We start from the raw sequence: 57,671 nt of genomic DNA, 5'->3' as shown, positions 1-57,671 counted from the left end.
CCGGTCAGCACCATCTGCGTGAGCAGGCCGGGCTGCGGGATGAGCGCCAGGTCCGGCGGATTGCCGCCGTTGACCTTCACCGGAAGGTCGGACTCGAACGTGTTCGAGCCGGTGTAGTTGATAGTGATGCCGGTGCACTGCTCGAACTGCGACCAGGACTTCTGCAGCGAGTTCGACTCCGGGCTGATGATGGATCCGAAGATCGTGACGGTGCCCTTGGCGCCCGCGTAGGAGCTGAACTGTGCGCAGGCGCCGGTCAGCGAGGTCCCGCTCGACGAAGTCGAAGACGGACTACCGCTCGCGCTGCTGCTGCTGCTGGTGGTGGTGCTGCTGCTGGTGGTGGTGCTGCTACCGCTGCTGCAAGCCGCGAGAGCGAGCACCGAGGCCCCGATAACGACAGCCGCGGCCGCCGATCGTTTATACATTTCCCGTCCCCATTCCGCAACTCACGCACGCGCTACCGCAGATCGTTGCCGATTCTTAACCCAACAATAAAGGTCGGCTATCGGAGGCATAGTCGACTATCGTCCCGCATGTCCGCAGTAGATATAACGTGCCGAGCAATGTCTCCGTTGTCTGAGTTTCCTACCTCTAATCACTTGCTCCCGTCAAGCCTTTAGCGGGCTCGCGCCCCTCGCGACCCTGGCCGGGCTGCATGTTTCTTCCCGCCGCCGCGGAGCTCGACGGTAGCCGGGACAGCTGCGGGGAATGATGCCACTGGTTCGTGGTCAGTGCCAGGCAGGGGGGATTGTGGCATGGGGACTGGCAGGCACGCGCGCCGACGAAGGACGCGAGCGATCGGCCTGGCTGGCCTGATCTTGGTCGTCGGCGCCCTCATCGTGGCCTTCGCGGTGGTGGCTGACAATGGCGCTTCGGCGCCGGCGACGGCGAGGCGGATCCATCCGTCTCACCGGGCGACAACGGTCGCCTCTCCCGCCCCGTCGTCGCACCCGACGGCCTCACGGTGGCCCGTCGCCAGCACGGTGGCGGATCTGTCGGTATCCCTGCCGGGAATGCCGCCGGTGGCCAGTCCGGCGAACATCTACGCGGATGATGGGGCGGGCATGCTCAGCTCCGCGGTGCGCGGCGTGCCCTACCGGATCTACGTGCCGAACAGCGGCGATTCCACCGTGACCGTCATCGACCCGAAGACCTACCGGGTGATCGGCAGCTACCAGACGGGACTCAACCCGCAGCACGTCGTGCCCGGGTACGACCTGCACACCCTGTATGCGACGAACGACCTGGGCAACAGCCTCACCCCGATTAACCCGGTCACCGGGAAGCGGGCCGGCCCCAATATCCCGGTGGCTGACCCGTACAACATGTACTTCACTCCCGACGGGCGGTACGCGATCGTGGTCGCCGAGGCCCGTCAGGAGCTGGACTTCCGCGACCCTCACACGTTCGCGCTGAAACACCGGATCGGGGTCGCCTGCGCGGGCGTGGACCACATCGACTTCGCTGCCGACGGGGCCTACCTGATCGCCACCTGCGAATTCGCCGGCCGCCTGGTCAGGATCGACCTGCACACGCTGACGGTCGACAGCTACCTCGACCTGCCGGGCTCCGCACCGCAGGACATCAAGCTTGATCCGGCGGGGCACACCTTCTACGTCGCGGACAAGAACCATGCCGGGGTGTGGATGATCAACGCCGCGACCTTCCGGGTGACCGGATTCCTGGCAACCGGCCCGGACGCGCACGGCTTGTATCCCAGCCGCGATGCCCGCGACCTCTATGTCACCAACCGGGGCAACGGCTCGATCACCGTGATCAGCTTCGCGACCAAGAAGATCGTCAGGACGTGGTGGATCCCCGGTGGCGGAAGCCCGGACATGGGCGGGGTGTCGCCGGACGGTCGCGTGCTCTGGGTGTCCGGGCGCTACAACAGCGTGGTGTACGCCATCTCCACCGCGACCGGGCACCTGCTCGCCGAGATTCCCGTCGGGCTACAGCCGCACGGGTTGTGCGTGTGGCCGCAGCCGGGGCGCTACTCCCTGGGGCACACCGGGGTCATGCGATGACGGTGGTCTTGCGATGACGGGGCCATGGCGCGGTCAGGATTACGGCCGCCGCGCGGGCACGGCAGGTTTGGCGCTGGCGGCACTGGGCCTGCTGCTGACAGGTCCGGTCGAGCCAACGGCGCCTGGGACTGGCGAGGTCGTCGCCCGGCTTGGAGCGCTCACGGTGAGCGCCACAGCACTGCGCCAGGGACCAGCCGGGACTTTCACGGCCAGCGTGCGGTTCAGCACGAGCGCGCAGCGTTCCGATCAGCTCGACGCCGCGATCGCCGTGGGCGGCGGCACGGTCGCTCTCTACCACCAGCAGGTCAGCCTGGCGGAGATCCCCGATCTGACCGGCTGCGGCGGCGACACCGCTCCGCTGCCGGTGATCGAGCACTGGCTGCATTACGGGCCGCTGGAGATCCCCGGTCAGTCCGACGGCCCAGCACCGCCCGTGGCCGCGACCCTGACGGTGCGGCTGGTCAGCTCCGTCGCCAGCACGACCCTGACGGTCACCCTGTACTTCGCGAACGGCAGCGTGCTGCCACTCAACCTCCCCGTTGACCGCACTTGACCCCGGGTTAATCGGGGTAAGCGGATGCAAACGAGGCACGCATGGCGCGCCGGAGAAGCGCGTCGAGGCTGGCGAGAGCGGGGTCCGCCCCCGTTCCCGCGCGCCGCGCGATCGCGATCTCCACCGTCGGCGCCTCGGGCAGGGCGGTTCCTCCTCGTAGGTACCGGCACGCGGGCGGGATGTTCACGGGCAGCAGGGCGCCGATGCCGATGCCTGCCGCGAGGGCGGCCTGCACCGCGTGCACGCTTGTGCTCTGGAAGGCCACGCGCCACTGGAGTCCGTGCGCGCTGAGCGCGTCGAGCATCGGCTGTCGCCAGCTGCACGGCGGTGAGAACAGCACCAGGGGAAGCGGGGTGGCTCCCGGGTCGAATGATGGCGCGCATGCCCAGCTGAGCTGGAGAGACTTGCGCCAGCGGACGGCAGACTCGGGCATGACGTCCGGGTCACCGAGAACCAGGTCGAGTTCACCCCGTTCCGCGCGCTCGCGCAGTGACGCCGCGGTGCCGACGATGACTTCCAGCTCCACCGCGGGGTGCAGCCGGGCGAAATCGGCGAGCGCCGCGGGCAGATGCGCCATCGCCAGGTCCTCGAGCAAGCCGATGCTGCGCTTGCCCGCGAACGGCGGCCCCACTTCGAGGGCGGACCTGGCCTCGTCGTGCAGCGCAAGAATCCGTTCGGCATACGCGAGGAGTTTCTCGCCGTGCGGAGTCACTCGCGTGCCGCGGGCGTCCCTGATGACCAGCCGCTCTCCGACGATCTTCTCTAGCCGCTGGATGCGCTGGCTGACCACCGGCTGCGACAGGTCAAGCGCGGTCGCGCCACGAGTGATGCTGCCCGACCTGATGGTCGCGGCGAAACTGCGCAGGTCGGTGATCTTCAAGTCATCCCGCATAGGAAAATGCTATGGCTTGTACGCAGAGATAGCAGTACCCAATGCCTCGGCACGTGCATATGGTCGGTGGCATGGCATCACACGCCGACCTGCCGGTCACCGTCACGTACCACCACGTTGACGTCTTCTCCGCCGTCGCGTACGCCGGCAACAGCGTGGCGGTCATCATCGACCCGCCGCCGCTGACCGCCACGCAGATGGCTCTGATAACGCGGGAACTGCGTCACTTCGAGACCGTATTCGTCCAGACCGGGCCTGCCGGCGGCCAGGCTCGGGCACGCGTATTCGACCTGGCCGAGGAGCTGGACTTCGCCGGGCACCCGGTGCTCGGCGCCGCGGCCGTGCTGCACCAGACGACAGGCGGCGCAGCCGGCGTTCCTCGCGATTGGACGATCACTCTCAAGGCCCGCGGCGTCCAGGTGCGCACGATCGGCAGCGCCGACGGGCACGTGTCGGCGGTGCTTGACGCCGGGAAGCCGGAGTTCCTCGGGACGCTCCCGCTGGCCGAGGGGCCAGCGGTCGCGGCGGCTCTTGGCCTGACCGCGGCCGACCTCGACGACAGCTTGCCGCTTGAGGTCGTCTCGACTGGCCTGCGCTATCTTGTCGTGCCTGTCCGCGGTGGCGCGCTCGCCCGCGCGGGCATCCGTCATGACGACTTCACGGGATTCCTCGGCGGCTACGGCGCCCAGTTCGCCTACGTCCTCGACGCCGAGACGCCGGAAGGCAGGCACTGGAACAACGACGGCATCCTGGAGGACGTCGCCACCGGAAGCGCCGCCGGCTGCGTGGCCGCCTTCCTGCTGCGCCATGGCCGCGCCGGCGACGCCCAGGAACGTTCGCTGTCGCAGGGCAGGTTCACCGGCCGCCCTAGCCAGCTCGCGATCACCGCCTACGGCTCCCCCGGTGCGGTGGAACGGGTGACCGTCGGCGGTGACGTGGCGACCGTCGCCACCGGTTTCCTTCATCAGCTTCCGGCGGCCCGATGAGCGCGCCGCCTGTCCGGGTCATCGACGCGGACGCACTCCGCCGGGCCGTCGCGTTCCGCGATCTGATCGAACCGACCGCCGTGGCGCTTGCCGAGTTCAGCCAGGGCCGGGGCGAGTCGCCGGTCACCGCCGTAGCCGCCGATCACGATGATCCGGCCATCCGGCAACTGCGCGGCCCCGTCGCAGAAGACGCTGTCGGGGGCGTTGATGGTGGTGAACGTCGCTGGCGTGGCGGGATCCCACACGATTGACGGTTGAGGCTGCTGCCAGCCGTCCCAGAAGACGAACTTGCCGTTGTCCATCAGGATGGAACTGACGGCCTCGAACGGCATGTTCTGCACGGCGGTCCACTGGCCCTGCGGCTGCGGGCTCGGCGTGACCAGGCCGGTCGCCCCCGACTGTGCACTGGTTCCCACGGCGTTCGTCGCGGCGACGGTGAAGGTGTAGGTCGTCCCGCTGGCAAGTCCCGGCACCGTTGCGCTCGGGGCGGGCGGGCTGCCGGTCACCACGGTCGCGGGCTGGGCAACGCCGTTGAGGTACGGGGTGACCGTGTAACTCGCGATGGGGCTGCCGTTGCTGGACGGCGCGCTCCAGTTGACGGTGGCGGAGGCGTTGCCGGGACTCGCCCCGACCTGTGTCGGGACTCCCGGCACGGCCTGCACGGACGAACCGAAGACCACCTGGCCATCAGCCATGGGGTCTTGGCGCCGGTCTGGACACTGGCCGCGGGCGTGGCGCCCGCCGCGGGAAGTGACTGGTCTTCTGCCAGCATCTCCATGTCGCCGGCGGGAGCGACATCGCCGCGGACCGTGTAACCGGAGCTGGAGGCCAGGGCATCGCTGAAACCGGAGTCCGCGTAGAAACCGACTGCCAGCTCGTTAGCCGCCGCGGTAGGCGGCGTGGCGGTGGACTGGACTGTCGCGGCGGTCGTGGTGGTGCCTACCTGAATGCGAAACCTGGTCGACAGCGGTGATATCCGCAACGGTGGACAAGCCGGAGTACTCAAGAGCGATGATCGCCATGTCGGCCGCCGAAGTCGGCTTAGCGGTGATGGTGTCCGTGCCGCCACCGCTCGATATAGGCGGTCCAGATGCTCATCTCCGTGCCGTCGACCGCGGTGAAATGAGTCACCTCTACGAATGAGTCACTCAGCGAATCGGTGACAGAACTAGTCTTGGCCGACTTTGAATTCCAGGTACCCACCTCGACGACAAGGCGATCACCCGTCGTGACGCTGGCCCCAGTGGTCACGGCGATACTGCTCTTGCCCGACCCGTGTGCGCTGACCTGCTGAACGAAGCCCGGGGCGCCGGGCGCCGCCGCGGCGGTCCGTACGGGCACCGTCACTGCCGCCGCGGTGCCCGCGAGGAGCGCGATCGCCGTCGCGGCCGGCATCCAGCCGCGTCTTACCCGAGGGCGCCACCTCTATTCGGCAGCACAATGAATGTCCGCATCCCGGGCTCCCCACCATTAATTTACAGTCATAATCCATCAGGACAGCAGCGGTTCAGCCACGCGTATGTGATGGCAATTAAGACCGTTAATTATGATGCAGCCAGAGCCCGCTGACTGACGGGGCAGCGGACATTTATTAATTGCAATGTGATGTCGGCCCCCGGCCGCCGGTCAGGCTAGCGGACGCCGAGCCTCGTAACCGCGCGGCCGATGAGCATCCGCTGGATCCGCGGCCGGCACATTGGGATTGGGACCGGTCAAGCGCGGGGCCGAGGTCGCTGCCCTTCGGCCGGCGTTCTCGTCCCTGCGGTGGCCGGCGGTCTCGCCCCTGCGGTGGCTGGCGGTCTCGCCCCTGCGGTGGCTGGCGGTCTCGCGCCTGCGGCGCCCCGGGCGCAGCCGCAGGGCGAACGCGGCGGCAGACAGCAGGAACAGCACTCCGGTTACGGCGAGCCAGTGCCCGAGGTAGGGGTTGAGCGACAGGTCCGTAGTGCGCGGAAAACGCGAGGGAATGCGGAAGATCAGCGGGAACCAGATCAGCAGCAGCATGCCGGAAAGGGCCGCGGGGACGCGCAGGTAGTTGATCCACGGCACCGTCGGCAGCTTCGGCGGGCGGTGCCGGAAGACCGTCATGACCGACCGGTCGGCGAGCACGTAGAGCGGCACGAGGATCAGGTCGTGGCCGACAACCGCGCCGCCGAACCAGATGAGGACGCCGACGGCCTTGACCTGCAGCAGCGCGGCCCCGGCGTACCCGGTGAGCATGACGCAGCCAAGCATGACGAGCAGGTGTAGGGGGTTGGCGCCATACCAGCGCCTGAACCAGCGCATGTCAACTCCGGAAGGTCAGGCTGGCCACCCACTTGGTGTTGTGCACGCCAGGGTTGTTGGGCACGATCACCCGGGCCGGGTAGCCGTGGTCGAGCGAGAGGTCCGCGCCGTTGACCCGCAGGGCGAGCAGCGAGTCAGGGTCCATGATCTGCGCCCCGGACAGGACCGCCCGGTTGAATCCCCCGCCGTGCTGCAGTGACCGCACAAGGACGGACGACGGACTGGCGGCGCCCGACAGCGCGGCAAGATCGCGCAGCCGGACGCCGGTCCAGGCCTGGTTGTCGGTTGACCAGCCTTCGACGCACGCGATCGGCAGGCTGGCGGTGTGCTGTTCCATGCGAAGCAGGTCGGCCCGGCTCAGCACCGCGGGGGCGTGACCCGCCTGATCGTCGGTTCCGACGCTGAGCCGCCAGGCCTCCCCTGTCTCAGCCGCGGTGATCCCCGCGTTGCGCGCGGTGTTGTTGATCTGGAAGTCGCCGACGGTGCCGGCGGTGACGCCGGTGACGGACTGGTTGTGCGGTGCGAGCAGCGCGGTCCGGCGGAACATCCCGCCCAGGGACTGGCCCACGGACAGCAGCGCGATGAGGGTTGAACCCGCGCCGGCGAAGGCGAGCACGCCGCGCCGGGAGATCGTCGGCGCGGCGGGGGCTACCGGGGCCAGGTACCCCGCGGCCGGCGGCTCGGGACGCGTGCGGGCGAGGTTCGTCCGCATCTCGCCGATGAAGCTCCGGCTGCGCAGCGCCCTGACCATGACCGGGAACTTGACCGTCACGTGCACGACGAAGCCGGCGATGAACACCCACGCACCGTAGAAGTGCAGCGTGTAGAAGGAGGCGGGGAACGGGTACCACGTCTGGATGTTCAAGATCCCCGTCGCGAACTCGAACCCGGCACCGCCGACGAGCAGGAACAGCGAGAACCGTTCCAGCGCGTGCGCGTACGAGCGCAGCGGCGGCCACTCGAACAGCTTCGGCAGCACCGACCACAACTTGAACAGCAGGATCGGCACCACCGTCAGTCCCAAGGTGACGTGCACGCCCTGGGTGAGCCGGTAGAGCCAGATCGGGTGGGTGGGCCAGGAGAACAGGTAGAAGCCAAGCGGGCCCTTGTCCGGTGTCATGTCGTTGAGCGGGCTGAGGTCCGGGTTGTAGGCGGCGTAGGACAGCAGGCCGGTCGCGAACATCACCGGGATGGAGACCAGCAGCAGCAATCCGAATACCGAGGTCAGCCACGGCCCGCGGATCGGGCTGCGCCAGAACGACCTGCGAAACGGCCCAGGGGGACCGGAGGGGTCCCGCATGAGCGGTGGCTCTCTCGTGACCGACCTCACGAGCCGGCCGCCTTACCGCCGCCCAGGATGCTGAGTGCGCGCTGGCAGGAATCGCCACGCGGGACCCAGACCACGGCGGGGCGGGTCTGGTTCCCCGCGACCGGGATGAGCACCGTGGCCGGGCCCGCGGGCAGCGACTGCAGGCACTCTTGGTAGTACTTGAGGAGATAGGGCGGGTTGAACAGCGCCTTCCCCGCGCCGGCGCTGATGATCGCGCTGAACTGCCGGGCCTTGACCGCCGCGCCCGCGCTATCCATGTAGCTCGCGATCCCCTCCTTGTCGGTGGCCCGCACCACGTCGTACACCGAGCCCGGGTGCGCGGCGAGCGTCATTCCCGCCTGCAGGCTCAGGCTCGGTTCGCTGGGGACCGCGACGTCACCGCCGAGCGCCCGCATGCCGGCGACCAGCCGCTCGCCAGCGGCACGGTCGGCGCTCGACGGAATCCACCGGGTCGGGTGGGAGGTGGCAAGCAAGACGACCGACTGTGCGAGGATGAGGACGCCTGCCAGGGTGGCAACCCCGCCGCCGATGCTCGGCTGGCCTGACCGGTTGCCGAGCGCCAGGCCCGCCAGCAGCGCCACCGCGAGGTACGCGGGCAGCACATCGTTTATGGCGCCGCCGCTGTGCACGAGGGTGGCGTAGCCTTCGACCGCCAGCGCGGCGCAGCCGGCGAGCAGTTCGCGGGGCACCCGGCGCGCACCGATGAGGGCGGAGCACGCGGCCAGGCCCATCGCGGTCGCCAGAGCCGTCCAGAACCAGCCGAAGTTGCCGGCGGTCAGCGATTGCCCGCTCATCTCCTTGAGGGTGTAGTAGGTGTACCAGCCGCCGCTGGTCAGCCGGAGCGCGAGCGTGCTGAGGCCGAGCACCGCGACCGCGCTGAGCGCGGCGACGCGGGCGAGCCGGCGGCGCGGGCTGAGCATAAGAACGGCGAGCACCGCGATCAGCTCGGCAAGACCGGTCTGCTTGGTGAGGGCCGCGGCGGCGAGCAGCGTCCCGGCGGCGATGGCGCCGCGCGTGCCGCTCATCCGCCGGACGGCGTACAGGCCGCCGATGCTGAGCGCGAGGAACAGCGAGTCGACCCGGCCGATGTCGAACCAGTCGCTCGTGGCGAAGTAGGTCGCCGCGAAGACGCCCGCGGCGCCGGTCCCGGCTGCGATGCTTCCCGTTTCCCGCTGGACCAGGCGAGCGAGCAGCGCGAAGCAGGCGAGCGAGGACACCAGCGACACCAGCCGCAGTGTCAGGTACGAGGCGCCGAGCACCCGGGCGACGGCGGCCGACACGTAGAAGTAGAGCGGCGGGTACCCGTCGGGAACGTACTCGACGGACGGCGCCGGGTACAGCGCCTGCCCGGCGAGAATGCGATGGACCTCGATGAGCGAGTTGCCCTCCAGCTGCTCCAGGGCAAACGGGTAGTCCAGCCGGAGCAGGGCGACGGACAGGTAGGCGCCGATCGCGACGAGGCCGATCAGCGCCGCGGCCAGCCGCGCGGCACGTGGCGCCCACGGCCTGGGCTGCCCGTCAAGGGCCGGCTCGGCGACGCTCCGCGGATGCGACAGGATGGCCGGACTGCTGAGGATCATGCCACGTATTACATGGCATCCGGCATTCCGCGAGGCGGGAATTCGTCTTACGAATTAATGGTCAATCAGGACTCGGCCGCGACCGGAACACTGAATCTGACGGATTTATTAATTCATGAGAGTGCCGCGTGCGCGCCTGGCGGGGGTGTGCATAATCTCGGGCCCATGCGCGTCCTGGTTACCGGCGGTGCCGGCTTCATCGGATCCCATGTCGTCGAGGCGCTCACGAGCGCCGGTCATGAAGTGCGGGTGCTTGACGCGCTCCTACCGTGCGTCCACCCGGGCGGAATCCCGCCGTTCTCCGGCGATCCCGGCTTCGAGTTCGTGCACGGCGATGTCCGTGACGCGCAGGCGGTCGATGCCGCGCTGCGCGGCGTCGGCGCGGTCTGCCACCTGGCGGCGATGGTCGGGCTCGGCGTCGACTTCAATGACGCGCCGTTGTATGCGGGCTGCAACGATCTGGGGACCGCGGTGCTGCTTGCCGCGATGGCCCGAGCGGGCCAGGACCGGCTCGTGCTTGCCTCGTCGATGGTCGTCTACGGCGAGGGCCGCTACTCATGCACTGGATCGTCGTGCACTGGACACGGGCCTGCCGCGACGCCGCCGCCGCGGCTGGCGGCCGACCTTGACGAGGGCAGGTTCGAGCCGCGCTGCCCGCGCTGCGGCGAGCCGCTGGCCCCGGAGCTCGTGCCCGAGGACGCTCCGCTCGGGCCGCGCAACGTCTACGCCGACACCAAGCTCGCCCAGGAGCACCTCTCCGCCTCGTGGGCTAGGGCGACCGGCGGGCAGGCGGTGGCGCTGCGCTATCACAACGTGTACGGACCCGGGATGCCCCGTGACACCCCCTACGCCGGGGTGGCGTCATTCTTCCGCTCCTCCCTGGAAGCGGGTCGCGCGCCGCGGGTCTTCGAGGACGGCGCCCAGCGACGGGACTTCGTCCACGTCCGCGACGTGGCCGGCGCCACCGCCGCCGCGCTTGAGGCGGTCGCCGGCACCGGCGTCCACGGCGGGCGCGGGACGCTGCGCGCGTACAACGTCGGCAGCGGCACCCCGCGCACCGTGGGCCAGTTGGCTGCCGTCCTCGCTGACTCCTGCGGTGGCCCCGACCCCGTCGTCACCGGCGAATACCGGCTCGGCGACGTCCGGCACATCACCGCGTCAAGCGAGCGCATCTGGCGGGAGCTGGGGTGGCGGGCCTCCGTGCCGTTCGCCGCCGGGGTCGCGGAGTTCGCGTCGGCGCCCGCCGGACGGGCTGCCTTCGCCGGGCCGGTGGCCAGTGCCAGTGCTACTGCCGGTGCCGGTGCCGACGTGGCCGGCCTGTTATTTCAGATTTCTTACGCCAAGCGGCGGGCCACGCTTGACTCGGGGAAGAGACTGACCGGACAGTGAAAGGAAAGGTGAGAAAGCGTCGAGATATGCCGGGCGGCTTGCCGGGGTGAGTCGGCTGCGACGGCGGGTGAGGCGGCGATCTCGTGCGGGAGATCACCAGGCGGCGGGCGCTGGCCCTGCTGGGTGGTGGCGTGCTCGCGACCGACGCCGTCTATCTCGGTGCCTGGCAGTCCTCATCGTGGTGGGGCGACACCGGCGCGGGCCCGGTTTACCGGCTCGGCGCCACCGGCTACACGCCGGATGGCACGGCGGGCAGGACCGGCGCGTACCCGTTGTCCGCGGTGCGGCTGCTTGACTCCCCGTTCCGGGACAACCAGCTGCGGAACCTGCGCTACCTGCGGTTCCTCGATCCGGAACGGATGCTCCACACGTTCCGCCTGAACTACGGTCGGCCGTCCGCCGCCCGCCCGTGCGGCGGCTGGGAAAGCCCGGACTCGCTGGTGCGCGGCCACACCGTCGGCCACCTGCTGTCCAGCCTCGCGATCAGCTACGCGAACACAGGAGATCCGGGGAGCAAAGCGACGGGAGCCTACCTCGTCGGCGAACTCGCGCGGTTGCAGCGGGCGGCTCCGGTGGCCGGGTACTCCCCCGGCTACCTGTCGGCGTTCCCCGAAGAGTTCTTCGACTGGATGGAGGCAGGTCAGACCAGCAGGGTCTGGTCGCCGTACTACATGATCCACAAGTACCTGGCGGGCATGATCGACCAGTACGAGCTCGCGGGGTGCGACCAGGCAATCGATGTCGCGACGCGGCTCGCCGACTGGGTGGACCGGCGGACCGCCCCGCTGTCGTACGCGCACATGCAGCGGATCCTGGCCGTGGAGTACGGCGGCCTGCCCGAGTCGCTGGTGAACCTCTACGCCATCACCGGGGACGAGCGGTACCTGACCGTAGCGCAGCGCTTCTACCACGCGTGGTTCCTTGATCCGCTCGCGGCGGGCGAGGACGACCTGGCGGGCGAGCAGTGCAACGTGAACACGCCGAAGATCCTCGCCGCGCTGCGCATGTGGGAGGTGACCGGCGACTCGAAGTACCGCGCAATCGCGGAAAACTTCTGGCAGTTCGCCGCGGGGCAGCACAGCTACATCATCGGCGGCCAGGGCAACCACGAGCACTGGGAACCGCCAGGCGTGATCGCCGCCGCCCTGTCCAACTACACGTGCGAGGGCTGCGTCACCTACAACATGCTCAAGCTCACCAGGCTGCTGCATTTCCACGATCTGGCCCGCACCGATGTGCTCGACTACTACGAGCGTGCCCTGTTCAACCAGATGCTCGGCGCCCAGGACCCGGATTCCCCGCACGGCTTCACCGTCTACTACACGGGGCTGTCGGCGGGCGCCGTCAAGCAGCAGCCGCTGAACTACTTCCCCCGGGGCAGCCCCGATGCCTACGCGACCGACTACGACACGTTCACCTGCGACACCGCGACCGAGCTTGAGACTCAGGCCAAGTTCGGGGACACGATCTACTCGCGTGATTCCCGCGGCGTGTACGTCAACCTGTTCATCCCGTCCGAGGTCCGGTGTGCCGATCACGGCCTGACAATCCGCCAGGAGACAGGCTTCCCTGACGACCCGCTGGTACGGCTCACCGTGACCAGCGGCTTCGCGACGATGATCCTCCGGGTGCGGGTGCCGTCCTGGGCTGACGGGCCGCCCGGGGTTGTCCTCAACGGTGCCCCGCTGCAAGGCACCGTCGCGGGCGGCTGGATCACCATCCTGCGGCGCTGGCGCCAGGGGGACCTGCTAGAGGTCACGCTGCCCATGCGGCTGGCGTTCCACCCCGCACCCGACGCTCCGTCCGTGCAGGCGGTCAGCTACGGCCCGGTCGTGCTCGCGGGCCGCGGCGTCGGCGCCGCCTACGCGGCTGCCGATGCCGCGACCGACGCCACCGACGACGGCGCCATCCTTGACCGCATCAGGCACCCAGCCGCGACGCAAACCGCCGCACCGCGACCGCCCTCGTTGCCGCTGCTCGACGCCGGGTCCGTCCGCCGCACCGTCACCCAGCCGATGGCGTTCAGCGCGAGCTCCGACGGCCATCAGGTGACCCTGGTCCCGGTGGCCCGCGCAAAGCACGAGCCATTCACCGTCTACTGGCAGACCAGCCGTCGCTAGGGAACAAGGTCCGGGCGCCCCGCTGCTATTTCAAAACCACATAAGAATTCCATAAGAAATGCCCCATCCCCGCGCCTTGCGGTCGCTCAAATCGTACTCAGAGGTTGATTTCTCCATTTCGTAAGGCTTATTAGCCATAATGGGCCTGCCGTCGGTAATAACGTCACAGCCGTGACAGTTGACGTGATCCTGCCGTGCCTGAATGAGGCGTCGGCGGTGCCCTGGATGCTCGAGAGAATGCCCGCCGGCTTTCGTCCCATCGTGGTCGACAACGGCTCCGCCGACGGATCGGACGAGATCGCACGGTCGCTCGGCGCGACGGTGGTGGCCGAGCCGATCCGGGGCTTCGGTGCGGCCGCGCACGCCGGCCTGCTGGCGGCGACCAGCGACCTGGTGTGCTTCTGCGACTGTGACGGCAGCCTCGACCCGCAGCAGCTCCCCCTCATCACCGGGCCGCTGCTGGCCGGCCAGGCCGACCTGGTCCTGGGCCGCCGCGCCCCGGTGCGCCGCGACGCCTGGCCGCTGCCGGCGCGGCTGGCCAACTGGGAACTGGCCAGGCGGGTTCGCCACCGGACAGGGCTGAGCATCCGTGACCTGGGACCGATGCGCGCGGCGGGCCGGCAGGCACTGCTCAGCCTGAACCTCGCCGACCGGCGGTTCGGGTACCCGCTGGAAATGGTGATGAACGCGGCGGCCGCCGGCTGGCGCGTGTCCGAGGTCGAGGTCGCCTACCTGCCCCGCGTCGGAAAGTCCAAGGTCACCGGCACCGTGCGCGGCTGCGTGCGCACCGTACGCGACATGAGCAAGGTGCTCGCCCGGTGACCGCCCCGGCACCAGAATCGGACACCACCCTGCTCGTCATCGCGAAGCAGCCGGTGCCTGGCCGGGTCAAGACCCGGCTAGTGCCACCCTGCACGTACGAACAAGCCGCGTCGCTCGCCGAAGCCGCGCTGGCCGACACCCTGGGCGCCGTCCTTATGACGCCGGCCAGGCGCCGGGTCCTGATCCTCGACGGCCAGCCAGGACCTTGGCTGCCTCCCGGGTTCGACATCGTGCCCCAGTGCGGCGGGCCGCTCGACGAGCGCCTCGCCGCCGCCTTCGCCGCGGTAAGCGGCCCGGCACTGCTTATCGGGATGGACACCCCGCAGGTCACCCCGGCGTTGCTCACGGTGGACTGGGGCACCGCGGACGCCGCGTTCGGCCCGGCCGCTGACGGCGGATTCTGGGCACTCGGACTGCGCGCGCCGGACCCCGCCCTGCTGCGCGGCGTGCCGATGTCCACCGCGACCACCGGCGCGATCCAGCGCGCCAGGCTGGTCAAAGCCGGGCTCCGCGTCCTCGACCTGCCGCAACTGCGCGACGTGGACACCGCGGCGGACGCCGTCGCCGTGGCCCGCCAGGCGCCGCGGAGCCGTTTCGCCGCTCGGACACGGGAACTGGCGACGGTGCTGAGCCGGGCCGACCACCTGCTGCGGGAAACAGCATGATCGCGGGGGCGATCGCCCTGTACGAGGAGGCGCTGCACGCGCAGGCGCCGGCGCTGGTCATGCGGACGGCGGACGGCCGCGGGCTGCCGCTCCAGATCCACCGGTGGTGCGGGCAGCCCGATGCCGCCGACGAGGAACTGCTCCAGCGCTCTCACGGGCCAGTTCTCGACGTGGGCTGCGGCCCGGGCCGGCTGACTATCGCGCTGACCGAGCGAGGGGTGCCGGCCCTGGGCGTGGACATCTCGCGCGCTGCCATTGACCTGGTACGGCAGGCCGGGGCACCCGCCTTGCACCGCTCGGTGTTCGACCCGCTGCCGGGTCTTGGCCGGTGGGCGACCGTGTTGCTCGCGGACGGCAACATCGGCATCGGCGGCCTGCCCGCCCGGCTCCTGCGCCGGTGTGCGCAGCTGCTCGCGCCAGGCGGCCGGATCCTGATCGAGGCGGAACCCGGCGACGTCGACGAACGGGTGACCGCGTGGCTCGAGCACCCCGATGGCCGCCGCGGCCCGGTCTTTCCGTGGGCGCACCTGGGTACGGCCGCGGTGCTGCACGCCGCCGCGGCGGCCGACCTGCGGGTCGTGGACCAATGGCACGACGCGGGCCGCGCGTTCGTCGCTGTGGCCAGCGACTAGGCGGAGGCATCCGGGTTAGCCTTAGGAGATGAGCGCGCCGGGCGCCTACGGGAAACGTGCGAGGAAACGGCGAGGAGTGCCGCCGGGGCGGCGGCCCTGATGGGGGCCGGGCCGCGGGACCGCATCGCCGAAGAACAGGCCGCGCTGCGCCGGGTGGCGGTGCTCGTCGCAGGCGGAGAGACACCGGAGGAGGTATTCGCCGCGGTCACCGCCGAAGCGGGGCAGCTGCTTGACGCGGACATCGCTGCGGTGGGCCGGTACAGCTCGGGCAGTGCGCTGACGATCGTCGCCCGCTGGAGTGCGACTGGGGATCAGCGCGCCGGCGTGCACACCCGCCTGGGCGGCAGAAATGCAGGGACGCTGGTGTTCGAGACCGGCCGGCCAGTGCGCATGGATGACTTCTCCGAGCTTTCCGGGCAAGGCGGCGAGGTCGTCCGTCAGCTCGGCATCCGCTCCAGCGTCGCGGTGCCGATCAGCGTCGAGGGCCTGCTGTGGGGCGTCATGATCGTGTCGAACACGAGTGACGAGCCGTTGCCGGCGGATGCCGAGGCGCGCCTGGTCGGGTTCACCGAGCTGGTAGGCACGGCGATCGCCAACGCCCAGGCACGGGTCGAGCTGCGCAGCTTCGCGGAGGAGCAGGCGGCTCTGCGCCGGGTGGCGGGCCTCGTCGCCATGGGAGCCCTGCCGGAGGAAGTGTTCGCCGCGGTCGCCGCCGAAGCGGGGCGGCTGCTCGGCGCCGACCTGACGGCGGTGGGGCGGTATGAGCCGGACGGGGTGGTGACAGTTGGCGCGTGGAGCAGCAGTGGCACCGTCATGCCCTTCCCAGCGGGCAGCCGGACGGACCTCGGCGGACAGAACCTGATCACGCTGGTGCTGCAGACCGGCAAGCCCGTGCGGATGGACGACTACGCCGGCGCCACCGGCGCCGGCGCCAATGTCGGGCATGGCTGGGGGTTCCGCGCGGCGGTCGGGGTGCCGATCACCGTTGAGGGGCGGCTGTGGGGAGTCATGGCCGTCGGGCCTACCAGGGAAGAGCGGCTGCCGACGGACGCCGAGGCACACCTGGTGGGCTTCACCGAACTGATGGGTACCGCGATCGCCAACGCACAGGCGCGCGTGGAACTGCGCCGGTACGCGGACGAGCAGGCCGCCCTGCGACGCGTCGCGACGCTGGTCGCCAGCGGCGCGCCGTCGCGGGAGCTTTTCGCCGCTGTCACCGAGGAGATCGGCCGGCTGATGTCGGCCGAGTTCGCGAGCATCAGCCGCTACGACGAGAACGGCATGGCCACGGCCGTCGGCATGTGGAACGCCGCACGCATTCCGCTGCCTGTCGCGGAGGGCGACCGGTTCAGCCTGGGCGGCCAGAACGTGACCACGCTGGTGTTCGAGACCGGCCAGCCCGCGCGGATGAGCGACTCGGCATCGGCTGGCAGGATCGCCGAAGCAGCCGGCCGGGCGGGCATCCAGGTGGCTGTCGGCGTGCCGGTCAGGGCCAGGGGCCGGCTGTGGGGCGTGGTGATCGTTGCGTCCGCCGACAAGGCGTCTCTGCCGGCCGACACAGAATCGCGGCTGGTCGGTTTCACTGAACTGGCCGGGACCGCGATCGCCAACGCCGAGGCCCAGGCCGCGCTCGCCGCCTCCCGGGCCCGCATCGTCACGGCCGGAGACAAGGCCCGCCGGCGCATCGAGCGCGACTTGCACGACGGCGCCCAGCAGCAGCTGGTCACCCTGGCGCTGCGGCTGCGAGAGACCCAGGCCGATGCACCGCCTGCCGCCGCCGGCCTGGTCACGCGGTTGGGCGAGGTGGCTGACGGGCTGGATTCGGCGCTTGAGGAACTGCGCGAGACTGCCCGTGGCATCCATCCGGCGGCGCTCAACGCCGGAGGCCTGCGCCCGGCGCTCAAGGCGTTGGCTCGCCGCTCCGCCGTCCGAGTTGACCTGCGCATTCAGGTTCCTGGCCGACTGCCGAGTCCGGTTGAAATCGCCGCCTACTACGTGGTGAGCGAGGCGCTGGCCAACGCGGCGAAGCACGCCAATGCCGCCGCGGTCAGCGCCGAGATAGCCGTCGAAGATGGCGTGCTGCGTGTCACCGTCCGCGATGACGGCCAGGGTGGCGCGGCCTTCGGCCGCGGCTCAGGACTGCTCGGGCTCAAGGACCGGGTCGAGGCGCTCGGCGGCCGGATCACGCTGCAGAGTTCGCCGAACACGGGCACCATCCTCGATGCGCACCTCCCCGTGGACGGCTAACGAACGTCCAGCCCGGTAACTGATCCCTGCGGACTAGCGCCCGCGCCGGCCGATGGCGAGCGGCCAGCAGGCCTGGTACAAGACGGACGCCGCCCCCAGGACTGGCATCAACCCTGGTCGCCGAGCTGCTCGACCCCGGGGAGTACCTGGCACTGGACCTGGCCTGCTCGCCCAGGAAATGTTGGCGCTTTTCGCCGTCTACCAGGCACTATGCAGGCTCGCCGGGATCGGCGCGCACTAAGCTAAGCGCCAGCTTGCAGACATCCTCCGACGCTCCTGCGGCCCTGCCTGTGCTCGCGGACCCACACCCTGGCGGCAGTTCGTGACCAGCGGCCAATGGAAATAACGCCCGCTGCGGCTTACGCTCAGCTAATAATGAGCGCTAACACCGATTCGGACAGGTCAGCCGCCGAGGATGCCGCTGCGGTACCGCTCGACCTGCTGCTGGCGGATGCCGCGACCAGCATGCTCCGCCGGGTGAACCTGGGGGGCTCGGGCCTGCGCCTGGCCGCCGCCCTGGCGGTGAGGCCCCGGCTGGTCGCCGGACGGGGTCGGCAGCTGGCCGGCGAGCTGGCCCGCATCGGCGTCGGACGCTCCGAGGTGCAGCCCTCCCGGCGTGACCGCCGGTTCACCGACCCCGCGTGGGCGGGCAACCCGCTGCTGCGCCGGGCAATGCAAGCCTACCTGGCGGCCGCAGAGAGCGCGGCGGGCGTGGTGGCCGAGGCCGGGCTGGACGAGCGCGACGCCGAACGGGTCAACTTCGTGCTGACCAACCTGCTCGACGCGCTCGCACCGAGCAACAACCCGCTGCTGAACCCGGCGGCGCTCAAGGCCGCCATTGACACCGGCGGCGGCAGCGCCGTGGCAGGCCTGCGGCATTTCCTGGCCGACATGGCGGTCCCGCCCCGGATACCGTCGATGGTCGAGCCGGACGCGTTCGAAGTCGGCGTGGACCTGGCGGTCACGCCCGGGTCGGTGGTCCTGCGCACCGCGGTATCCGAGCTGATCCAGTACCGGCCGGTCACGCCGACCGTGCGGCAGGTCCCGCTGCTGATCGTCCCGCCCGTGATCAACAAGTACTACGTGCTGGACCTAGCTCCCGGTCGGAGCCTGGCGGAGTACCTGGTCAGCACCGGTGTGCAGGTGTTCATGATGTCCTGGCGCAACCCGGACGCCCGGCATGCAAAGTGGGATCTGGACACCTATGGTCAGGCCGTCCTTGACGCCATGGACGTGACCGCGAGGATTACCGGCAGCGAGCGGACCGCGCTGGCCGGGACCTGCTCCGGTGGCATCATCGCCGCGATGGTGGCCGCGCACCTGGCGCACGTCGGCCAGCAGGACCGCATCGCCGCGCTGACCCTCCTGGTTACCGTGCTCGACCAGGCGCGCGCTGGCCTGGCCAGCGCCGTCATCGATGAGCGGACCGTGCGCGTGGCCGCTGCGGCGTCACGCGCCCGCGGCTACCTGGATGGGCGGTCCCTGGCCGAGGTATTCGCCTGGCTGCGGCCCAACGACCTGATCTGGAACTACTGGGTCAACAACTACCTGCTCGGCAAGAAGCCGCCGCCGTTCGACATCCTGTTCTGGAACGCGGACACCACCCGGATGACTGCGGGCCTGCACCGGGACTTCCTCGAGCTGGGCGCGGCCAACACGCTGGTCCGCCCCGGCACCGCCACCATGCTGGGCTCGCCGGTCGACCTGTCCGCGGTCAACCGGGACAGCTACATCGTCGCCGGGATCACCGACCACATCTGCCCCTGGCAGAGCTGTTACCGCTCCGCCCGGCTGCTGGGCGGCCAGCCCCGGTTCGTGCTGTCGACCAGCGGGCATATCGCCGCGATGGTCAATCCGCCGGGCAACGAGAAAGCAAGTTACCAGCTGGCTCAGAAGTGCCCGGACGACCCCAAGGAGTGGCTGCGCCAGGCGGAAACCCGCCAGGGGACCTGGTGGTCGGATTACGCGGGCTGGCTGACTGAGCACTGCGGGGAGGAGAATGCCGCGCCCACGGAACTGGGCGGCAGCGGGCTGTCGCCGATCGGCGAAGCGCCGGGAACGTACGTCTATGACCGCTGACCAGCCCAGTTCCGAGCCGGCGGGGAAAGACCGCGCGGAAGCGGGCCGGGGCTGGATCCCGGGTCGGCCACGGAAGGCAGTGGCGCCCGAGCGGATGAGGATCCTGTCGGTCGGCGGCCGTACCCTGCGCGTCTCGGTACGGGAAGGAACCCCGGGCTGGCCGCCGTTGCTGCTGTGCAACGGAATCGGCGTCAGCCTGGAGCTGTTCCAGCCGTTCGTCGACGCGCTCGATCCTCGGCGGCCGGTCATCCGGTTCGATATGCCGGGCGTCGGCGGCTCGCCCGCCCCCGTCATGCCCTACCACCTGGTCACCCTGCCGTCCCTGCTGACCGGCCTGCTTGACCAGCTTGGCTATCAGCAGGCCGACGTCCTCGGCATCTCCTGGGGCGGCGCGCTCGCGCAGCAGCTCACGCTCAGCAAGCCGGAGCGCGTCCGGCGCCTGGTCCTGGTCGCGACCGCGCCGGGCGCGCTCATGGTCCCCGCGAGCCCGAGCGTCCTGCTGCGCATGCTCTCGCCGCGACGGCACCGGGACCCGGACTACGCGGCCCGCGTCGCCGGCGAGCTGTACGGGGGCAGCGCCCGGGAGGACCCGATCGTGGCCCGTAACCTGCTGCACGCCACCACGAGGCTCGGCCCGGCCTGGGGCTACTACTACCAGTTGCTGGCTGGTTTCGGCTGGACCAGCCTGCCGTTCCTGCCGAGGCTGCGGCCGCCCACCCTGATCCTGGCGGGCGACGACGACCCGATCATCCCGGTGGTCAACGCCAAGATCATGCACCACCTCATACCCCGCAGCGACCTGCACATCTACCGCGGCGGCCACCTTGAGCTGGCGGCCGACGCCGGGCGCCTGGGCGCAGTCGTGGAGTCGTTCCTCGACGGCGAACCCGCCGCCACCACCATCACCGGCGCGGAGGGGAAGCAGCAATGACGCAGCCGACCAGCGCGACGCACCTCGGGGAATCCCTCGGGACGGACTTCTTCTCCGTCCGCGAGCAGTTCACCGACGAGGAGTGGTCGCACTTCATCACCGTCCGGCGGTTCGTCGACGAGGAGGTCGTGCCGGTCGTCGGCCCGTACTGGGAACGGGCCGAGATCTGCTGGCCGCTGGTCAAGCGGCTGCCCGAACTCGGCATCGTCGGCGAGGACATCAAGGGCTACGGGTGCGCCGGGATGAGCCCGATGGCCTGCGGGCTGGTCACGATGGAGCTGCATCGCGGCGACGGCAGCCTCGGCGTGTTCTTGGGCGTGCACGCGGGTCTGGCCATGGAGTCGATCGCGATGTGCGGCTCGGACGAGCAGAAGGCGCGCTGGCTGCCCGACATGGCCCGGATGGACAGGCTGGGGGCCTTCGCGCTGACCGAGCCGGAGCACGGCTCGGACTCGGTCGCCCTGGAAACCTCGGCCCGCCAGGTCGGCGACGACTGGGTGCTGAACGGCCGCAAGCGGTGGATCGGCCTGGGCAGCGTTGCCGACCTGATCGTCGTGTGGGCAAGGAATGCCGGCAACGGCCAGGTCAACGCGTTCGTCGTGGAGAAGGGAACGCCCGGGTACCAGGCCCGGGTCATCGAGGGCAAGGTGTCGCTGCGCTCGGTCTGGCAGGCCGAGATCACGCTGGAGAACGTGCGGGTGCCGGCCGAGAACCGGCTGCCGGGGGCGCGATCGTTCAAGGACACCAGCGCGATCCTGGCCACCACCCGCAGTACCTGCGCCTGGGCGGCCCTCGGCCACGCTACCGCCGCTTACGACGCCGCCTTGCGGTACGCGCAGGAGCGGCGCCAGTTCGGCGAGCCGCTGGCCAGCTTCCAGATCATCCAGCAGCGGCTGGTGTCCATGCTGGCGGACCTCACCGCAATGCAGCTGTACTGCGTGCAGATCGGCCGCCTGGGCGAGGCGGGCCGGCTGACCCCGACCGTAGCCGGGCTGGCCAAGATGCACAACACCCGCAAGGCCCGGGCGATAGCCGCCGAGGCGCGCGACATGCTCGGCGGCAACGGCATCCTGCTCGACTACCAGGTGATGCGGCACATGGTCGACCTGGAGGCGATCCACACCTTCGAGGGCACCGAGACCATGCAGACACTCATCGTCGGCCGCTCCATCACCGGAATCGGGGCATTTACATGACGAACCTGGCCAAGAACCTGACCGACACCACCCGCGCGCACGCCGCACGCGTCGCCTCCGGATAGCCGACGCGGCCATGGCTTAACGGGCGCTGGACGAAGCTGCCAAACGTGGCCGAGGTCCGGGGAGTGCCCGCCGCGGATAAAGACGGCCTCTCATGCCGAGCTCGCTCCGCGTCAGGGCCGGTCGACCATGCTTTGGTACACAGCGAGCAGCGCCGCCTTCTGATCGTCGCTCAGGCGCCTGTCGGCCGCGATCGCGTTCTCGGTCTGCTCTTCCTGGCCTGTCTCAGCGGCGCCGTCCGCACTCCCGCCGGCCACGGCATCGATGAGGCCGGCCTGCGCGAGGAGTGTCTCAGCGGACACGTTCAGCGCAACGGAGATCGCCTTGAGGACGCGGACCGACGGCTCGTGCAGCCCACGCTCGACCTGACTAAGGTACGGGTTCGACAGGCTAGTGAGGTCGGCCAGCTGGCGCAGGGAAAGGTTGGCCATCTTGCGCTGTGTGCGGATAAACGCACCGAGCGCCTCCCGCTGCGCCTGCCACGAGTCCGTCACGGCCACCTCCTCAAGTAGCGCACTAAGTAGCGCTTAATATAGTATGCGGCAGCTCCGGAGTCCGGTGCTGCCGCATACTAGTGCCGTCGCCTGCCGGGGATTTCGGCCGTGGCGCGGGCTTCGTTGACGGTGACGCGCATCCCCTATTCGGTGGCCGCGCTTTGCTCCTCGCGCATGCCGCTGCCCGCCCGCAGCGGGGCGGTCGCCTCCACCAGCTCCTCGGCGAACTGACGCTGGCTTGACAGCAGTTTCTCTGCGAAGTCGTACGCGTTGGTCACGATGTCCTGCGGCTTGGGCAGCTTCGCGGCGAGCGGTACCCGGGACGAGGGGACCTTCGGCGTCACCGCCTTGACGGTTTCGACCCAGGTCTTAACCGCCTCGACGACGGTCTCCTGGCTCGTGCGGATCACTTTCAGGAGCTCGTCCTGGACATCTTTCGGGGAGTAGCTGGGCATTGTCTCCGCCTTTCTTGGTGACTGGGCTGACATTGCTAACTATACCAAGCGCTAACTATATCTAGCAAGTCCAAGTTTCGTCGGTGATCCGGAACATGTCGATCGGGCGGCGGCTGCGGATCAGCGGCCGCCCGCGCGGCTACGCGGCCAGGGCCGCTCTGCTGCGGCGCTCGGCTGACCTGACTTCCGGTGCTGCCGCCCGGGACGAACGGAGTGACCCGGCGCTGAGCCACACGGTCTCGACGGTGTCGGCCGGGCGCTCGCGGGGGCGAGTACCCCGCCGGTGCGGGCGAAGCCGTCGGCGCCCTGCCACCGTGCCCTGACCCACACGTCGGACCCGGCGGGGTCACCGGGCCCGGAGACAGGCGCCAACTTCCGTTCGCTAGGCGAAAACCGAGCACCGACGGCCGGGGCGCGCGATGTGACCCGTGAGCAGATCCCAACGGAACTGGTCCGCATGATTGCGGTCAGGCATGGAAATTACTACATTCGCCGCATGGCGGGTTCGCCTTTTCGCGACGATGCGGAGGCCGGACATGGTTCGCTGGGATGTTGAGCGGTCGCCGATGAGCGTCCAGTTGCTGCTCCGGCTGGGCGCCGATTACGGTCTGACCGAGCGGCTGTGCCTGGAATCGACCGGGCTGGCGGAGGAGAACCTGCGCGACGCCGGCGCGACCGTCAGCGCACGCCAGGAGCTCACGGTGATCGAGAACCTGCTGCGGGCCCTAGGCGATCCACCGGGGCTGGGGCTGGACGCAGGGATCCGTTATCACCTGACCACCTACGGCATCTGGGGATTCGCGATGATCAGCAGCCCCACCTGGCGCAGCGCGATCGATATCGGATTGCGATACCTCGACTTGACATTCGCTTTCACGCATATCAAGGCGCGTGACCGCGGCGAGGAGTTCCACCTGGTACTGGATGCGCCCGATATCCCGCTGGCGCTACAGCGGTTCGTGATCGAGCGTGACAGCGCGGCCATCCAGACCATTCAGCACGAGCTCTTCGCGACGCCTATCCACGTCAGGGGGATCAGCTACCCGTTCCCCGCGCCGGCATCAGGCGCGGAGCGGTACTCCGGGATCTTCGGCGTGATGCCGGTGTTCGGCGCGCCGGAGTGCGCGGTGGCCATCCCCGCAGAGATCCTCGACCTGCCGCTTCCGCAGGGCAACGAGCACACCACCGCGATCGCCCGCGAGCAGTGCCGGCAGTTGCTGGCCAGCCGACACGCGCGGACCGGCGTGGCCGGGCGGGTCAGGGACTACCTGCTCGCCCGGACCGCCGCGCCGCCGGATGCGGAGCAGGTCGCGGCGGCGCTGCACATGAGCGAGCGGACGCTGCGCCGCAGGCTTGCCGGGGAGGGCGTGACACTCCGCGGGCTGCTGGACGAAATCAGGGAACAACTTGCCGAGGAGTTCCTGGTCACTGGCCGGATGCCGGTCGCCGAGGTAGCCCAGCGGCTAGGGTATGTCGAGGTGTCCAGCTTCTCCCAGGCGTTCCGCCGGTGGAAGAGCGTGGGACCAAGGGAGTTCCGTGCCAGCCACCTAGCCCGGCACCGCTCCCCCGCTGCGTAACGACCGCGTGGCGGCCGCCTACGCCTTGCCCAGGCGGCGCAGGTAGCGCAGCGCTTCCCGGGCGGCGTTGGCGCCGCACATGCCGTGCACGCCAGGGCCTGGCGGCGTCGCCGCCGAGCATAGGTACATGCCGGGGATGCCGAGATGGTAGGGCGACAGCGTGATGCGGGGGCCGAAGACGAGCTGGCGGGTGTCCTTCGCCCCAGTGATAATGTCTCCGCCGGTGAAGTTCGGGTTGTCGGCGGCGAAGAACGCAGGGTCGTAGGACGTCCAGCCGACGATCCGCTCCCGGAACCCTGGGGCGAACCGCTCGATCTGCGCGATGATCGCCTGGGTGGCGTCACCGGCGTAGCCATGCGGCACGTGGGCGTAGCTGTACACCGGGTGGATGTCCCCGGCCGATCGCTGCGCGTCGGCCAGGTATTGCTGACCGACCAGCACGAACGGCCGTTCCGGCATGCGCCCCGCGTTTATCTCCCGCTCGCTGGCGGCGATCTCCGCGAAGTCGCCGCCCAGGTGCGCGGTGCCGGCCCGGCCGACGTCAGGGTTGGCCCACGGCACGCCGCCCTCGACCGCGAAGTCGACCTTGAACGCGCCCGGTGCCCGCCGGAACCGCCGGAATGCGCTCAGCACCCGCGAGGGCAGCCGGTTGTCTAGCACGCCCGCCACCGCATCCGGCGCGAGGTCGAACAAGGTCACATCGGCCGCCGGGAGCTGCGAGGCCGCCCGGACCAGAACGCCGGTTTCGATCTTGCCGCCGAGGTCGGCAAGTAGCGAGGCCAGCGCGGCGGTGATCGACCCGGATCCGCCGGCCGCGACCGGCCAGCCCCAGCGGTGGCCAGCGGTGACGATGCCCGCGCCGATCGCCGAGGTGAGCGGGTAATTCAGCGGCCGGAATGCGTGCGCGGCCACCCCGCCGAACAGCGCGCGCCCCTTCTCGGTGCGGAACATCCGGGCGAACGCCGAACCGGACAGCAGCGTCGGCAGCCCGAACCGGGCCAACGCCAGCGGGTGGCTGGGCGCTCGCAGCAGCGGCCGCATGATATCCGACGCCAGCTTGTCGTAGTCGGCTGCAGGCCGGCCGAACATAAGCCGCCAGCGGGCTCCGTCGCGGCCGAGCCCGGCTGCGGTGTCCTCGATGGAGCGGTACAGCAGCGCGGCATCCCCGCCGTCGAGCGGGTGCGCGCAGTCGATCTCCGCCCACCGCCAGGACAGCCCGTACCGGTCCAGGCCGAGGCTGTTCAGGAACGGCGAGCCAGCCGCCATCGGGTGGAATGCCGAGCAGTGGTCGTGCAGCAGGCCGGGCACCAGCGACTCGCCGGAGCGAGCGCCGCCGCCGACCTCGTCGGCCGCCTCCAACACGGTGACCTGCACGCCGTCGGCGGCGAGGGCCACCGCGGCGGCGAGCCCGTTCGGGCCGGCGCCCACCACCGTCGCGGTGCTCATGCCTGCACCTCCCGCTCGTGGTCTTGCTCGCTGGATGCCCGCGGCAACGGCACGGCCACAGTGCGGGACCAGGTCACCTGCACCGGGATCGGCCCGTTGGGCAGCCACGGCTGCTCGGCGACCGCGTCGGCGACCTTCCACGTGCCGCGCTCGATGACGCCGAGGGCCGCGTCGATCACCTGATACGCCTGGTCGTCGCGGTGCACCGGCTGGGATTCCACCCAGACCACGACCAGCTCGCCCGGCTCGAAGGCGGCCTGGGCCTGCACCGCCCTGATCAGGTCCTCGTTGTGCAGGTGCCCGTCGCCGAAGTTGAACCCGAGCAGCGAGTTGCAGACGAACTCGCCCTCGCGCACGGTCCTCGTGTCGATGTCGGCCAGGTGCCGCAGGAGCAGCGAGAACAGGCCGCGGCCCTGGCTGTGCATGGTCCGCCAGGCGATCGTCTGCTGCATGGTGATGTCCGCCCACTTGCGGTCGTAGCCGAACGCCACGAGCTGGTCGACCTGGTTGGCCGTGGGCCTCGTGACCACGTTGAGCTTTTGCTCGGCGCCCGGCGCGAACGCCCAGACGGCGGAGGCCCAGTTGCCGGCGTACTGGCGCATCGAAGGCAGGAATGACACCAGGTCCGGGCGCAGGTTGCCCAGCACGGGAAAGAACAGCAGCGCGGCCACGATCCCAAGCGTCAGCAACGGCGACGACATGTCCGCCACCCCGTAGCCCTGCCAGCTCGGGTAGCCGGCGAACAGGAAGACCGCGGCGTAGCCGAACAGCACGTTCCACTCCAGCGGCACCGCCAGCGGGAACGTCGAGATGATGAACAGGTGGAAGAGCACCATCACGGCGACTGCGGCCAGCGTTACCGGCTTCCACGGCGATAGCAGCAGTACCAGCGGCGTGATGATTTCGACAAAGGTGCCGCCGCCGTGTGCCATCAGGTGGGCGAGCCGGGACGGGCGGATGTCTCGCGGGTAGTCCCGGTAGTGCGCCCGCTTGATCCACCGCAACGGCACGCCGGGGCTGTTGCTGACCATGGGCGGCACCACGTTGGCGAAGTGCCTGCCCAGCTTGGAGAAGCCGGCCCCCACCCAGACCGTGACGATCAGCAGCTTGAGCGCGATGATCATGTCGGTGAACGGCAGGACCGTGAAGAACACCAGGGCCGGCAGGTACTGCTCGCCGCGCGCGGCCAGGAAGATCACCTTGTCGCGCAGCCCGTTGAGCACCAGCGCGGCGATCACCGGAGCGAGCAGCACCGGGCTGACCAGCCCGGAGGTATCGCCGGGCTCCGCTGCGGACAACGAGTCGCTGTGCACGCCCGGCAGCACCAGCGCCGCAGTCACGGTCGCGAGTAGCGCGATGTAGAGCGCGACGTCCACGACGGTGCGCCGGTCACCCACCGTGAGCGGCACCCGCTTCCACGGCCGCAGCCGGATCGTGCCGGTCCGGGCCCAGAAGCGGATGCCGCCGGTCATGGGCTTGAACTTGCCCGCGAGCGGGCCCCACGATCCCGCGACCCCGATCGCCTCAAGCAGCACCGTCCACAGCACCGCCTTCTCGTACACGATCGGCTGCTTCCACCAGTCCGCGACGTGCCAGAACGCCGGCAGCCGCGACGTTGTGGTCGCCACCACCACACCGCCGAGTATGTAGAACACCAGCAGCTTCAGGATGTATATCGCGTGCACCATTCGCGGCGTGCCGAACCCGTGCTCGACCCAGTGCAGCGCCAGCACCTGCATCCGCTGCATCAGCGGCTGCTGGATGAAAGTGTCCGGGTCGACCGGCGGCAGGTCGGGTTTCGTGAATCCCATCGTGGTCTCCTTAGCGGGTTATTCGCGCTGGCGCGCGAAGTGCTGGCTTGTCGGTCTTGCCGACGGCGTTCTTCGGCAACGCGGGCACGATGTGGATCGCCGTCGGGATCTTGACCTTGGTGAGGTCGCGGCGGCACAGCTCCAGCAGCTCGTCCGCCGTCACTGAGGCGTCCGGGTACGTGACCACGTAGGCCGTCGGCACCTCGCCGTACACCTCGTGCGGAGCGCCGATCACGGCCGCTTCCAGGACCGCGTCATGCCTGGTGAGCACCGACTCGATCTCCTTGGGGTAGATGTTCTCGCCGCCCCTGATGATCAGGTCCTTGATGCGGTCGACAAGCGTCAGGTAGCCGTCGGCGTCCAGCACGCCGACGTCGCCGGTGTGCAGCCAGCCGTCGACGATGGACGCCGCGGTGGCCTGCGGCCGGTTGAGGTAGCCGCGCATCACGTTCGGACCCTTGATGACCACCTCGCCGGGTTCGCCGGTCGCCGCGAAGGAACCGTCGGGCCGCATCGTGGCCACCTGCTGGCCCGGCAGGGCGACCCCTACCGTGCCGGGCTTGCGCTCGCTGTCGAGCGGGTTGATCGTTGACGCGCAGGTGCCCTCGGTCAGCCCGTACCCCTCGATGATCGGGAACCCGAACCGGGATTCGCTTCGCCGCAGCAGCTCGGCCGAAACCGGCGCCGCGCCGCACACCGCGAACCGGACCGAGGACGTGTCGCCCAGCCGCCCTCGCGGCAGCTCCGCCAGCCGTGCGTAGATGGTCGGCACGGCCGAGAAATACGTCGCCCGGTACCGCGACAGCGCGGTGAGGAAGGTGTCGGGCGCGAACCTGGGCAGGATCGTCACCTGCCCCTGGGCCATGATCGGGGCCAGGCAGCTCACCAGGATGGCGTTCACGTGGAACAGCGGCAGCACCAGCAGGCAGTTGTCGTCCGGGCCGAGCTTCATCGCGTCGCCGATCGAGGTGGCCATCGCCGCCAGATTCGCGTGGTCGAGCATCACGCCCTTCGGGCGGCCGGTCGAACCGCTGGTGTAGATCAGCAGGGCGAGATCGTCCGGTCGGGTGTCCGGTGCCGGCAGCGCGCCGGACGGACGGGTGTTCAGCTCGCCCGCAGGCAGGACCGGCACCCCGTAGCCGGCGCCTGGATCCGCGGTGAGCAGTAGCTTGGCCGCCGAGTCGGCAATCTGGTAGCTTGCCTCGTTCGCCGTGAACACCGGGTTGACCGGGGTCGCCGCGGCTCCCAGCCGCCAGGCGGCCATGATCCCGAGCAGCAGCTCCACCTGGTTAGCAAGCATCACCGCCACCACGTCTCCCCGCCCTACCCCGGCCGCAGCGAACTGCCCGGCGACCGCATCGACCCGCTGGGCCACCTCGGAGTAGGTCAATTCGACTTTCGTGTCGCGCATGCATACGCGATCGGACAACATCGCCGGGCGGTGCCACGGCAAGTACTCAATGGTCATCGGTCCCCCTCGAAGCTCACGCAGTGGTTTCCCTGCCTTACGCAGAAATGTAAGAAGGGATGAAGGGCAAGCCACAGGTGAGGGAAGGCCAGAAAGTTACTACGTTAGGCCAGTGGCTGAGCCGACCGCTGAACGTCTTCATCCAGGAGCGAGAGGGTGCAGCGCTACGTCGCCTAGCGGGGGTCTGGCCGGTGCCTGGGTCCGTGGCCAGGGGGCGGAAAGATCGGGGTTTCGTACTCGGCTCCGGCGGCGTCGGCGTCGGACATACGCTCATAGGCGGCCAGGATCATTTTCCTGGCGCGCCTGCCGTCGTCGCCCTGGCTTTCGCTCCGCTCGAGGCTGCCGGCACCTGCCGCAAGCGTGCCGGTGATGTACTCCACGTCGTCGCGGTCGTCGATCCCGTACACGCGGAAGAAGAACGCGTCCAGTTCCGCTTGCAGGCTGGCCCGGCGGTCTGAGTCCCAGGCGAACGGATACTCGCCGCGATCGTCCAGGTCCCTGGCGAGCGGGCTCATGTCGGGCGAGGTGTAAACGAGCTCAAGCACCCGGGGCACGACGAACGGCAGGTGCGGCTCAAGCATGGTGGGGGTCGGCACCGGAAGCTGCTTCCAGTCGGAAGCCCGCATTGCGTGGCCGTCGATCTTCTGCCGGGCGATGTAGTCGAAGACCTGCGAGCTCTGCGCGGCGATCAGGGCCGCGGCGAACGGCGGGACGACGCGTGGCAGCATCAGCGGTAGGGAATCGGCAGCGCCCGCGCGTGGCAGAAACACCGCGACAGCCGCCCGGTCCTGTACGGATGCGCGCCAGGCGCACAGCCATTCCCAGGTCCAGCCGAGCTCCGCGAGGCGGTCCGCGACGCCGGGTCGCTGGACCGTTCCGCCTTTGCGCTGAACGGAGACTGGTCCGTGCTCAGCAATCCAGTGCCGCGGCTGTGCGACCCTGTGGTCGAACAGGTCTATCATCGGGGGCTCATAGACCGGGAGCATGTACTGGCCGTCCCGGGTAAGGGTGTCGCCCGCCAGTTCCCAGCCCTCGTCTCTCAGTTCTTGCTCAGCGCGGAGGAGCCCCCTGTCGGCGGCGGCACGGGGGAACGCCGTTTCCAGCCTCATCTTCCACGGGTTTCCGTCGGGCCGCGCCTCGTCCCACAGGACCGGTACGCGACGGTAGATCGCCGTCACGAGCGCGGCGTCCCGGGAACCGCCAAAGGCGGGCAGCGCACCGGTATTCGGGTTGATGAGGGCGGCATCGCCAGGCGCCAGCGTGAACGACCGGTCCCCATCGCCCAGCTCAGCAGGGCCGTCCAGCCGGAATCCGAACCTGGCTACGCCGCCGCGCACAGGGCTGCCAGGCACAGGGCTGCCAGGAACAGCCCCGCCGGCGAAGGTAAGCAGGCAGAGCCGGGCATCGGGACCGGTGAAGTCATACAGGGACGCCAGCGCGCCGCGCCGCATCAGGCCGCCGAGCAGGTGCCTCGCGCCGGGAGCAGCCGCGGTCCTCGGGGCGATGGCGCAGCCCCCGAGGCCCTCGGGCGCGAGGAGCGTCATGATGCGCTCCGTGAAAAGCAGATCGGAGCGCAGCGCCGAGACGCCAGGCTCGGCCAGGCCCGCCGCGCATTCGGGATACGCCCCCGACGACGTGACGAACCGAAAGACGGCGCTCTTTCCGCGGCGGTCGATCTGCTCCCGCGGCGGAGCGGATAGGACGCAGCTGAAGCCGCCCCGCCACCGGGTCTCGCCCTCGGAAACACGGAAGACGTCGGGGAATTCCAGATCCCAGTGGAAGAATCCGTGCTCACCGCGCAGCCGGTCCAGCTCCGCCAGGGACTCCGCGGGAAGAATTCCCTCGGCCTCCCGCTCCCGAAGGTCCAGCAGGACCCGGTTGACGATCGCGGGCGGCGCGTCCGGCGTCTTAGCCCAGGCAAAGGCCGCGCACCAGGCGTCGGCGACCCGGCGTTTCGCGCGGAAGGCAGCCGAGTCGCGCCACTTCTGGTACTCGGCCGCCTGGCGGCGGTCATCGGCAGCTGCTCCGCCGGGCAGCCGCCCGATCTTCGCCAGGGATTCCGCCAGGGCCTCGTTGGAGTGGGAGTAGCCACCGTGCTCGCTGAACAGGGTCGCCTGCCCCGGGTCAGGCTTGGCGTTGGCGCGGCGCAGGGCACGGGCATGCCTGCGGTCGTCGCCGTCAGCCGCCCGGAATGCCTCGTCGGGAATGCCGTTCTCGATGAGCTTCGGGCTTGCGCCGATCAGGGCGTTGCCCTGCCTGAGACGCCCGTCGAGGAAGGGCGGCGTCATCCCAGGGACGTCGGCCGCCAGCCGCAGGCGGTCCTTCGCCTGTTCCACCGCCTCGCCGCTGACGTCCACGCCGTAGATGCAGCTGCCCACCACCTCGCGCATCGCACGCCGCAGCGCAGCCGGCGACGTGTTCCCCTCGCGCGTCTCGGCCACCCGTCGCGCGATCCGGCGGGCCGCCGCGACCAGGAGGCTCCCCGAGCCGCAGGCCGGGTCGCAGACTGTCACCGCAAGCAGGGCCCTCGCGACTTGCGTGCCGTCACCCGAGTTCTTCTTCCGCGTCGCTGCCTGCCTGCCCCGCTGGACCGCAGCGTCCAGAACCGGCTCCAGGGCGCCGTCGAGAAGGCAATCCACGAATGCCGGCGGCAGGCGGTCGGCCACGGCATCAATCACCGAGGCTGGCTCCCCGGCCGATCCCTCACAGGAGAGCGTCGGGCCGTCCCGCATGATCCGTTCCCACTCGTCGTCGTGCCGGACGCGGACCGGGGCCTGGTCGCGTCCTCCAACACGGCTTGCTGTTTCACGTCAGCTGCTGTTATCAGCTGTTGATCGCGGTTGTGTCCAGCAGGTGCGCGAACTTCTTCTCGGCTTCGGCGCGGCGGGTGGGCACGTGCTCGGTTGGCACGTCGCGGGCCTCGTAGTTACGCAGGATCCGGCGCGCGACCGTTACCTTGTGCACCTCGTCCGGGCCGTCGTAGATGCGCGCCGCGCGGGCGTGGCGGTACATCGACTCCAGAGGCAGGTCCGTGGTGTAGCCAAGCGAGCCGTGGATCTGGATGGCGCGGTCGATCACGTTGTAGAGCACCTGGGCGCCGTAGAACTTGATCATCGCGATATCGGTCAGCGCCGCCGCCGTTCCGCCGTTGTCCATCTTCCACGCCGCCTGCAACGTCATCAGCCGGGCCGCCGTCATCTCCGCGGCTGAGGTAGCGATCCAGTCCTGGATCATCTGCTTATCCGCGAGCACCGAGCCGTGCGTGTACCGTGACTTCGCCCGCTCGCAGAGCATGTCGAAGGCGCGCTTTGACTGGCCGAGCCAGCGCATGCAGTGGTGGATGCGCCCCGGTCCCAGCCGCTGCTGGGCGAGGAGGAACCCGTCGCCCTCGGCGCCGATCCGGTTCGCCGCGGGAACCCGCACGTCGGTGTAGATGATCTCCGAGTGCCCGCCGGGCCGGCCGTTATGCGCGCCGATGTCGCCCATGGTCTCGATGTCGCGGAGAACGTCGACTCCTGGCGTGTTCGCGGGGACGACGAACATGGTGGCCCGCTTCCTGGCCGGGGCCTCGGGGTCGGTCACCGCCATGACGATGAGGAAATCCGCGACGGAGCCGTTCGAGGTGAACCACTTGTGCCCGTTGATCACGTAGTGGTCGCCGTCGCGGACCGCGCGGGTCGCGAGCAGCGTGGGGTCGGCCCCGGCACCCGGCTCGGTCATCGAGAACGCGCTGCGCACCTGGCCGGCCAGCAGCGGCTCCAGCCACTTCTTCTTCTGCTCGTCGTTGGCGCCGAGGGCGAGCAGTTCGGCGTTGCCCGAGTCGGGCGCGTTGTTGCCGAAAATGGCGGGCGCGTAGCCGCACTGGCCGAGGATCTCGTGCATAAGGCCGAGCTTGACCTGCCCGAAACCGCCTCCGCCGAGTTCCGGCGGCAGGTGGGCAGCCCACAGCCCTTGTGCCTTCACCGCGTCCTTGAGCGGACTGACGGCGCGCGCGAACGCGGCGGCGTCAAGGTCGAGGGTTTCCAGCGGGATGATCTCGTCACGGACGAACCCGCGCATCCACTCGAGCTTTTCCTCGAACTCAGGTTCCGTCGAAAAGTCCCAGGCCATCTGGCTCCCTCTTTCCTCTTTCTCAGATGTGTAGTTCGCGGAGGACCTCGCGGGCGGCTTCGGCCAGCCGGATCCCGTCGTCTCCGCGTTTGAGTGCCTCCTGCAGGTAGCCGTCGTCGGCCATCCGCCCGCTCACGTACCGAGCGCGCACCCCGGCGCCGATGCATGCCGAACGCCACCGGCAGAACGCCACCCAGTAGAAAAGGTGGGAAACGTCCCGGCCCGACGCCCGGGCGTAGCGCGCCACGATCTCGGCGCGCGGCGGGAACCCGGGGGCGGTGCTCGGCCCTGGGGTGGCGGGCGGGACCTCATCGCCCGGGTCCTGCCAGGTCGACGCCAGCCAGCCCAGGTCGGCCATCGGGTCACCGGTGGTCGCGAGTTCCCAGTCGAAGACCGCGCGCACGGTGCCGTCGGGGCCGAACGCCATGTTTCCCGGCCGGAAGTCGCCGTGCACGACCCCGTTGCCCTGCGCGGGAACACGCCGGGCGAGCAGGGTGTGCACCTCGTCCAGGAGGGTGAGGCTATGCGGGCTGGTGTGCTCGGCGGTCTCGCTGGCGTGCACCTGCGCGTGCCAGCGCCGCAGCTGCCGTTCGACATAGCCGGTGCGGCGCACCATGTCCCCGAGGCCGACCTCTCCCGGGTCGAGCGCGTGCAGGGCGACGAGCACGTCGACGATCTTCTCCCCCGCCGTCGCCCGGGCCTCGGGCGCGAGGGCGAAACCAGCGTCACGGTCTGCCAGGACCTGGCCGTCGACATTCCCCATTACGTAGAACTCGGCGCCAGTGACGCCGGCGTCGGCGCAGTAGGCGAGCGGTGCGGCGACCGGCACCGCCGTCGGCGCCATGGCCGAGATGAACCTCCACTCACGGCTCATGTCGTGCGCGGTAGCCAGCACGCCGCCGGTGGGCGGACGGCGCAGCACGTAGACTCCGCCTACGGCATCGGTGAGCCGGTACGTGAGGTTCGACCGGCCGCCTGAGATCAGGTCGAAGTCGACCGGCGGAACCAGGCCGTCGATGTGACCAGCGAGCCAGCGGGTCACCGGTTTTCGGTCGATGCCCGCTTGGGCGTGTTCAGTGGCCGGCCTATGGTCAGCGCCCGACATACCGCGGCTTCCTCCCTTCCAGGAACGACCGCACGCCCCACGGGCCACCGCCTACGGGACGAGCACGACCTTGCCATGCACGCGCCGCTCCTCGAGCTGGGCAATTGCCTCCCCGGCGCGTTCCAGCGGGAAAACGTCGCTGACCGGCGGCACCACCCCGCCGCTTTCCAGGTACGGCACGAGCCTGTCCCACTCTCCCCGAAGGAACTCGGGCCGAGGACCGGCGTACGCACCGAGCCCGACCCCGCGCACGTCAATGTTGTTGAGCAGCAGCCGGTTCACCTTCACCGTCGGGATTTCCCCCGCGGTGAACCCGATGACCAGCAGTCGGCCGAATGGCGCCAGGCAACGCAGCGAGTCGGTGAAACGGTCCCCGCCGACCGGGTCGACCACCATGTCGACACCGCGGCCGCCGGTTAGCTTCGCAACGGAATGCTTGAACCCGTCGGCGAGCACCGCGTCGTCGGCCCCCACGGTCATCACGAAATCCGCCTTCGCCTCGCTGGACGTCACCGCGATCACCCGCGCGTCAAGCGCCTTCGCGAGCTGGATGGCGGCGGTGCCGATCCCGCCAGCGGCGCCGTGCACCAAGACGGTCTCCCCGGCCCGGAGCGCCCCCCGGGTCAGCAGCGCGAAGGTCATGGTCAGGTAGTTCATCGGCAGGCATGCGCCCGCGACGAAGTCGACCTTGCCGGGAAGTGGGTAGACGCTCCCCGCCGACACCGAGACGAGCTCCGCGAACGCGCCCACGGTCGAGCTGCCCGCGACCCGGTCGCCCGGTGAGAACTCCGAGCCGGCCGGCGCTTCCCGCACCACGCCGGCGAACTCCCCGCCGAGCACGAACGGCAACTCAGGCTTGTACTGGTACATGTCCTTGGTGAGCAGCAGGTCGGGAAAGTTAACACCCGCCGCGCGCACCTCCACCAGGATTTGTTCGTCGCCGCGGACGGGATCGGGGACCCCGCAGGCCTCCACGGCCCCCGGGCCGTCCGTTCGCGTCACCTTTACCGCGCGCACGATCCGCTCCTCACCAGGGGAGCGTACATCGCCCGGCTACGCCGGGGAAACGATGCCCGGGCACCGCTGTGCCTCTGTGCGGAGCACGCTAGCGGACGTCGAGTCCCGTGACCGCTCTTCCGATGAGCATCCGCTGGATCTCCGAGGTGCCCTCGAAGATGGTGAAGATCGTGGACTACGGGGCAGTTTCCACAGGTCAGCGGCCTGCATGACCCTTTGGTGTCAGCACGGATTCAGCACCGGCCATCCGAAGGCAATGACGATTTCCGTTCTGCCCGCGTCTGTTTTCAAGCGTGGTTCGGACGCACGCCGAGAAGGCAGCGTGAACCTAGCCGCTGTCCTATCCGCAGCAGGTACATCCGAGGTACCTTGTTGCGCTGACCCGCCAGTCTCCCAACCGCTGCCCGCGCGGGTAGCGGTGCGGACAGGCTGCACGCGGGCAGGACGCCGGGGAATGCGGAATCCCGGGCTGGCCACTGTCGTGCCAACACGGCGGCACCAACGGCCGCACAGGCCGTGATCTAGTCGCGTCGGCGGACCGGCGGTCTGTGGCGTGCACCTGCGAGATGGGTACCTCCGGGGACGATGCTAAGGCCGATCCTGAGCGCGGCCCGGATGGCGCTTGCCTTGCGGTAGGGGCTGGACAGCAGGGTTCGGGCGGCCAGGTTGAGGCTCCCGGCCATGCACCATGTGGTGAGGGTGACGAAGTTGCTCGTCAGGGCGTGCAGAGCGCCGCCATCATCGCGATAGCTGGCTCATACTGGTACGGCTCATCAGGATCATGCCCGCCGGCTGGCGTCTAGCCGTCCGGCGGCTCGTCACCCACAGGCTCAGTCAAGTGCTCGCCTCCAAACTGCGACGTACCGTGTACCTTGCGCGCGAAGGCCCTCCATGGGACTCCGGCGTTCAAGGGCCACCAGTCCGCCGGGAGCCCGGCCGCCAGTGCCTCCAGTTCATCGTCCTCGGGAAACACGAAGTCCGCCGCGTGGACGACGTCCGGGACCGGGATGTCGGTGCAGGGCGACTCGGCGAGCTTCTTGTTGCGGACCGCCTCGTTGAACACAGCGTTGATGACCAGGTGCGCCTGGGTGATCCGGCTCGCGGACAGGCCCTTGCGGCGCATCCCGGCGATGATCTCCTTGGTTTCCTCCCGGCGGATCGTCCGGATCTGCCGGTGCCCGTTCGGCACGCCCAGGTAGGCAGCCAGCTCATCAACCGACAGGAGCCGGTTCGAGCCGCCCACGGTAGCCGCGCCGGCGGCCCGGTGCCGGAGCGATGCACGCTCGCCTCCCGCAGCGCCGTTAAGCTCGGGCCGCGGGCTTCCCCCGCCCCTCACGGCAGCCGTCCGGCGGCGGCGGCAAGCGGAATCCGGCGGCACGCCGCGAGCGCGATGCCGCGATGAGGACCAGCCGGGCATCCGTCACGCCCAACGGGTCCCCGCTCCCCGCCGGCCGCTCCCCCGGCGCAGGACGGCACCCGGCTCTCGCGACACAGGTTTCCCGCCTGCCCGCAGCCGCGGGTCAGCGTCACGCCGGCACAGGGCCGGGCGGCTTTACCGGCACGGCAGAAGGCGGCAGCATGCAGTCTGCAAAGTGACGTGGCATGGCACGATCGCCCCGCCGCCGCCGCAAATCCGCTCGCACTACGTAAATCCGGAATCCGGGACGGCTTTTCACGCTCCGGGACTCGGTACCTCCGCCTGCCACACCAGAAAGCACAGGAGATGGATCACTGCCGGCAACCGCCACCCTTGCCGACCTTGCCCCCGCGCTCGCCCGGCACCTGACCTTGGTGTCCTCAGCCGCCTAAGAATGCCCGGGTTCCGCGAGCGCACCGCCGAGCTCGGCCGCCGGCAAAACAGGTCATGCAGACGGCGCAAGGTCACCGCGCACTCGACATAAAAGTACTCGGGCCAGCATCGTCGCGGCCTGGCCGCAAAGGAACTGCCGCCAGGTCGTGCGGTCACGCTGCGGCGCGGGCGGTATCCGCAGCCGCTTCAGGATCCGTCGCACCGTGGAGGCCCCTACCCGGTAGCCAAGGCCGAGCAGCTCACCCTGGATCCGCTTGTATCCCCATCTCGGTTTCTCCCGCGCCATCTGCCCGATCAGCGCCGCGACCTTGGCGTCCATGCACGGGCGTCCTCCCTTGGGTGGATAGGTCCACCGCCAGCGGACCAGCCGCCGGTGCCAGCGCAGCAGCGTGCCCGGCGTGACCGGCCTCCCCGCCCGCAGCGGGCCGGGGAGGAGCCGCGCAAGGGCGGCGAGCACCGCACGGTCTGCCCAGCCCAGCCTCGGCTTGGGATTCTGCCGCCGCAGCACCGCGACCTCGTGGCGCAGCATCAGCAACTCGGCGTTCTTCGCCGCCGACGAGCGAGCCAGCAGCGCCAGCCACCCGGTCATGCGGACGAACATCAGGTAGAACATCCGTACTGCCACAAGCCCGCGATGCTGCCACTCACCGCCGTGGGGTGGGCGGTGACGCCCAAGACGCGAATTCGCCGGCTGGCGTGCTCTATCACCGCGAGAACATGCAGACGTGCCCCGGACAGGGTGGCCGCCTTGAAGAAGTCGCAGGCCAGCAGGACCTCGGCCTGGGAGCGCAGGAAATCGGCCCCTGTGGTGGCGCTGCGCTCGGGCGCCGGGTCGATCCCGGCTTCGTGCAGGATCTCCCAGACGGTGGAGGCGGCGACTTTCACCCCGAGCACCAGCAGCTCGCCGTGCACCCGGCGGCACCCCCATCCTGGGTTCTCGCGGACCAGCCGCAGCACCAGGACGCGGATCGAGCGCACCGTCCGCGGCCGGCCCGGATACCGGGGCCGGGATCGGCGGGCGTGCCGGCGCGCGACCAGATCGCGGTGCCAGCGGAGCACGGTATCTGGTCGCACCACCAGGTGCACTCGCTTGAGCACGTCTCTCGGGAGCTGGTGCAGCAGCGCCGCCAGCAGCGCCCGGTCAGCCCGGGTGAACCGCACCCTGCCCGGACCGAGCTGCCGCTGCAGGACCGAGAGCTGGTGGCGCAGCGCGAGGATTTCCGCGTCCTTGTCCCGCTTGCCCATCGGCAGCAGCAGCAGCGCGAACACGTTCGCCACACCGAGAGAGGCCGGTCGCATTATTCACGGTCCATCACCATGTCACAGCGTTTCCCATTGCACGAGCGCTATCACGTACAACGTTGGCCCTCACCCGTACAACGGTTCCCACCAGCATGGATGGGGTTTTCGGCCGTCGCCAAGGCACAGTTCGCACGCCACCTAGCGGCAGCTGTCAATGCCCGTAAAGGATCAAGGGCAAACGCCAAGGCCCCGTCTCCGGGATAAATGGCTGAGAAATAAACGCTTGTAATCTTGGATTGCGCGGTAATTTGGGCGATTGATGCCCTGAACCCTGTCGTGCAGTATTATCGCAGCGCCGGGGCCATGGCATTCATGCTGGAGAGGGCGGGGATTGCTGCGATGAGCACGGGGAATTGGCGAAGTGCGCTCCAGTGTGCGCGCGAGGTGGATGAGCTGCGGCACCGCCACGAGCTCGAGGAAGCCCAGAGAGTCGCCTTCGACGGGCTGGAAATCTTCGAGAGTGACCCAGACCTGCTTATAGCCCTAGGCCGGGTGTGGCTGCTCGATCACAGTCCCCTGCTAGCTTCTAGTGCGTTCACGACGGCCGCCTACATCGCGCGAGATAACGAAATTCCGGTGGCCTGGCAGATCGCCGCGCTGTCCAGGCAGCGCAAATATCCCGAGGCCATAAGGCTTGGTACTGCGGCGCTGGCTCCGGACCGGTTTCCGGATAGCGTGCCGATCCGTGTCGCGCTCGGCCGGGTCTTGCTCGACTTTTCGCAGCCGGACCGGGCCGAGCATCATCTCAGCGAGGCAGTCCGCATGGCACCCGGCAACCCGGATGCGGCGAACTGGTGGTGCGCGTGCCTGGCGGCGCTGTTCCACTGGGACGCGGCGGAACAGGAGGCGGAAGCTGCGATCGTCCGGTACCAGGGAAACACCAGGGGGACCGCCCTGATGCGGTACCGGCTTGGCCGGATCCATCTCGATAATCACCGTCTGGGGCAGGCAATTAGCTGCTTCGATGCGGTGCTTAGGGACATGCCCGAGCACCTGCGGGCGATGGAGTGGCGGATCACGGCGCTGCGGGGCACGGGCAGGCCCGAAGACCTCAAGCTGGCCTCGTCGAAGTAGAGGTTCATGTCCGCGGCACCGCTGGGCCAAACACGCCGAGCGCCGAATACTCGGATGTGACACTCGGCGGACCCCGTTGAGAACTTGTGCGCAGATCTGCAGTTCTGTTTGTCCTTGAAGTTGTATGGGCAATCTGCCGAATACGACCGGAATTGACGCGGTGAAAGGTAGCGAAGTGCACGCGCCGGCCTGAAACTGACACTGTGGTTTTCGTCGCTGACGATCTCGGGGCCTGGCTGGTCGGGCTGCTCGCCGATGCCGGCCGTAGGAAGCTGACCGCGCTGGTGCTAGGGAGTGACCAGGAGCGCGCCCTGCGCAGCGCGGCCGCCGCTGCCATCCACAACACCGCCGCGGAGATGAGCCCAACTCCTGACCAAGCCGACCTGTTCGCGATGGTGATCAGTGAAGTGTTCGGCGAGCCGGTCGGGGACACGCTCACGGGCAGGTCGATGACAATCCTTGAAGGCATGGAGGCGGGGATAGCTCAGCATCTGGATGTGCTGGATGATGCCAACCGCACGGGTACAGGGCAATCGTCGGCGGAGATTCTGGGGGTTCCTGGGGCTGTGCTGGCAGAGAAGCTAACGGGCTACCTAGTGCGCGAGATCATGCTCCGCGGGTCGAGTGGCGGCCCGCTGACGCCGGTGGCCGACCAACTCAACCATGACCTGACCCATCTGCAGGGACAGCGGGTTGAGGGCATACTTGCTCAGCTGACTGGTCTCATCGCCGCCGCGTCAGCGCCGTGGGCTGACGCGTCAGCCTCACCGCAGGAACTCAGGTCAGCGCTTTCGGCGAGGGCGGTGCTGGTCAGGGACTCTGATCCGCGGCGACTCGGCGTGCACGCGGCGATCAGCGTGCCGGAGATCCCGGAGGAGGTTCCGCCAGAGTACGTGCCGCGGGATGTGGACGCGGCCGAGCAGGGTTTGCGGGCGAAGCTGGCGGCTGCGGCGCAGCGGGGCGGGTTCATCCTGCTTGTCGGCGGCTCATCGGTCGGGAAGACCCGGTGCGCTGTGGAGGCAGTGAAGACGGTACTGCCGGACTGGTCGCTGTTGCACCCGGCCGGGGCGGACGAGATCGCCGCGCTCGCACAGGCGCCGCCGCCACAGACGGTGCTGTGGCTGGATGAGCTGCAACGTTACCTGGACGGGCCAAGCGGGCTGACCGGCGGAGTGGTGCGCGCGCTGCTGAACTCGCCGCATGCGGTGGTGATCATCGGCACGCTGTGGCCTGACAGGTATGCCGCCCATACAGTCATGCCATATGCAGGCACCGCTGATCTGCACGCACGGGAGCGGGAAGTGCTGGACCTGGCTGCGGTTATCCGCATCGATGCGGCCTTCAGCCCGGCGGAGCAAGAAAGAGCCCATGCCGCCGGAACCCGTGACCGGCGTCTGGAGATAGCGCTGAAGTCGGCAGGGTACGGGCTGACTCAGACCCTGGCGGCTGCCCCGCAGCTGGTCGCCCGTTGGGAGGACGCCCCAGCCGCCAGCCCGTACGGGTGGGCGGTACTGACTGCAGCTCTGGACGCAGCCCGGCTCGGTACCCGAGTCTCACTGAGCAGCGAATTCCTGCGCGCCGCCGCGCCAGGCTACTGCACCAGCCGCCAGCAAGCGGAAGCGCCGGAGAACTGGTTTGAGCAGGCACTGGCTTACGCCACCGGCAAGTTGCACGGCGCGGTTGCTGCCCTCAGCCCCACTGGAACAGGCATGGGACAGGTCACCGGATATGCGGCCGCGGATTACCTGATCCAGCATGCCAGCCAGCACCGCCGCGGAACCCGGGTGCCTGACGGTACCTGGAACGCCTTCCTCAGTCACATCCGCGATCCCGCCGACGCCGCGCGGCTCGCCGACAGCGCCGGAGAGACGGCACTGCACCGCTATGCCATCCCCCTGTACCGCAGAGCCGCCGACGCCGGCATCAGCAGCGCCATGTACAGCCTGGGATTCCTCCTCCAAGAACAAGGAAACCTAGACCAGGCCGAACAGTGGTACCGAAAGGCCGCAGAGGCCGGGCACTTCGGCGCGATGTCGAACATGGCCGTGCTGCTCGGGCAGCGAGGGCAGGCCGAGGAAGCGGATCATTGGTACAGCTTGGCCTCCGCAGGCGGGCAGATCACTCCTCCTAAGCCACGGAGAGAACGAAAGCCGGGCCAGGCTGAGCGGCTCCGCCGGGAAGCAGCTGAAGGCAATGCTGCCGCGATGCACACCTTGGGCGAACTGCATGAAGAGGAAGGAAACACGGAACAGGCCGAGGAGTGGTACCGCCAGGCGGCCCACAACGGGGAAACCCGCGCCATGGACCGGCTCGCCCGACTTCTTGACAAGACAGGGCGCCAGGACCAAGCGGAGCAGTGGTACCGCAGGGCGGCTGATAGCGGTCAAGGCTGGGCTATGAACAACTTCGGGCTTTTCCTGACGAGCCACGACCGCCCGGACCAAGCCGAGCAGTGGCTCCGCAAGGCCGCTGCCTCCGGCGGGATGGTCGCCGCTGGAGCCATGTACAACCTCGGGCACATTTGCGAAAAACAGGGACACGCTGACCAGGCCGAGCAGTGGTACCGCAATTCCGCTGCCCTCGGTCACAGCGCAGCCATGACCGATCTTGGAAGCCTTCTTCTACGCATTGGGCACGTCGAGCAGGCTGAGTACTGGTACAGCAAAGCCATAGCCGCGGGCGATGCCAACGCCGTGCACAAACTTCGAGACCTCGGCAACATTGTTCCTTAAAGCCAACTCAAGGACTGGAACCTCACGCCGCTGCACTTAGCGACGGACCATGAATATCAGTAGTCGCCGCCAGACTGTGCAGAGCACCCAATTCTGTATCACCCGCTGCCCTAAACCATGCGATAACGAATAGTACAGATTAGGCGGATATTTCCCCGACTGGTCTGCGCCCGACGGTCATGAGAGCTGCCGGCCTTTGGGGACCAGCAGGCGCGCCGGATCCTGCGGCGTATGCCGCAGTTCGAACCAGGTCACCGTCCGCTCGCCGCGCCGCCGCCACCCCCACCGCGCAGCCAGTCCCGCCACCAGCGCCAGCCCCCTCCCGCCCTCCCCATCCCCTGCGGCCGGGCACAGCCGCGGCACCCCGGGACCGCTGCGGTCGGTGACCTCAACCCGGACCACGCCTCCCCCCGCTCGCACCGCCACCGTCACCGTCTCCCGCGCAGCAGCCGAGCCGCTGTGCCGCACGCTGTTCCCGAACAACTCGCTCACCAACAGCACAGCCTCATCCCCGCACGGATGCCCGCTGCCCAAGACCCCGGCCACGAACCCCCGCGCGACCCGCGCCCGCTCCGCCACCCCGGCAAGCGTCACGCTCTCCCGAACCACCAGCCCGCCCATCAGCGCACCCCGATCTCCCCCGGCCCCGCCACGGGAACCCCGGGCCGCCGGGCGGCACACCGCGATACACGCTCACCTCGGCGGCCGACGTCAAGCCGCGGCACCCGCGACGAATCGGCCCGTCCGTGGCCGTCCGTGGAAAGCCGACGGTGCACACCGACCGCGCAAGCGCCCCGGACGCCGTCCGCCATGCGTCCGTGGACACCGCAACACAACGGTCCACGGCGATACGAGATGACACACGCCGGGACAAGCAAAACGGCCCGCCTAGCGCGACAATTCGCAGCTAACGGACCGTTTCCGCAGGTGGTGGCAGGTGATGTGTCTAGGCAGGTGATGGGTTCGAACCATCGTAGGCTGAGCCGACGGTTTTACAGACCGCTCCCCTTCACCTAGGCCGCAGGCCGCTGACCAGCGCATATGCACCGTGAGGCACGCTGCCCGACTGCCCGCTCCCACGCCTTCAGACCGATCGGGAGCTCATCCGGGCCACGGACAGGAACGCGCCTGGCCACGGACGGCGGACCAGGAGCGGCTACACCGACCGCCACCCTGTCCATATCCGGCAGGTCACACGGCGGCGACTCCGCACCGACGACCCAGCCGATCGCTCCAGGCAACATCGGCACCGCCTCGCCTCCGGTTTCGGCGTACGCCTGCCTTGGGACTGTGAGTGCCTCCGGCTGGCCCCCCTCTGGCTCGTTGCAAGTGCGTCCGCTGATCCGCCGAGGCAGTCACGCTGGTGCGGTGCATGTCACCGTGCCGGTACTTTCGCACATCACTTTTCTGGCACCTCCGCAGCCGATTCGGTCGCCGCCGCGCTTTCCAGGTCGTGCAGCCAGGCTGCGTGTTCGGTGCGCGCCCACGATCGCGACACCGATCCTGTTCGCATGCCGCGACGTGCCTCAGGGTCTTTCAGCGCGAAGATGACGTGCCCGACGAGAAGCAGGCCGAGGGCAAGGGCGAACCAGTCGTGCACGAATGTGGCGCCACTGCGCCAGGGTAGGGGGGCGAGCCCCACGAAGTACATGAGCACTCCGGTACCAAGAAGGACGAGGATCGAGCCGCAGGCAAGCGAGGCGTTCAGCTTCTGGCCTGCATTGAATTTTCCGACGGTGATAGTCCCGTCTCGGCGGGTACGCGTGCGTAGCCAGCGGCGGTCTGCGGGAGTGAAGCGGCCGAGGCGTCGCAGGTCGGCTCGGTATGCGAATGACAGAATTCCGAGAAACATGGGTATCGGCAGTGCGAAGCCGCAGTAGACGTGGATCAGTTCAACGAGGCGGCGGTGGCCAATGGGCACGGACAGCGAGCCGTTGTAGAGGATGGCGGCGGTCAGGATGCACATCGTCATCAAAATTGCTGTTGTCCGGTGGATCATGCGCTCGGCGCGGCTGAATCTGGGTATTGATGCTGAGGTGGACTCCGGCGCCGAGGGGGTCGAGCGTGCCGTGTTATCCCCTGATGATTCCGTCGATGGCATAACCTCGTGTCTCCCAGTAGCCGGGTGTTTCGGTCTCGGCGAGTTCGATACCTGACAGCCATTTGGTGCTTTTGTATCCGTACATCGATCCTGCGTACATGCGCACCGGGCCGCCGTGGTCATGGGTCACGGACGCGCCGAGCATTTCCAGCGCCACCATGACGTCTGGGCGACGGGCCTCGGCGAGGGTGAGGCTTTCGGTATAGGTGCCGTCGAAGGATGTGAACCGCACGGCGCGCGCTTGCTTGGCTGGTGCGGCCTTCTCAAGCAGGACAGACAACTGCACGCCGACCCAGTGCACCCCAGGGACGTGCCATCCGGTAACGCACTGAAAGTCTTGGATCAACGAGGTCTGCGGCAGAGCTTTCAGGTCCGGTATCGAGTAGGTGGCCGGGTGATCGACAAGGCCGGAGACGTTCAGCCGGTAGTTGTCCGCTGTCTCCTCACGTACAGACCCGGTGACCGAGTAGTACCGAAAGGTGTCGCCCAGAGGAATCAGCGAGAGCAGGCCCGTAGGGTCGTGGTCAGCGACCGGTCCAATGACCTGGGCCAGGGTGTTCTGCACTCGCTGGCCGGTGAGGGTCCCGAGCGCGCCGAGTCCGAGCAGTCCCAGGATGAGCCGCCGGCCGACGGGCGCACCCGCCGGGTTGGGGGGTGCGTCGTCTGATTTGCCGACGTCTGATCGGTCGCGACCGTTCAACTCGGCCGGCCCCGGACACCCAGGCCGGCGAGGCCAAAACCGGCAATCGCAATGACGGGGGCCGCGACGGCCCAGAACGCGTCGTTTCTCATGCTGGCACCACTCATCACGCCCGTTCCCTGCAGCGCAAGGAGGAGCCCAGCAGCATGATGACAACACCGACGACGATCCAGGCCGGCTTCTTCATGGCGGGACTCCTGACAACTTCCGACAACCCAGGCTGGGCCTCTCGGGTCAACTGTCATGGTCGGGACGCGCCAAGGCATCGTCTGCCGGAAGTACAGTCACCCTACTGCACGGGTAGTAGATCCACGCTGCCATCACCCATGGCCGCTAGTGTCCTGAGTCGATGATGCGTTGGCAGTAGGCGGCGAGGGTTTCGAGGATTTCGTCGGCGGACTTGGTCCACACGAACGGCTTGGGGTCCTTGTTCCACTCGTTGATCCACTTGCGGATGTCGGTTTCGAGTTCGGTGACGCTGCGGTGCGCGGAGCGGCGCAGCTTGCGGTTGGTCAGCTCGGCGAACCAGCGTTCGACGAGGTTCATCCAGCTGGAGCTGGTCGGGGTGAAGTGCAGGTGGAACCGCGGGTGCTTCAGCAGCCACTGGTGGATCGCGGGCGTCTTGTGGGTGGCGTAGTTGTCCAGCACCAGGTGCAGTTCCAGGCCGTTGGGGACGGCGGTGTCGATGAGCTTGAGGAAGCGCAGGAACTCCTGGTGGCGGTGGCGGCGGTAGGGCTGGGCGATCACCGAGCCGCTGGCCAGGTCAAGCGCGGCGAACAGGCTGGTCGTGCCGTTGCGCACGTAGTCGTGCGTCATCCGGGCCGGGGTCGTCGGCAGCATCGGCAGGCACGGCGCGGTCCGGTCCAGGGCCTGGATCTGCGACTTCTCGTCCACGCACAGGACCAGGGCATTCTCCGGCGGCGACATGTAAAGGCCGACGACGTCGCGGACCTTGCCGATGAACTCCGGGTCGGTGCTCAGCTTCCAGGTCTCCACGACGTGCGGCTTGAGGCCGAACGCCCGCCAGATCCGCGAGACCGACGACTGCGCCAGGCCGGTCTCGGCGGCCATCGACCGGGTCGACCAGTGGCTGTCCTGCCCGCGGCCCTTCTCCGTCAGCGTCCGCGTGACCAGCACCTCGACCTGCTCGTCGGTGATCTTCCGCGCTGCCCCGGGCCGCGGCGCGTCGCCGAGCCCGTCCAGCCGGCGCTCCACGAACCGGACCCGCCACTTGCGGACCGACTCCCGCGACAGCCCGGTCCTGGCGGCGACCCGGGTCAGCGGCGCCACCCCGCCCTCCTCCGCGCAGGCCAGGATCACCCGGGCCCGCCCGGCCAGCGACTGCGACGCCGTCCGCTTGCGCGACAAGGCCTCCAGCGACGCGCGCTCAGCATCAGACAGAACCAGTGGAATCAGCTTCGGGCTCGGCACAAGCCAAGCCTACAACCTGCAAAGTCTTCAATGACTCGGGACACTAGCGGCCCGCACTAGTCCCCGACCACCTCAGCCCCCGCGTGCGGCACGCACCGGAACACCAGACCCGGCGCACTCTGCCACCGCCACCCGCACCCCGCGCCCGGCGCCCGGCGCCCGACACAGTCACCGTAACCTGCAAGCCCGCCACCGTCGACCCAGGCAAGGGCGCCACGCGGCGCGCGTACCCGCCGTTACGCGCCCCGAGAGTGCTTGGCAGGATCGCCGTTAGTCCGATGCAGAGTCGGATGATCTGGGCGTGCTCTCAGGCGGGTGCAGGTCCATCGGGTCGAGACAGATCCCTTGGCGCCTCAGTGTTCGGCAGGAGCCTGTTCCCAGGGTGTGAAGGCGGTCATTACGAGGCATGTGCCTGTGCTGCGTCTGGGTGTTCAAATGTCTTCGCCGATGTTTTAAGCTGCGGGGGATTAGTGGCATATTCGAATCGTTTTGTTCAAATGCAGTGGTGCGATGGCCACCGTGTCCATGCGCTTGTGCATCCGCCCCGGTCGGAATGGTAAGAAATACGGTATTGGTTGTGCGATAACTGGACGATCATCCCATATCGCATGCAGACTGCTAATACCACTTGCCTAGGAACGCCTGGTTATTCTGGCGGTCAGGAGCCTCGATGAGAATCGGCGGGCGTACGGTCGTTGTTTGCGTTGCAGCGTTCATCGTTGCAGCGGCAGGCATTGTTGTGGCTGGCTGGCGGGCGAGCTGGCCGCCAGCGTTGTTCGGGTCCTCACCGGCCGAGCCGCTGGGGCCTCATATTCAGCTCACCCAGGTGGGCGCCAGGTCCGTAACGCCGTACAGGGTGGGAGCCGACGAATACGTGAACAGCCTGGCCGCCTGGCAGACCCTGTCGGCTGCCGAGCGGGTGACCTTGGTGGAGGAGCTGCATGTCGCCGAGCGCAGGTTCACGGCGCTGGGGCGCAGCGTGTTCCCGTCGGCAGGGTCCATCGCCGTCCAGGCTGCGATATCCGGCCCAAGGTCTGGCCCGAGCCGGAGCGCCGTGCTCCTTGCGGGACGCTCTAACGGCGCGCCGGGCTATGTGTCGGAGGATTTCGGCGCAACGGCGTTCGGCGCCCGCTCCTTCGATTACGGCAAGGCGACGTACGCGGGCGCGGCCGGCATGTTCTTCTGGACCCCGTGCGCGAGCGTGACCTCCGCGCAGCCGGGCACGTCTGAGGTGACGATATGCGGCGGGCAGGCAACCGGCGTCAGTGTCAACATGCCAGCCGCGGGGTTGACCGCGGTCGCCGTGATCGTCAACGGCGACGGCGCCGCCCTAGCGGCGCAGCCGGTCATCGCGGCGTTCACCAACCACGCCTCCCGCTCCGCTCAGGTAAGCGTCACGGGAACCGCCGCCTCGGTCACCGCCACGTTGCGCACGGACCCGATCTCCGCAGTCTGCTCCCCTGCCAGCCTTCTCTACTCCGCCCCGTCGCCTGAGAAGGCGTCAGCGCAGCTCACCGACCGGTCTGTGATAACGCTCACGAACTGCGCGGGGTCGCTGGACGCCCTGGTCGCGGCCGGCAAGGTCCTGAAGGTCATCTCCGGGGTACGAACCTGGCTTTCTTTCGCCCACGACGCATACGACACCGTGTCCAACGCCCGGGAGTACGTCAGTTCCCCTGCGCTGCAGGCATGCGCCACCGGGCGGATGCTCTCCTACATCGCCGAGGTGCTGATGCCCGCCGGAGCGCCCACCTGCACCCCGAGTACGCTGCCCGCATGGACCGGCACCCTCGGCGCCGGGCAGACCGTGCGGTTCGCGGTAACGCCCATCATCGAGGAGCACTTCGCGGGCAACGGCCAAGGCGAAGCGGTGATGTTCAGCTTCGTCCACCTGCACGTCATGGCGTGCCCGTCCGGTGGTTCCTGCCAGGCTGGCACGCAACTGGTAACCGCCAGCCTCCCCGTCGTCGCCTGCCCGACCTCTCTGGGGATAAATCGCCCGCCCGTATCGCTCCCCCGGTCGCGGCCGGTAGCAGTACCCCGGGCGCTGGCGGCCGACTTGTCGCTGTACGCCGACAACCAAGGGGTCATGGAACTCCTCGGGCCGAAGGGATGGAACTGCACCGCCGCAATCGGAGCCGACGGCAGCGGCGGGGTTACCGTCTACCCACGTGGAGCGGGGCCGTCGTCCCCCGCCGCGATCACCGGGTCGGAAACGGGAGCATGTTTCGGCTGCACCCTCGGCCAAGCCTGCGCGCTCTTCCCGAGCGCCGCCAACGCTTTGCGAAGCGGTGTGGGCGAAGCCTGTCTGGTCCATCGGCCGGCCGCAGAAATGGTAATGTCCATCGCCGCAGGCATCGAAGGCTTCGAAGACCCACCGGGGGTCAAGGGGGACGGCCGCCCATCCGGCGGCCCATACCCAGCCAACGGCGTGATGACCTACCACCCCAACGCACAGGACGGCAGCTGGCAGGAGACGTGCACTTTGCCAGCCAGAGAGAAGGACGTATGCACCGCGGTGCTCAACACCTTCGTCTCCTGGTACGGGCAGCGATAGCCATGACGCCGACGCAGAGTGCATTCACCCGTGGAGAGGCACGCCAAGCATGCGTCACAGCCCTGGTCACAGCCCGGCAGCCAGCAAGCCGGATCGTATGCTTATGGGTCTCCGCACTTGAAGTGAGTATCCCCGTCTGCCGCGATCAGGGCGCCGTGCGAGCCAGAAATGGACGTTCTGTGCGCGGCGCATGATGCGCTGACGCGCCAGCTAGTAGGGACAGAGTCGGCGATCGGCGCGTCTACTCCCCCTCCGCGAACGCGCGGGCACCCGCCCCCGCTCCGGCCGCCAGGCAAGCGTCACGTCCGCAAGCCGCCGGGCGACGGATGCCGATGCACGCCTGGCTCCGCCCCGTATCCAAGCCGAACACGCCGCCGGCGCGGCCCGTCTGTGGCCGTCCGTGGAAAGCCGACGGTGCGCACCGACCGTCGCACACCCCGGACGCCGTCTGCCATGCGTCCGCGGACACCGCAACACAACGGTCCACCGTGATACGAGATGACACACGCCGGGACAAGCAAAACGGCCCGCCTAGCGCGACAATTCGCAGCTAACGGACCGTTTCCGCAGGTGGTGGCAGGTGATGGCAGGTGATGGGTTCGAACCATCGTAGGCTGATTTACAGCCCTCTCTTCTTTGCCCAAGTCACAGGCGGCTGACCAGCAGAGATGGGCTGCGGACGAGGTTTCGCGCCGTCGGCGCCGCACCCTCGGGCTCCGCGGAACTCGAACGGGCCACGGACAGGGATATGCCAGGCCACGGACGGCCGATAAGGAGTGGTCATGCCACCGCGCGCCGCTTCCCCGCCCGCATCCGCACGGCCCCGGCCACGCACCCGGAAAATAGCCTCCCGCCCCAACCGCAGCCCCCGGCCCTCCCGTGAAAGAGCCAGCCAGCCGACGCCCCCGCCCGGGACGGCATCGCGCGACCGGAACCCAGCCCGCACTACACCAATTGGTCTAGACCTATTTCACGATTGGTCTAGACCAAAGGGGTCCAGGTATCAGCACGGATTCAGCACGCGGTCCGGAAACGACGGGAAACAACCGGCATGATTCGGGTAAACCGGACATGAGAACGGACCGTCCTACTCCCCAGTTTAACGGCCCGTCTTCCGGGCGCACGGTAGGTATATCCGCAGTTCAGGCTACCTAACGTCCAGCCCGGTGACGGCCCGGCCGATGATCATCCGCTGGATTTCCGAGGTGCCCTCGAAAATGGTGAAGATCTTGGCGTCGCGGTGCCAGCGCTCAACCGGGTACTCGCGGGTGTAGCCGTTGCCGCCGAGTATCTGGATCGCCTGGTCGGTTACCCGGACCGCGGTCTCGGCCGCGACCAGCTTGGACATCGAGCCCTCGGCGCGGTTGAACGCCTGGCCCTGGCGGGCCATCCAGGCCGCGCGCCAGGTGAGCAGCCGGGCCGCGTCGACGCTGGCGGCCATGTCGGCGAGCTGGAACGCGACGCCCTGGTTCTGGCCGATCGGCTTGCCGAACTGCACTCGGGTCACCGCGTACTCGGTCGCGAACTCGACGGCCGCGCGGGCGACGCCGACGGCCATCGCCGCGACCGAGGGGCGTGACGCCTCGAAGGTCTTCATCGCGGCCTGCTCGCCGCCGCGGCCGCCCTCGCGGATCCTGGCGAGCCGCCTGTCGAGCTTCTCCTTGCCGCCGACCAGGCAGTTCCCCGGCACCCGGACGCTGTCCAGGATCACCTCGGCGGTGTGCGAGGCGCGGATGCCGTGCTTGCGGAACTTCTGCCCCTGCGACAGCCCCTTGGTGCCCGGCGGGACGATGAAGCTCGCCTGCCCGCGCGAGCCGAGGTCGGGATCGACGGAGGCGATGACGACGTGCACGTTCGCGATGCCGCCGTTGGTGGCCCAGGTCTTGACGCCGTTGATGACCCACTCGTCGTGCGCCTCGTCGTAGACGGCCCTGGTGCGGATCGCGCCCACGTCGCTGCCCGCGTCGGGCTCGCTCGAGCAGAACGCGCCGAGCTTGACGTCGCCGGCGTCGCCGAACATCTGCGGGCACCACTCGCCGACCTGCTCAGGCGTCCCGTTCGACGTCAGCGCCGCGGCCGCCAGGGTGGAGCCGACAAGCGACAGCCCGATCCCGGCGTCGCCCCAGAACAGCTCCTCGACCGCCGTCACGAAGCCAAGCCCCGACGGATCGAAGAACTGGGTCGCGAAGAAGTCGAGGGAGTACAGCCCGATCTTCGCCGCCTCCTGCAGGATCGGCCACGGGGTCTGCTCCCGCTCGTCCCACTCGGACCCGGCGGGCCGCATCACCGACGCCGCGAATTCGTGCACCCAGTCGCGCATCTCGCGCACGTCACTGCTTAGCTCAAGGGAGAATCCTGGTGTCGGCTCGCTCATGTTACTGGACAGTAACATGATATCGGGGCTGCGTGAACCTCCAGCGGAGGTGATTCACGAGAAATTAATCAGAACGGGTGCGTGCAGGAGGAGATCTGGTGACCGACATCTGGGCCGGGCTTGACGAACTGAGCGGCAGTCTCGCGGACCTCTACCGGGACCTGCATCAGCATCCGGAGCTGTCGCTGCAGGAGTACCGCACCGCCCGCCTGGTCGCCGACGCGCTGCGGCCGCTCGGGTTCGAGGTCACCGAACAGGTCGGCGGTACCGGGGTGGTCGGCCTGCTGCGCAACGGCGACGGCCCGGTCGTCATGCTGCGTGCCGACTTCGACGCGCTCCCGGTCCTCGAGGAGACAGGCCTGCCGTACGCGAGCAGCACCCGCGCGGCGGGGCCGGACGGCGGCACTGTCCCCGTGATGCACGCCTGCGGCCATGACATGCACGCCGCCTGCCTGGTCGGCGCCGCGACCCTGCTGTCGCGGGCTCCGGACACCTGGTCGGGGACGCTGCTGGTGGTGTTCCAGCCGGCCGAGGAGCTGGCACGCGGCGCGCGCGACATGGTCGCCGACGGCCTGTTCACCCGGTTCCCCGCGCCGAGCATCGTGCTCGGCCAGCACGTCGGGCCGTTGCCTGCCGGGGTGATCGGCCACGCGAGCGGCCCCGTCATGGCCGCCTCCGACACCGCCAAGGTGGTCCTGTACGGCCGGGGCGGTCATGGCTCGCGCCCCGAGGCCGCGATCGACCCGGTGCTGATGGCGGCCAACGTGGTGACCAGGCTCCAGGGCATCGTCGCCCGCGAGGTTCCGCCCGCGGAAACCGCCGTGGTCACCGTCGGGCGGCTGCAGGCGGGCACCAAGGAAAACGTCATTCCCGGCACGGCCGAGCTTGGCATCAACGTCAGGTCCTACACGCCGGCCGTCAGGGCCCTCGTCCGCGCCGCCATCGAGCGGATCGTCAACGCCGAGGCGACCGCCAGCGCGGCGCCCAGGCCGCCGGACATCACCTGGGCAAGCGGCGCGCCGGTGCTGGTCAGCGACCCCGCCGCCACCGAGGCGACCGTCGCGGCATTCAACGGGCACTTCGGCGCCGGCCGGCTGATGCCCATGCCGCTGATCACCGCGAGCGAGGACGTCGGCGTGTTCGGCGAAGCCGCGGGGGCGCCCACCGTCTTCTGGTTCTGGGGCGGCCTTGACACCGAAACCGTGCTTGGCGCGCTGGCCGAGGGAAGGATCGATTCGTTGCCGAGCAATCACTCGGGGGCCTTCGCGCCGGTGATCGAGCCCACGCTCAGCACCGGCGTTCAGGCCCTCACCCTCGCCGCGCGCACCTGGCTCGGCGCCGGCCGCTGAACGCGGGGGTACGGGGGTCGTCCCTCCGGGATAGCTGCGGGACGATGGTCCTGCACGGTGAACGTGTGACGGCGGATACTGGAGCTGTCGAACTGCGCGGAGCGGGAGGACATGATGCGAAAGCTTGCGACCGACCGGGCGGGGCTCGAGATCTTGCACCTCGGGGACTGTTTCGGGCTGCTCGGATCGGTGCCGGTCGGGCGGATCGGCTTCCTCGCCGGCGGCGAGGTGATCATCTTGCCGGTGAACTTCCTGGTGGACGGACAGGACGTGGTCTTCAGGACCGCGCAGGGGTCCAAGCTGTCGAGCATCGAGGTCGGGCACTACGTGGGGTTCGAGGCCGACGCCTATGATCCGGCGACGGAAACGGGCTGGTCAGTGTTGGTGAGCGGACTCGCCGAGATCGTGGACGACGAGGCGGATGCCGCACGGCTCGACGCACGCGAACTGAGGTCATGGGGCGAGCCCGCCGATCCGGTGTGGGTGCGCATCCGGCCGTCGTCCATCTCTGGCAGGCGCCTCCCGGCTGCCGCGCCCGGCAGCGGCTGACCTCAGTCCGCCGGAGGCTGGTGGGTCGCGCGGTAGGCCTCGACGGTCTGCAGCTTGTGCCAGCGTGCGTACCGCTCGATCTCCGCGCTGTCGCCGCTCTCCAGCAGCTCGATGAGGCGCGCGTGCTCGCCGGTCGCCGCCTTGGCGCGCTGGGGCAGGTAGGCGAACATCGTGTCGCGGATCCTGTCCAGCCGCCGGTTCGTCTGGTCGAGCAACTCGATCAGGTACTCGTTGGCGCAGTGCGCGAAGATCGCGGCGTGCAGCCGCCTGTTGAGCCTGCTGAACTCCCCCGGGTCACCTTCGGCGGCGACCAGCTCCATCTCGGCGGCTAGCGCCTTGAGCCCGGCCAGGTCGGACGGAGTCAGGTGCGCGGCCGCGTAGGCGGTGGCCGCGCCCTCGAGGATCGCCACCGCGACCATCTGCTGCTCCCAGGCCGTGGCGTCCACCGGGGCGACGATCGCGCCGACGTTCGGCTGGAACTTCACCCACCCCTCGGCCTCGAGGCGCCGCAGCGCCTCGCGCACCGGGATCGCGCTGACGCCGAGCTCCCTGGCCAGGGCGTCGATGTTGAGCCGGGCTCGCGGAGCGAACGCGCCGGAATGGATCCGGTCCCGCAGGACCGTGTACGTCCGCTCCTGTTTGTTCACGCTTCGAGAGTATCGGCGCGACCCCCTTCCGCCCGCCTAACGAGACAGGACGGAACCCGACGTAGTGCGCCAGCTGCGCAACCGAGTGGGCGAAAAGGGCGTCGGCCGGCTCGAATGAGCCGACGAACTGGCCGAACAATTCGAAGCTGATCATGCCGAACAGCTGGGTCCAGGCGATGACGGCGCGCAGCAGCACGTCGGGCGGCACCCCGCCGGCCGGTCCGGGCAGCGCGGCGAGCAGCTTGGCCGCCTGGTCGCGGAGCAGCCCGCCGACCTCGGCGTCCGCGGCAAGGCGCGCGCCGGGCTCCACGGTGACCTCCCCGGCCGCCACCGCGGACCCCAGCACGGCGACGAAGGCGAGCGGCACCCGGCCCGCCGGCGCGATCGTCGCCTCGGGGGCGCGGTAGCCGGGCACCGGAGAGCCGTAGATCAGCGCGTACTCGTGCGGCCGCGAGACCGCCCAGTCGCGGATCGCGTGGCAGGCGGCGAGCCACCGCCGCACGGACGGGCCGGCCGTGGTCTCGATGGCCTGTTCCGTGGCCTCGCCGAGGGCGTTGTACGCGTCGATGATCAGGCCGGTCAGCAGGTCGTCCCTGCTGGGGTAATACCGGTACAGCGCGGAGGACACCATGCCGAGCTCACGGGCGACGGCACGCAGCGACAGGCCGTTCGCGCCGACGGATGCGAGCTGACGGCGGGCCTCTTCCTTGATCTCCCTGGTCAGCTCGGCGCGGGCGCGCTCCCGCGCGGTGCGCGGCGCGTTCGGTGTGCTCATCGTGATCCCCCTCGCGAAGGCTAGTGACCAGTGAACTAAAACGAGAGCAGTGCTCTTGACAAGGTCTTAGCTTATCGTGTTCACTGATCTTAGTCGAGAGCATCGCTCTCGCAAAGGACCGCTAAGCAGAACTGCCGCAGGGATTACCTCGAAGGAGAGCAGCCGTGAACGCCGCAGCCGCAGAGCACCGCTACATCAAGCCGCAGTCGGCCACCAATGTCTTCAACACCGTCGTCGCCCGGCTGACCCGGATGGGCGTCAGCGTCTACGGGTCGCGCGTCCTGTACGTCAAGGGCCGCAAGTCGGGCGAGTGGCGCTCCACCCCGGTCAACCCGCTGACGCTCGACGGCACCCGCTACCTGGTCGCACCGCGGGGCAACACCCAGTGGGTCCGCAACCTGCGGGTCGTGGGCACCGGGGAACTGCGGGTCGGCCGGCGTGTCGAGCAGTTCCGCGCGACGGAGATCGCCGACGACGCCAAGCCCGCGATCCTGCGCGCCTACCTGAAGAAGTGGAAGTTCGAGGTGGGCGTGTTCTTCGACGGCGTGGACGCCAAGGCGCCCGAGGCGAAGCTGCGCGAGATCGCCCCGGGCTACCCGATCTTCCGCATCGAGCCCGCCACGCCCGACCAGGCCCGCGTCCGCTAGGACACGGCGTAGTCGGCGGCGAGCTTGTCCATCAGCTCATCGAGTTCCGGGTTGACCACCTGGCGGGCGGGGTCGGCCAGGTGGTAGTCGGCGATCTCCCGCGCGCCGCGCTCGAACGGCACCACCGCGTGCCAGCCCGGGACCACCGACTTGATCTTCGCGTTGTCGAAGACCATCGAGTGCGTCTTGTCGCCGAGCAGCCCGGCGCCCCACTCCGGGTCGGCAGCGTTGATGACGTCGGACGGTACGTGCACGATCCGCGGCAGCACGCCGAGCGCGGCACCAAGCGCGAAGGCGATCTGGTCCCAGGTCAGCACGTCGTCGGAGGTGATGTGGAACGCCTCCCCGAGGGTCCGCGGGTGCCCGAGCAGCGGCACGAACGCGCGCGCGAAGTCGGTGTTGTGCGTCACCGTCCACAGCGAGGTGCCGTCGCCGTGCACGATCACCGGCTTGCCCTCACGCATCCGGGCGAGCGAGGTCCAGCCGCCGGACAGCACGGTCTTGGTCGCGTCGTAGGTGTGCGACGGCCGCACGATCGTCGCGGGGAACCCGGTGTCGCGGTACTCGGCGACCAGCAGGTCCTCGCAGGCGATCTTGTCCCGCGAGTACTGCCAGAACGGGTTGCGCAGCGGCGTCGACTCGGTAACCGGCAGCCGCGCGGGCGGCGTCTGGTACGCCGACGCCGTGGAGATGAACACGTACTGCCCGATCCGCCCGCGCAGCAGGTCGACGTCGGCGCGCACGTGGTGCGGGGTGAAGGCCACGAAGTCGACGACCGAGTCAAACTCAAGACCAAGCAGAGCATCCCGAACGGCAGCGGCGTCCCGCACATCCGCCCGCAGCTCCCGGACGCCGGGCGGCAGCTCCCGGGCCGACTGCCCGCGGTTGAGAACGGTCAGCTCGATCCCGTCGTCCGCCACGGCCTGCGCCACGCACGCCGAAGAGATGACCCCAGTACCGCCGATGAAGAGAACCCGAAGCTTGCTCATGCACCCAACCCTATGGGGACGCGCTAGAACCAGTTGACCTGGATGTTGCTATCGCCGATCTGGAGGAGAAGGCGGCGGGAACGGGGCGAAGCGCGCAACCGTTCTGTATGGATGTCGGGGTTTGATCTTCCGGACAGAACCCGGTGGGGAGAATGAGTCACATGTACTCGGATATGGCTTACCAGGGGACCTCGGCGCCTGGGCGGACATCGACGCTGTTCGGGCTGACGATGGGGCTTGTCGGGATGACGGCCGCGTTCTTCGCGGCCGGCGCGTACGCGGGGCGCAACCTCGGTTCTGGCGCGGTGATCGTCGCCTGGATCGCCGCCTTCGTGGTGCTGATGATCATGAACTTCGCCGCCCGGCGCTCACCGCGGGCGGCGACTTTGCTGCTGGCGATCTTCGGCGTGCTGATAGGCGTGTCGTCGGCGCCGACGCTCGTCTGGTACGCCTCGACGGAGCCGCAGATCCTGTGGCAGGCGGGCGGTGCCACGGCGCTGTTCGTCGGGGCGCTTGGCTCGTTCGGCTACCTGACGAAGAAGGATCTTTCCGGTGTCAGGCGGGCCTCGTTCATCGGACTGCTCGTCTTGCTGCTCGCCGGGGTGGTGCTGATCTTCGTGCGCATCCCGCACGCGTCGCTGATCTGGGCGGTGCTCGGGCTCGTGGTGTTCGCCGGGCTGACGGCGGCGGACTTCCAGCGGCTGCGCCGGTCGCAGGGGCTCAATTCCGCGCCGCTGATCGCCGCGTCGATCTTCCTCGACATCCTGAACGTTTTCTGGTTCTTCCTGCGGATCTTCTCGGGTTCCCGCGACTAGCCTTGCCCCATGGAATCCAGGCAGGCGCCGGATCCGGTCAGCCGGCCGGGACCTGACCTGAGCGAGCTGCTCACGCTGGTGGGACGCGGCGATCAGGCGGCATTCGAGTCGGTCTACGACAGGACCGCCGGGGCGGTGTTCGGGGTTGTCCTGCGGGTGCTGCGGGACGCCGCGCAGTCGGAGGAGGTCGCCCAGGAGGCGCTGCTCGAGGTGTGGCGGACGGCGGGGCGCTTCGACCCGCAGCGCGGCTCCGCGTCGGCCTGGGTGATGACGATCGCCCACCGCCGCGCCGTGGACCGGGTGCGCTCGGAGCGGGCCGCCGCGGACCGGGAGGCGCGTGTCGCGTCCGCCGCGCCACCGCCGCCAGGCGACGAGGTGGCCGAGGCCGTGGAGTCCTCACTGGAAGCGGAACGGGTGCGCCGCTGCCTGGACGGGCTGAGCGGACCGCAGCGGGAGTCCATCGTGCTCGCGTACTACTCGGGCTTCAGCTATCCGCAGGTCGCCTCGAAGCTCGGCCTCGCGCTCGGCACCGTCAAGAGCC

The 57,671-nt window shown here is 69.1% G+C and carries 47 protein-coding genes, 1 tRNA gene and 1 pseudogene (2 of these 49 running past the window's edge); 21 read left to right on the top strand and 28 right to left on the bottom strand.

All coding sequences use genetic code 11. From position 1 onward, the window contains the following. Positions 1-380, bottom strand: the 5' end (the start) of a protein-coding gene (locus EAS64_RS24660; RefSeq protein ID WP_222849547.1) for an ABC transporter substrate-binding protein. The gene continues 985 nt to the left of window position 1, outside the view; only the first 380 of its 1,365 coding nucleotides appear in the window; it begins with the start codon at positions 378-380; its stop codon lies beyond the left edge, outside the window. Between the two features lie 375 nt (positions 381-755). On the opposite strand from EAS64_RS24660, the gene EAS64_RS24655 reads away from it, so the two are divergent. Next, positions 756-2,027 carry a YncE family protein gene (locus tag EAS64_RS24655; protein ID WP_222849546.1) on the top strand — a complete coding sequence of 424 codons (1,272 nt, stop codon included), beginning with the start codon at positions 756-758 and terminating at the stop codon, positions 2,025-2,027. Positions 2,028-2,040: 13 nt separating this feature from the next. Then, on the top strand, positions 2,041-2,580 hold the full coding sequence (locus tag EAS64_RS24650; protein WP_145856448.1) for a hypothetical protein: 540 nt from the start codon (positions 2,041-2,043) through the stop codon (positions 2,578-2,580). A gap of 7 nt (positions 2,581-2,587) precedes the next feature. Here EAS64_RS24650 and EAS64_RS24645 read toward each other — a convergent pair whose 3' ends face one another. After that, a complete protein-coding gene (locus EAS64_RS24645; RefSeq protein ID WP_145856447.1) occupies positions 2,588-3,472 on the bottom strand; it encodes a LysR substrate-binding domain-containing protein in 885 nt (294 codons plus the stop codon). Positions 3,473-3,543: 71 nt separating this feature from the next. Between EAS64_RS24645 and EAS64_RS24640 the strand changes: the two genes are divergently transcribed. Beyond that, positions 3,544-4,458 carry a PhzF family phenazine biosynthesis protein gene (locus tag EAS64_RS24640; protein WP_145856445.1) on the top strand — a complete coding sequence of 305 codons (915 nt, stop codon included), beginning with the start codon at positions 3,544-3,546 and terminating at the stop codon, positions 4,456-4,458. Here EAS64_RS24640 and EAS64_RS24635 read toward each other — a convergent pair. From EAS64_RS24635 to EAS64_RS24615, 5 genes are all read right to left on the bottom strand, one after another. Beyond that, positions 4,437-5,153 (bottom strand): fibronectin type III domain-containing protein, encoded by a 717-nt coding sequence (locus tag EAS64_RS24635; RefSeq protein WP_145856443.1) that lies wholly within the window; start codon positions 5,151-5,153, stop codon positions 4,437-4,439. The genes EAS64_RS24640 and EAS64_RS24635 overlap by 22 nt on opposite strands. Positions 5,154-5,499: 346 nt before the next feature. After that, positions 5,500-5,853 (bottom strand): hypothetical protein, encoded by a 354-nt coding sequence (locus EAS64_RS24630; protein WP_145856440.1) that lies wholly within the window; start codon positions 5,851-5,853, stop codon positions 5,500-5,502. A gap of 231 nt (positions 5,854-6,084) precedes the next feature. Then, positions 6,085-6,741, bottom strand: a complete 657-nt coding sequence (locus EAS64_RS24625) for a hypothetical protein (protein WP_187366146.1) — start codon at positions 6,739-6,741, stop codon at positions 6,085-6,087. A 1-nt stretch (position 6,742) separates the two neighbouring features. Continuing rightward, on the bottom strand, positions 6,743-8,041 hold the full coding sequence (locus EAS64_RS24620) for a molybdopterin-dependent oxidoreductase (RefSeq protein WP_145856439.1): 1,299 nt from the start codon (positions 8,039-8,041) through the stop codon (positions 6,743-6,745). A gap of 26 nt (positions 8,042-8,067) precedes the next feature. After that, positions 8,068-9,651 carry a glycosyltransferase family 39 protein gene (locus EAS64_RS24615; protein WP_145856437.1) on the bottom strand — a complete coding sequence of 528 codons (1,584 nt, stop codon included), beginning with the start codon at positions 9,649-9,651 and terminating at the stop codon, positions 8,068-8,070. A gap of 165 nt (positions 9,652-9,816) precedes the next feature. Between EAS64_RS24615 and EAS64_RS24610 the strand changes: the two genes are divergently transcribed. The 9 genes from EAS64_RS24610 (at position 9,817) to EAS64_RS24570 (ending at position 21,732) form a co-directional block, all read left to right on the top strand. After that, positions 9,817-11,040 carry an NAD-dependent epimerase/dehydratase family protein gene (locus EAS64_RS24610; RefSeq protein WP_145856435.1) on the top strand — a complete coding sequence of 408 codons (1,224 nt, stop codon included), beginning with the start codon at positions 9,817-9,819 and terminating at the stop codon, positions 11,038-11,040. A gap of 83 nt (positions 11,041-11,123) precedes the next feature. Further along, positions 11,124-13,160 (top strand): glycoside hydrolase family 127 protein, encoded by a 2,037-nt coding sequence (locus EAS64_RS24605; protein WP_145856433.1) that lies wholly within the window; start codon positions 11,124-11,126, stop codon positions 13,158-13,160. Positions 13,161-13,331: 171 nt separating this feature from the next. After that, positions 13,332-13,982, top strand: a complete 651-nt coding sequence (locus tag EAS64_RS24600; RefSeq protein ID WP_145856432.1) for a glycosyltransferase family 2 protein — start codon at positions 13,332-13,334, stop codon at positions 13,980-13,982. Next, complete coding sequence (locus EAS64_RS24595; protein ID WP_145856430.1) at positions 13,979-14,647, top strand: TIGR04282 family arsenosugar biosynthesis glycosyltransferase; 669 nt, start codon at positions 13,979-13,981, stop codon at positions 14,645-14,647. Before EAS64_RS24600 ends, EAS64_RS24595 begins: the two co-directional genes overlap by 4 nt. Beyond that, positions 14,644-15,279: a class I SAM-dependent methyltransferase gene (locus tag EAS64_RS24590; protein WP_246115837.1), complete on the top strand. Its 636-nt coding sequence runs from the start codon at positions 14,644-14,646 to the stop codon at positions 15,277-15,279. Before EAS64_RS24595 ends, EAS64_RS24590 begins: the two co-directional genes overlap by 4 nt. 99 nt (positions 15,280-15,378) lie before the next feature. After that, on the top strand, positions 15,379-17,526 hold the full coding sequence (locus tag EAS64_RS24585; RefSeq protein WP_145856428.1) for a sensor histidine kinase: 2,148 nt from the start codon (positions 15,379-15,381) through the stop codon (positions 17,524-17,526). Positions 17,527-17,901: 375 nt separating this feature from the next. Next, entirely contained in the window at positions 17,902-19,605 is a 1,704-nt protein-coding gene (locus tag EAS64_RS24580; protein WP_145856426.1) for a PHA/PHB synthase family protein, read from the top strand. Then, positions 19,595-20,536: a poly(3-hydroxyalkanoate) depolymerase gene (gene phaZ, locus EAS64_RS24575; RefSeq protein ID WP_145856424.1), complete on the top strand. Its 942-nt coding sequence runs from the start codon at positions 19,595-19,597 to the stop codon at positions 20,534-20,536. The genes EAS64_RS24580 and phaZ overlap by 11 nt, the downstream gene beginning before the upstream one ends. Further along, positions 20,533-21,732: an acyl-CoA dehydrogenase family protein gene (locus EAS64_RS24570; RefSeq protein ID WP_145856423.1), complete on the top strand. Its 1,200-nt coding sequence runs from the start codon at positions 20,533-20,535 to the stop codon at positions 21,730-21,732. Before phaZ ends, EAS64_RS24570 begins: the two co-directional genes overlap by 4 nt. A 176-nt stretch (positions 21,733-21,908) precedes the next feature. On the opposite strand, the gene EAS64_RS24565 is transcribed toward EAS64_RS24570, so the two are convergent. Further along, complete coding sequence (locus EAS64_RS24565) at positions 21,909-22,289, bottom strand: helix-turn-helix domain-containing protein (protein WP_222849545.1); 381 nt, start codon at positions 22,287-22,289, stop codon at positions 21,909-21,911. A 143-nt stretch (positions 22,290-22,432) separates the two neighbouring features. After that, positions 22,433-22,744: a hypothetical protein gene (locus EAS64_RS24560; RefSeq protein ID WP_145856421.1), complete on the bottom strand. Its 312-nt coding sequence runs from the start codon at positions 22,742-22,744 to the stop codon at positions 22,433-22,435. A gap of 536 nt (positions 22,745-23,280) precedes the next feature. Here EAS64_RS24560 and EAS64_RS24555 point away from each other — a divergent pair. Next, complete coding sequence (locus tag EAS64_RS24555; RefSeq protein WP_145856420.1) at positions 23,281-24,321, top strand: AraC family transcriptional regulator; 1,041 nt, start codon at positions 23,281-23,283, stop codon at positions 24,319-24,321. Positions 24,322-24,339: 18 nt separating this feature from the next. Here the strand turns inward: EAS64_RS24555 and EAS64_RS24550 are convergent, their stop codons facing one another. The 10 genes from EAS64_RS24550 to EAS64_RS24505 all read right to left on the bottom strand — a co-directional run bounded on the left by EAS64_RS24550 (position 24,340) and on the right by EAS64_RS24505 (position 38,387). Then, a complete protein-coding gene (locus tag EAS64_RS24550) occupies positions 24,340-25,767 on the bottom strand; it encodes a phytoene desaturase family protein (protein ID WP_145856417.1) in 1,428 nt (475 codons plus the stop codon). After that, on the bottom strand, positions 25,764-27,578 hold the full coding sequence (locus tag EAS64_RS24545; protein ID WP_145856415.1) for a DUF3556 domain-containing protein: 1,815 nt from the start codon (positions 27,576-27,578) through the stop codon (positions 25,764-25,766). Before EAS64_RS24545 ends, EAS64_RS24550 begins: the two co-directional genes overlap by 4 nt. A gap of 10 nt (positions 27,579-27,588) precedes the next feature. After that, positions 27,589-29,010, bottom strand: coding sequence for a class I adenylate-forming enzyme family protein (locus EAS64_RS24540; protein ID WP_281283315.1), 1,422 nt, complete (start codon positions 29,008-29,010; stop codon positions 27,589-27,591). A gap of 209 nt (positions 29,011-29,219) precedes the next feature. Further along, complete coding sequence (locus EAS64_RS24535) at positions 29,220-31,724, bottom strand: hypothetical protein (protein WP_145856412.1); 2,505 nt, start codon at positions 31,722-31,724, stop codon at positions 29,220-29,222. Between the two features lie 145 nt (positions 31,725-31,869). Next, on the bottom strand, positions 31,870-33,156 hold the full coding sequence (locus EAS64_RS24530; RefSeq protein WP_145856410.1) for an acyl-CoA dehydrogenase family protein: 1,287 nt from the start codon (positions 33,154-33,156) through the stop codon (positions 31,870-31,872). A 22-nt stretch (positions 33,157-33,178) separates the two neighbouring features. After that, positions 33,179-34,198 (bottom strand): phosphotransferase family protein, encoded by a 1,020-nt coding sequence (locus EAS64_RS24525; RefSeq protein WP_187366145.1) that lies wholly within the window; start codon positions 34,196-34,198, stop codon positions 33,179-33,181. A 114-nt stretch (positions 34,199-34,312) separates the two neighbouring features. Then, complete coding sequence (locus EAS64_RS24520) at positions 34,313-35,278, bottom strand: NADPH:quinone oxidoreductase family protein (RefSeq protein WP_145856407.1); 966 nt, start codon at positions 35,276-35,278, stop codon at positions 34,313-34,315. Positions 35,279-36,077: 799 nt separating this feature from the next. Further along, positions 36,078-36,521, bottom strand: a complete 444-nt coding sequence (locus tag EAS64_RS24515) for a site-specific integrase (protein ID WP_145856405.1) — start codon at positions 36,519-36,521, stop codon at positions 36,078-36,080. A 619-nt stretch (positions 36,522-37,140) separates the two neighbouring features. After that, a complete protein-coding gene (locus EAS64_RS24510) occupies positions 37,141-37,713 on the bottom strand; it encodes a helix-turn-helix domain-containing protein (protein ID WP_145856402.1) in 573 nt (190 codons plus the stop codon). Then, the gene (locus EAS64_RS24505; protein WP_222849543.1) at positions 37,689-38,387 is read right to left on the bottom strand and encodes a hypothetical protein; all 699 of its coding nucleotides are present in this window, start codon (positions 38,385-38,387) and stop codon (positions 37,689-37,691) included. The genes EAS64_RS24510 and EAS64_RS24505 overlap by 25 nt, the downstream gene beginning before the upstream one ends. 306 nt (positions 38,388-38,693) lie before the next feature. Here EAS64_RS24505 and EAS64_RS24500 point away from each other — a divergent pair, with 306 nt between their 5' ends. Both EAS64_RS24500 and EAS64_RS24495 read left to right on the top strand, forming a co-directional pair. After that, positions 38,694-39,464, top strand: coding sequence for a tetratricopeptide repeat protein (locus EAS64_RS24500; RefSeq protein ID WP_145856400.1), 771 nt, complete (start codon positions 38,694-38,696; stop codon positions 39,462-39,464). Positions 39,465-39,667: 203 nt separating this feature from the next. Further along, positions 39,668-42,196: a tetratricopeptide repeat protein gene (locus tag EAS64_RS24495; protein ID WP_145856399.1), complete on the top strand. Its 2,529-nt coding sequence runs from the start codon at positions 39,668-39,670 to the stop codon at positions 42,194-42,196. 177 nt (positions 42,197-42,373) lie between these two features. On the opposite strand, the gene EAS64_RS24490 is transcribed toward EAS64_RS24495, so the two are convergent. From EAS64_RS24490 to EAS64_RS24475, 5 genes are all read right to left on the bottom strand, one after another. After that, positions 42,374-42,817 carry an ATP-binding protein gene (locus EAS64_RS24490; protein ID WP_145856397.1) on the bottom strand — a complete coding sequence of 148 codons (444 nt, stop codon included), beginning with the start codon at positions 42,815-42,817 and terminating at the stop codon, positions 42,374-42,376. Positions 42,818-43,142: 325 nt separating this feature from the next. Next, positions 43,143-43,261 (bottom strand) — tRNA-Tyr (locus tag EAS64_RS43115). 334 nt (positions 43,262-43,595) lie between these two features. Next, positions 43,596-44,297, bottom strand: coding sequence for a cytochrome b/b6 domain-containing protein (locus EAS64_RS24485; protein ID WP_145856395.1), 702 nt, complete (start codon positions 44,295-44,297; stop codon positions 43,596-43,598). Further along, complete coding sequence (locus EAS64_RS24480; protein WP_145856393.1) at positions 44,269-44,997, bottom strand: molybdopterin-dependent oxidoreductase; 729 nt, start codon at positions 44,995-44,997, stop codon at positions 44,269-44,271. The genes EAS64_RS24485 and EAS64_RS24480 overlap by 29 nt, the downstream gene beginning before the upstream one ends. 333 nt (positions 44,998-45,330) lie before the next feature. After that, positions 45,331-46,428, bottom strand: coding sequence for an IS630 family transposase (locus EAS64_RS24475; protein ID WP_145856391.1), 1,098 nt, complete (start codon positions 46,426-46,428; stop codon positions 45,331-45,333). A gap of 856 nt (positions 46,429-47,284) precedes the next feature. Between EAS64_RS24475 and EAS64_RS24470 the strand changes: the two genes are divergently transcribed. Beyond that, positions 47,285-48,985 (top strand): DUF4850 domain-containing protein, encoded by a 1,701-nt coding sequence (locus EAS64_RS24470; protein WP_187366144.1) that lies wholly within the window; start codon positions 47,285-47,287, stop codon positions 48,983-48,985. 1,147 nt (positions 48,986-50,132) lie between these two features. Here EAS64_RS24470 and EAS64_RS24465 read toward each other — a convergent pair. Then, positions 50,133-51,359, bottom strand: a complete 1,227-nt coding sequence (locus EAS64_RS24465; RefSeq protein ID WP_145856387.1) for an acyl-CoA dehydrogenase family protein — start codon at positions 51,357-51,359, stop codon at positions 50,133-50,135. Between the two features lie 98 nt (positions 51,360-51,457). Here EAS64_RS24465 and EAS64_RS24460 point away from each other — a divergent pair, with 98 nt between their 5' ends. Further along, a complete protein-coding gene (locus tag EAS64_RS24460; RefSeq protein WP_145856385.1) occupies positions 51,458-52,708 on the top strand; it encodes an amidohydrolase in 1,251 nt (416 codons plus the stop codon). A gap of 111 nt (positions 52,709-52,819) precedes the next feature. Next, positions 52,820-53,257: a pyridoxamine 5'-phosphate oxidase family protein gene (locus EAS64_RS24455; protein WP_145856383.1), complete on the top strand. Its 438-nt coding sequence runs from the start codon at positions 52,820-52,822 to the stop codon at positions 53,255-53,257. A 2-nt stretch (positions 53,258-53,259) separates the two neighbouring features. On the opposite strand, the gene EAS64_RS24450 is transcribed toward EAS64_RS24455, so the two are convergent. Both EAS64_RS24450 and EAS64_RS24445 read right to left on the bottom strand, forming a co-directional pair. Continuing rightward, entirely contained in the window at positions 53,260-53,904 is a 645-nt protein-coding gene (locus EAS64_RS24450; RefSeq protein ID WP_145856381.1) for a GntR family transcriptional regulator, read from the bottom strand. A gap of 130 nt (positions 53,905-54,034) precedes the next feature. Next, positions 54,035-54,679 (bottom strand): annotated as a pseudogene (locus EAS64_RS24445) (TetR/AcrR family transcriptional regulator); the annotation flags it as partial. 164 nt (positions 54,680-54,843) lie between these two features. Here EAS64_RS24445 and EAS64_RS24440 point away from each other — a divergent pair. Next, positions 54,844-55,326, top strand: a complete 483-nt coding sequence (locus EAS64_RS24440; RefSeq protein WP_246115836.1) for a nitroreductase/quinone reductase family protein — start codon at positions 54,844-54,846, stop codon at positions 55,324-55,326. Here EAS64_RS24440 and EAS64_RS24435 read toward each other — a convergent pair. Further along, the gene (locus EAS64_RS24435) at positions 55,323-56,315 is read right to left on the bottom strand and encodes an SDR family oxidoreductase (protein WP_145856379.1); all 993 of its coding nucleotides are present in this window, start codon (positions 56,313-56,315) and stop codon (positions 55,323-55,325) included. The genes EAS64_RS24440 and EAS64_RS24435 overlap by 4 nt on opposite strands. Positions 56,316-56,476: 161 nt before the next feature. Between EAS64_RS24435 and EAS64_RS24430 the strand changes: the two genes are divergently transcribed. Both EAS64_RS24430 and sigK read left to right on the top strand, forming a co-directional pair. Beyond that, positions 56,477-57,130: a Bax inhibitor-1/YccA family protein gene (locus EAS64_RS24430; protein ID WP_222849542.1), complete on the top strand. Its 654-nt coding sequence runs from the start codon at positions 56,477-56,479 to the stop codon at positions 57,128-57,130. A gap of 9 nt (positions 57,131-57,139) precedes the next feature. After that, positions 57,140-57,671, top strand: partial view of an ECF RNA polymerase sigma factor SigK gene (sigK, locus tag EAS64_RS24425; protein WP_145856377.1) — the 5' portion only. The gene runs 53 nt beyond the window's last position; only the first 532 of its 585 coding nucleotides appear in the window; it begins with the start codon at positions 57,140-57,142; its stop codon lies beyond the right edge, outside the window.

The sequence above is a fragment of the Trebonia kvetii genome (assembly GCF_007827045.1).
Classification (GTDB): domain Bacteria; phylum Actinomycetota; class Actinomycetes; order Streptosporangiales; family Streptosporangiaceae; genus Trebonia; species Trebonia kvetii.
Note: the sequence above shows the minus strand (reverse complement) of the source record. Positions and strands in the feature narration are given on the sequence as shown.

Excerpts from the sequence above, each read along its gene's own strand:
- EAS64_RS24465 (WP_145856387.1), bottom strand. The coding sequence starts at position 51,359 with ATGAGCGAGCCGACACCAGGATTCTCCCTTGAGCTAAGCAGTGACGTG.
- EAS64_RS24540 (WP_281283315.1), bottom strand. The coding sequence starts at position 29,010 with ATGTTGTCCGATCGCGTATGCATGCGCGACACGAAAGTCGAATTGACC.
- EAS64_RS24615 (WP_145856437.1), bottom strand. The coding sequence starts at position 9,651 with ATGATCCTCAGCAGTCCGGCCATCCTGTCGCATCCGCGGAGCGTCGCC.
- EAS64_RS24620 (WP_145856439.1), bottom strand. The coding sequence starts at position 8,041 with ATGCGGGACCCCTCCGGTCCCCCTGGGCCGTTTCGCAGGTCGTTCTGG.
- EAS64_RS24545 (WP_145856415.1), bottom strand. The coding sequence starts at position 27,578 with ATGGGATTCACGAAACCCGACCTGCCGCCGGTCGACCCGGACACTTTC.
- EAS64_RS24645 (WP_145856447.1), bottom strand. The coding sequence starts at position 3,472 with ATGCGGGATGACTTGAAGATCACCGACCTGCGCAGTTTCGCCGCGACC.
- EAS64_RS24635 (WP_145856443.1), bottom strand. The coding sequence starts at position 5,153 with ATGGCTGATGGCCAGGTGGTCTTCGGTTCGTCCGTGCAGGCCGTGCCG.
- EAS64_RS24580 (WP_145856426.1), top strand. The coding sequence starts at position 17,902 with ATGAGCGCTAACACCGATTCGGACAGGTCAGCCGCCGAGGATGCCGCT.
- EAS64_RS24585 (WP_145856428.1), top strand. The coding sequence starts at position 15,379 with ATGGGGGCCGGGCCGCGGGACCGCATCGCCGAAGAACAGGCCGCGCTG.
- EAS64_RS24500 (WP_145856400.1), top strand. The coding sequence starts at position 38,694 with ATGGCATTCATGCTGGAGAGGGCGGGGATTGCTGCGATGAGCACGGGG.
- EAS64_RS24655 (WP_222849546.1), top strand. The coding sequence starts at position 756 with ATGGGGACTGGCAGGCACGCGCGCCGACGAAGGACGCGAGCGATCGGC.
- EAS64_RS24490 (WP_145856397.1), bottom strand. The coding sequence starts at position 42,817 with ATGGGCGGGCTGGTGGTTCGGGAGAGCGTGACGCTTGCCGGGGTGGCG.
- EAS64_RS24630 (WP_145856440.1), bottom strand. The coding sequence starts at position 5,853 with ATGCCGGCCGCGACGGCGATCGCGCTCCTCGCGGGCACCGCGGCGGCA.
- EAS64_RS24455 (WP_145856383.1), top strand. The coding sequence starts at position 52,820 with ATGATGCGAAAGCTTGCGACCGACCGGGCGGGGCTCGAGATCTTGCAC.
- EAS64_RS24625 (WP_187366146.1), bottom strand. The coding sequence starts at position 6,741 with ATGCGCTGGTTCAGGCGCTGGTATGGCGCCAACCCCCTACACCTGCTC.
- EAS64_RS24610 (WP_145856435.1), top strand. The coding sequence starts at position 9,817 with ATGCGCGTCCTGGTTACCGGCGGTGCCGGCTTCATCGGATCCCATGTC.
- EAS64_RS24640 (WP_145856445.1), top strand. The coding sequence starts at position 3,544 with ATGGCATCACACGCCGACCTGCCGGTCACCGTCACGTACCACCACGTT.
- EAS64_RS24505 (WP_222849543.1), bottom strand. The coding sequence starts at position 38,387 with ATGCGACCGGCCTCTCTCGGTGTGGCGAACGTGTTCGCGCTGCTGCTG.
- EAS64_RS24485 (WP_145856395.1), bottom strand. The coding sequence starts at position 44,297 with ATGCCATCGACGGAATCATCAGGGGATAACACGGCACGCTCGACCCCC.
- phaZ (WP_145856424.1), top strand. The coding sequence starts at position 19,595 with ATGACCGCTGACCAGCCCAGTTCCGAGCCGGCGGGGAAAGACCGCGCG.
- EAS64_RS24590 (WP_246115837.1), top strand. The coding sequence starts at position 14,644 with ATGATCGCGGGGGCGATCGCCCTGTACGAGGAGGCGCTGCACGCGCAG.
- EAS64_RS24435 (WP_145856379.1), bottom strand. The coding sequence starts at position 56,315 with ATGAGCAAGCTTCGGGTTCTCTTCATCGGCGGTACTGGGGTCATCTCT.
- EAS64_RS24650 (WP_145856448.1), top strand. The coding sequence starts at position 2,041 with ATGACGGGGCCATGGCGCGGTCAGGATTACGGCCGCCGCGCGGGCACG.
- EAS64_RS24570 (WP_145856423.1), top strand. The coding sequence starts at position 20,533 with ATGACGCAGCCGACCAGCGCGACGCACCTCGGGGAATCCCTCGGGACG.
- EAS64_RS24550 (WP_145856417.1), bottom strand. The coding sequence starts at position 25,767 with ATGAGCACCGCGACGGTGGTGGGCGCCGGCCCGAACGGGCTCGCCGCC.
- EAS64_RS24560 (WP_145856421.1), bottom strand. The coding sequence starts at position 22,744 with ATGCCCAGCTACTCCCCGAAAGATGTCCAGGACGAGCTCCTGAAAGTG.
- EAS64_RS24530 (WP_145856410.1), bottom strand. The coding sequence starts at position 33,156 with ATGGCCTGGGACTTTTCGACGGAACCTGAGTTCGAGGAAAAGCTCGAG.
- EAS64_RS24555 (WP_145856420.1), top strand. The coding sequence starts at position 23,281 with ATGGTTCGCTGGGATGTTGAGCGGTCGCCGATGAGCGTCCAGTTGCTG.
- EAS64_RS24430 (WP_222849542.1), top strand. The coding sequence starts at position 56,477 with ATGTACTCGGATATGGCTTACCAGGGGACCTCGGCGCCTGGGCGGACA.